Below are 57,671 nucleotides of genomic sequence, written 5' to 3'. Positions count from 1 at the left end.
ATTCTTGACCAAGGCAGCTTCAATTCGGTTGCTGTGGGAGCCACCGCATGGAACGCTACAAACGATTCCCAAACGGTTCCTTTCGCCTCAAGCAGTTCCAGAGTCGTTTGTTTGCACGACGCCGTTTCCTCCAGATGATCGCAGCTATGGATGGGAGCGGGGAACGACCATTTCCCAGGCATGGGAAGAGGCAACCACGGGCGCTGCGATTGAGGCGGCCAACTATCTCGACGCGCACCTAGCACAATTAACCAAAAGGGGCAATGTATCGACGCGGGAGACGCTAGAAGGTTTCGCAACGAAACTGGCCGAGAGTGCGTTTCGCCAGCCACTCACTCCTGAATTGAAGCAAAAATATGTGACGCAACATTTTCAGGAAATCGACGATCCGCAGCTTGCCTTGCGAAGGGCAGAGTTGATGATCTTGATGAGCCCACGGTTTTTGTACCGCGAAGTTGATGCTGAACCCTCTGCCTACGACGTTGCCTCCCGGCTGGCGTTTACGTTGTGGGATAGTCAACCAGACAAGAAACTGCTTGCTGCGGCAGACAAGGGAAAGCTGGCGACCGAAGAACAGGTTCGAAAGCAGGCCGTGCGTATGCTAGGCGACATGCGCGCCAGATCGAAGCTACAAGATTTCTTGCTCACGTGGCTGGACGTTGATTCGCAAGTGGACCTGACAAAGAATCCAGAGCGGTTTCCGGAATTCGATGCCGAGACGATTGCCGATTTGCGTACCTCACTTGAAGTATTTCTCGATGAGGTCGTCTGGTCGGAGGAATCAGACTATCGTCGGCTGTTTTTGGCCGATGAGGTGTTCCTAAACAAGCGGCTCGCCCGGTTCTATGGGGAATCGGAATTGAACGACTCCGAAGAGTTTTCTAAGTCGAAGATCGATGGCGGTCGCCGGGCGGGGGTGTTGACGCATCCCTATGTGCTGGCACGGTTTGCCCATCCGGAGGACACATCGCCGATTCTGCGCGGGGTATTTCTGGTACGGCGTGTGCTGGGTCAAGCCTTAAAACCTCCTCCAGAGGCAGTACCGCCGCTTGCTGCAAGATTGCATCCTGAGTTGACCACGCGCGAGCGAGTCACCTTGCAAACCAAACCGGCGAGTTGCATGACCTGTCATCATTTGATCAACCCCCTGGGATTTACACTCGAACGATTTGACGCGGTGGGCCGTTACCGTGATCATGAGGACGACAAAGTAATCGACGACGTAGGTGTGTACCAGGCACGAGAAGGGGAGGCTGTGACACTCGCCGGAGCACGTGACTTGGCGGAGTTTCTCGCATCGAGCGAGGAAGTCCATGAAGCATTTGTGGAGCAGCTATTCCACTACCTTGTGCAACAGTCAATTCAAGCCTACGGACCAGAAATGCAGCAGCGATTGACTCGTAGCTTTGTGAAACAAGACTATAATATTCAAAAGCTTGTAATCGAGATTGCGGTGGCGTCCAGTATGCGTGGGCGTGATGATGCTGAGATTGAACGGATAAGTGCCGATCGAGATTAGTATTTGTTCTAAAGGGAGCGGGCAAAGATGGTCAAACTATTGCCACAAAAAGCACAAAGAGGCACGATAAATTGTACTTGAATCTCGCAGGAAACTTTCCAGGGTGTGACGTTGTAGCGCGCTGGGTTCTTTCTGGCTATTGATTGTTGTAAGGAAAAGAACGAATAGACTGGGGATCGAGGGCTCAACACGTGTTTTCAAGTAGAAGAGAAGTACTATGACTCACTTTAACAATCGTCGCGACTTTTTGCGGAAGCTAGGTCTGAGCGCAGCCGCGGTTCCTTTTCTAGGCAATACTCCCAGCCTGGGATTTGCCAATCAAGGTGCCCGCAAGCAGCGATTGGTGATTCTGTTTACTCCCAACGGAGTTGTGCCGAAAACCTTTTGGCCTGACGAGGAGGGGACTGAGTTTACGCTGAAAGAGAGTCTCTCCCCCCTGGAACCGTTTAAGGATCGCTCGCTCATTCTCCATGGAGTGTGTGATAAGCTGCGAGGGGATGGCGACAGCCATATGCGGGGGATGGGTTGTCTACTGACGGGGAGTGAACTCTTTCCGGGAAATATCCAAGGAGGGAGTGATACGCCAGCGGGCTGGTCGAGTGGACTTTCGATCGATCAAGAAATCAAAAACTATCTCCAAGCCAAGGAAGCGACCCATACCCGCTTCGGTTCTTTGGAGTTTGGGGTACTCATCCCAGAGCGTGCCGACACGTGGACTCGTATGGTGTATGCGGGCCCCAATCGCCCGATTGCGCCGATCGACGATCCGTATCAGATGTTCTCAAAAATGTATGGCGAGATGAAAGATCGTGAGAATATCGCGAGCATCCTCGATGACCTCCAAGCCGATCTTCGACAGGTTCGCAATCGATTAAGCACTGATGATCAACGACTGCTTGACCAGCATGCCACGTTTGTACGCGAATTCGAAAAGTCACTACAAGAAACCGGCGACCACGATATCGCGCATGCCGAGCCGGAGCTTGATCCGGGTGTCGAGCATAAGCAGGAAAACATGCCGACGTTGAGCCGGATGCAGATCGAGCTCATGGTCAACGCCTTTCAGAACGATTTTACGCGCGTGGCGACGCTCCAATACACGAACTCAGTGGGTCAGGCACGCATGAGTTGGCTGGGTATCGAGGAAGGGCACCACACAATTTCGCATGAGCCAGATGACAACGCCACGGCTCAAGAGCAATTGACCAAAATCAACCATTGGTTTTGTGAGCAAGTTGCGTTGTTGGTGAAGAAGCTAGCGGAGACTCCCGAGCCGGGAGGTCCGGGATCATTGCTCGACAATACCCTGATCGTGTGGACTAACGAGTTGGGCAAGGGGAACTCGCACACGATGGACAACATTCCTTTTGTGTTGGTAGGAGGGGGGCTCGATTTTTCCATGGGTCGTTCGGTGAAGTTGAAAGAGGTGAATCACAATCGGCTCTTGATGTCATTAGCCCATGGGTTTGGGCATCAGATCGAGACGTTTGGAAATCCGGACTACTGTGGGGGTGGGGCGCTGTCGCTTGGCTGAGATTTGCGGAAAGCCACCTGCCAAGGCGGATCAACGACATGCGGCTGCCATTTGGGAAATGCGAATTTGGGTGCTATAATCATGATAGTCCTCGCATCAGCCGTTTCTTATTCCCCTTTGCCCCACCAACAGCATGCAACCCTTCCTTCAAGCATTGGGGCGACGTCTCAAGCCCATATTGGATGTTCTGCTGAAGGTGCCGGACAATGTCGAGCGGTACGATTATCGAATGTATCTTTCGATGATCATCGCCAACTACATCGCACTCCTTTTGCATCTGTCGTGGGTTTTCGTTTTCTGGTGGTTGGATTTTCCGACGCTCAGTCTGATCAATGTTGGCAGCGTGATCTTCTGGATCTTCAGTATCACGATTCTGTACCGATGGGGAGCCATGCTGACCGCCGTCATACTCGGCTCGACGGAAGTGCTGATTCATCAGTTTCTAGCCGTCTATTTCTTGGGCTGGGACTATGGATTTCAATACTATCTGCTGGTAATTGTCGCGTTCACGTTCTTAATGAATTTCAAGAATGTGATGTACATTCCGGTGATCTTGTTTTTCGTTTGCCTGATCTCATTCTTGGGTTTTTACTATCAGGTTCAATATTGGAACCTCCCCCATGTGAAATTGGGTGAGACGGCAGAAATGGCTTCTGGAGCAAGAGAAGCATTTCAGATAATCAATGTGGCGAGTGCCTTCGCTATTCTCGCGATTATGTCGTTTTTCTATAGCGACGCGGCCCAGAAGGCGGAGGCGTTGTTGGAGTTGGAACGCGCGAAATCGGAATTGTTGCTCTTGAATATTTTGCCGACTTCAATCGCCCAACGGCTCAAAGAAGACCGTTCGATTATCGCCGACTATTTTGAGTCGGCCACGGTGTTGTTTTCTGACATTGTCGGATTCACGGCCCTCTCAGAAAGAGTGCCACCAAAGGAACTGGTGGACCATCTGAACTGTCTTTTCTCGGCCTTCGACGACTTGGCTGAAAAGCATGGACTTGAGAAGATCAAGACGATCGGCGATGCCTACATGATCGCTGGCGGAATTCCGGTCCAGCGAGCGGGTCACACCAAGGCGGTTTCTGCTATGGCCCTTGATATGATCGAAGCGGTAGAAGCGTGCAATCGGGCAACCGGCGAGCCGGTCAGCATTCGTATAGGTATCCATACTGGTCCGGCAGTGGCGGGAGTGATCGGAGTCAAGAAATTTGCCTACGACGTTTGGGGTGACACCGTGAATACCGCCAGCCGCCTGGAGATGAGTAGCCTCCCGGGTAAGATTCAGCTCTCGGAGCAGGTCGCCGAGAGACTCGATGGTGACTTCGTCGTCGAGGAACGTGGGGAAGTGGAAGTGAAGGGGAAGGGGACCTTGAAAACATATTGGCTCGTAGGCAGAAATGTCAATGGAGTTGTATCGAATCTAGTTGGTACTGACCATTCTGTGCCGGCCACGGCTGAGAGAAATGGGGATTCGTAGATCCTCGTCACAGATCGCCTGTGACTTTTAAGAGCTTTTCTGCAATTCTATGCCAGCCTGTTTGCGCATTTCGTTTCCAACATTGAAGCGCATCTCGCTTGCGAATCGATCGATGGGCCGACTTTTGCAAAAAACCCCACACTATAGACACGGATGAGGAGGATATCCATTGTTACAATGGGTCCACCCCTGGCGTGAAACAGCTCTAGGTACATTCCTAGATAAACCCCGAATCCTGTGTTCTGATAGCTCTAGCCTCAAACGGAGTTCCAATATGACTGCCTTTCGTTTTTGCCTGACTGCTTCCGTTATCCTATTGATTGAGTGCTGTTCGCCCGCCTTTGCAGAGACGGTTTACAACGTACGTGATCATGGTGCCGAAGGGGACGGCGTGACGCTGGATACCGATGCCGTGCAGGAGGCGTTCGACGAATGTGACAAGGCAGGGGGTGGTACGGTGCTTTTGCCGGCCGGAACGTACTTGTGCAAGCCACTCACCATCGGCACCGAAACTACCTTGAGACTGGAAAAAGGTGCCACACTCAAGGCTACCGACGATCCGGCCGATTATGCTCGCACGGACAAGCCGGGCCAATTCAATCACTTTTTCACCGGCAAGGATTTGGAGCATGTCACGATTGAAGGCGAAGGCACCATCGACGGTTCGGGCCAGAAGTGGTGGGTTGACGCCGAGGAGGCCCGCCAGAAAAAATCTGGTTATACGCTGCCCCGACCGAATTTAATTGTCCTGACTCGAGTGAAGGATCTCACGGTCCGCGGTGTGACGATTCAAAATGCCCCAAAATTTCACTTCGTGCCGACGGACTGTGAGAACGTTGTGGTAGAAGACGCTAAGTTCTTCGCGCCCGAACGCGCTCCTAATACCGACGCGATTGACCCGAGTATGTGCCGAAATGTGATTATTCGACGGTGTTTGATCGACGTGGGTGATGACAACGTGGCGGTCAAGAGTGGCGATGCCCATCCAGACCGTGAGTTCGCTGCCGAAACCCTACTCGTGGAGGATTGCACTATAAAACATGGGCATGGCATTTCTATCGGCAGCGAAGTCGTGGGGGGTGTGAAAGATCTCGTGGTGCGGAACTGTACCTTTGAGGGAACCGACAACGGTATCCGGATCAAGACCGACCGTAAGAAGGGCGGACCCGTAACGAATATGCTCTACGAAAACATCACAATGAAGGATGTGGCGGGGGCGATCAGGATCACGTGCTATTACCCAAAAATTCCGCCGATTGAAGAGCCTAAACCGCTCACTGAAACGACACCGGCATATAGCAACATTACGATTCGCAACCTGACGGCCACCAGTACCAAAGATGCCGGGTTCATTGTGGGTCTGCCTGAGAGTCCGATCAAGAACGTGTTGTTGGAGAATGTGAAAATCACCTCAGATAGGGCGGGCCTTGAAATTCGGCACGTTGAGGGAATCAAGCTGGAGAACGTCGAGATCATTCCTGCGAAGGGTGAACCGCTGATAGTGAACGATGCGGAGATCGACGAGTAGTCCTGGAATTGATTCGTTTCGATCCATCGATGCATACAAACTCTCTCCATTCGTTGGCCGGATCTTTCCTCACATGACAGCTCAACCCAATAATCCGCCTTACATTGATGGCTTGCTACAGCGATTGGCCAATGGCGATTCGCGCACAGCAGCCGCTTTTAGTCGGCACGTGCATTGGGGTTATTGGGAAGAACCGCCTCGGGCTGTTTGTACACCTGAGGAATACGGCGAGGCTGCTGAGCATCTTTGCAGAGTACTCTGCAATACGGCCGGGATTGACGACGGGATGCGGATCGTCGACGTAGGGTGCGGCTTCGGCGGGACAATTGCGAGTTTGAGTGAGCGCTTTGGTCAGTTGCAGCTTGTGGGGGTGAATATAGATCCGCGGCAACTTGAACGCGCTGCCGAGTTGGTGCGACCGTGTGGAATCAACTCGATCGAGTTTGTCCAGGCCGATGCGGCCCGGATTCCGCTTGATGACTCCAGTTGTGATGTCGTTCTGGCTGTAGAGAGTGTGTTCCATTTCGACCGTGCCGCTTTCGTTGCCGAGGCAAGTCGCTTGCTGGCACCTGGAGGGAATCTGACGCTTTCGGATTTTGTGCCCAGTGAGAGGGCTGCCGAGTATCTGGATGCGATCGATTTCTCGGCGGATGAGGCAGTCCAATGGAGCTATGGGGAGATTGATCTTACTTGCTCGCTAGATCGCTATCGAGAACTCGCCAAGGCCAATGGGTTAAGGCTCACTAAGGCAATGGACGTCACTGAGAACACGTTGCCGACGTATAAGTTTCTCGCAGCCAGTGCCAGTGACTGGCCGAAGTCGAGAGAGGTTGAGTTGTTTACACGTGCCACAAGTTTGTTGGAGAAGGCGAGTCGCAAGGGGATGTTGGGGTATCAGGTTCTACGATTTGAGAAGCATTGACGCGTTGCGCGCTCCGCTCTAGCGAGAACTACTCGCTGGGCGCGTCGCGGCTAACAAGTGTGGAGGTGCTGGCCAGCAGATTCGCAGTGAATGCCACATTGCCAGGCCTAAGTCACAGTTTTACCCACGAAGAGGATTTGTGTGTAAACTAGACTCTGAATTCCGCGTTTCATCCCTGCCAGTCCGTGGCTAGAATCGCACTACAAATGCAGTCGATTGTAGAGCTTTGTGTGGTGCATAGTGAACCGCTTCCAAGTACAGCAACAACATTCGAGTAGAGATTCTATGACAGAGAAAAAATCCGTGGCGCTGGTAACAGGGGCGTCGTCTGGGATTGGCAAAGCAATCGCGGAGAGGTTGCTAGCCGATGGGATGGTAGTCTATGGTGCCTCGCGTCGAGTTGAGATGATGGCTGATCTCAAATCGCTTGGGGCAATTATTCTTGAAATGGACATTACTAAGGAAGAAGATGTCGCACGAGTGATCGACCAGATATTGAGCGAGCATGGTGGCGTCGATGTGCTGGTGAACAACGCCGGATTTGGCAATTTTGGTGCCGTAGAAGATACCCCCATGGAGGATGCCAAATATCAGTTTGAAGTGAATCTGTTTGGACTCGCACGGATGACCAAGGCCGTGCTGCCACACATGCGTGCCAAGGCCCGCGGCAAGATCGTGAATATCTCCTCGATGGCGGGCAAGATGTATATGCCTTTAGGAGCCTGGTATCACGGTTCGAAACATGCCCTGGAAGGGTGGTCTGATTGCTTGCGCATGGAGACGGCACCTTTCGGAATCCAAGTCATCATTATTGAGCCGGGCGTCATCGAAACGGAATTCGACGACTCGATGATCGGTCCGATGATGAAGCGATCCGGCAACACGGCTTATGGTGGCATCGCCGAAAAGATAAAGGTGGCCAGCACCGAGGCGTACAAAGAAGGAAACGGTTCGCCGGCTAGCGCAGTGGCAAGAACGGTTTCGAAGGCTATCAGGTCCAGGCGGCCGAAAACACGTTACGTGGTAGGAAAGATGGCGCGGCCGATGATGTTTGCGCGAAAGTGGCTGGGTGATCGAACGTATGACGCGATCGTTTGGTGGTGGATTTAGCGGGAGGGACAATAACGCGCTCCGCTATTGACGAGCAGGACTCGACAGCCGCGTTGCGGCCAACAGTTTAGCCGTGGCCCCGCAGGGGAGCGTGTCCTCTATGTCCGCGAGAAGATCTCTTCCACCGCTTCGATCACGGGAACTACCACGATGCCTCCTTCGGTGATCGTGAAACCGCGGCGAGCGTCGAGTTCCAGATCGACGCCGATTTGGGCACCGTCGGGGACTTGCACATACTTGTCGATGATAGCATTGCGAACGACGGCGCCTTTGCCGATTTGGACTCCGCGAAATAAGATCGAGCCAGTCACTTCAGCACGCTCCTCAACGCGAACTCTTGGGGAGAGGATCGAGCGATCCACCTTGCCACCGGAAATGATCGTGCCAGCGGCCACGATGCTGTCGGTGGCCATGCCGCGGCGGCCGGAGGGTTCGTTGAATACGAATTTTGGCGGGGGCAGATTAGGCTGGTCGGTGCGTACTGGCCAGTGATAATCGTAAAGATTCAACAGGGGCTCGACATCGGTGAGTTCCAGATTGGACTGATAATAAGCGTCGAGGGTACCGACGTCCCGCCAGTAGAGATCCGCTTTGGAGTTCTCATCGATGAAGGGATACGCCATCAGCCGATGTGATTTGATAACCGACGGAATAATATTGCGACCAAAATCGTGCGCGGAATGCTGGATGGTGGCGTCCTGGCAGAGTTGGTCGAAGAGAAAGTGAGCATTAAAGACATAAATACCCATCGAGGCTAGGCACTGCGTGTCGCTACCAGGCATCGTTTTGGGCTCGGCAGGTTTTTCTTCGAAGCCGATGATGCGGTTCTGCTCATCGGTTTGCATGACGCCGAAGGATTTGGCATCGTCCACGCCCACCCGAAGGGCGGCGATGGTGAGATCGGCGTTATTCTCTTTGTGGAAGTCGACCATCTTGGAGTAGTCCATCTTGTAGATATGGTCGCCAGCCAAAATGACGACATGCTCGGGACGTTCTTTTTCGAGCGTGTAGATGTTCTGATAGACGGCATCGGCGGTGCCGCGGTACCACTGGTCGTCGATGCGTTGTTGTGGGGGAACGACGTCGATGAATTCGCCTAACTCGCGGGAAAGGAGGTGCCGCCAGCCGGTGCCAAGGTGGCGATTCAGGCTCATCGCCTTGTATTGAGTGAGTACCAGGACGCGGCGAATACCGCTGTTGATGCAGTTGGACAGGGTGAAATCGACAATCCGGTAGATACCACCGAAGGGGACCGCCGGCTTGGCGCGTTCGCGAGTGAGGGGTTCAAGCCGAGTTCCCTTACCGCCTGCTAAAACGACTGCCAAGACATCATTCATCGTGATAAGTCCTCCCTGGTGCTTCCCTGCCGAATAAGAATAGTCGTATTCTCCGTAATTCTAGTGGTTTCTTTAATATGGGCAAAGGGCTACCTCACCAGGTTGCCAAGCGATCTGAACGAAGAATTCATCGTTTCTGAATAGGACCACAACTTTTGGACAGTAAATTCTCGTTCATGTCATCCGTAGAACCAGGGCCGTGTAAGACGCACTTCGATGCCCACTCTTTGCCTACCACCGTGCGTTTCGGCCCTGGTTTCTTTCCGCTGAGTTTTGTCCGAGCGAGATAATACCCAATGAGAGCCTTTCCCGAATACTTGCCCTCACCCCGCAAAATCGCCTCAGAGTGCGAACAGATCCGTCAGCGTTGGACCCCCGCAGAGCGTCGCCGTCGGACGGTTGGTTTTGATTTGCTGGCGGAACAAGAGCGTTGGTTTCCGCCGACGATTGAGACGGCATCGTGCCTTTCAGGAGTTGGAAGGGTGGTGGCGGAAGTTTAGTGATTCATGGCAATGTGTTGCGGGCTCGTTGTCTTCGCTAGTTGGTCATACGCCTGAAGCATATTGGCCAGGGAGAAGTGCTCCTCAACGACGTTGCGGGCGTCAGCCGAGCATTGCTTGTGCAGTTCGAGGTTTTCCAGTAGCTCGACTGTGTGACGTGTCCAGAAGGAGCGTTTTTTAGTGGGAACCAGAAATCCATTTTCTCCGTGCGTGACGACTTGAGCGTGAGGAGCGGTGTCGTTTGCGACGACGGGGATTCCTAGTGCCTGCGCACAGAGCAGGGCTGTGGGGATTGCCGTGCTGCGGCCAGGTTGCCAATAGAGGGTCGAGTGTTTGAGTAGTCCAAAGGGGTCGGGAGTCTTTTGTGAAAAAAGACTCCCGACCCCTTTAAAAAAACGAATTGCAGTGGGATCACTTACCAAGCGAGCATAGCGCTCCAAGCGGTAGCGATCGGGACCGTCGCCGAGGACTACAAGGCACGCCTGGGGGTGCAAGGTGCGGACCAGTTCGAAATTCCAGATTGCTTCGTCAATCAGCTCTGATCTGGTGAGCGGACCGGCAATCGTAATGAGTTGGGCTTCGGCGGGGAACTTGAGTTCGGCGAGGAGTTCTTCATGGGATAGGTCGCTATTGGTTGGTGCGGCGACTCCAGGTGTGATGACGGTCGTCTTCTCCGAGGGTTTCTTGGCGTAATCGGCGACGATGTGATCGAGCACCGCTGCATTGCCGAGCCACTGAGAAGCCCAAGAACCCGCGGACGAGGATTCTGCGGGGAGCGTGGCAATTAGCTTGGCCTTGGGGAGTGTCCAGCGGGCGAGCGAAGCAAACTCTGTCGCGCGGACACCCCAGAAAAAAACTACCCTGGGATGCATCGAGCGGAGCTGAATTGCACATTCGCGCAGGGCAAACGGATCTAAATGCCAGCGGCGATGCACGAAGATGCAGGTGGCTCCCAGGTCATCGATTTCAGCTTGCGCATTAGGGTTGGCCGAGAGAATGATTACCGCCACCGACTCACCGGCTTGGACCTGACTGCAGACCACTTCTCGCAGATGAGCTGCGGCGTTGAAGGGAGACCACTCGGCGATGAGGTGGACGATGGAGTGGGGCATGCGTGGGTGTCCGAGTTAACGCGCTCCGTTTTGCCGCGCTCTACTCCGCTGGCGCTCTGTATCGCGGCTGGCAGACTGTGGTGTGGGAGCGACACGCTCCATGATGCGGTTGCCCTCGCCTAATAGTTCGTCGATGCGCCCGTTGAGTTCTGCCGAAGCTTCGACGCCGGTTGAGTTGCTATCAAGCCATACTTGGCCGCCAGTGGCCAGGTCGAGTCGCAACCGCAGCTTCTTTTTGCCGGGATAGCCGCGGACGATCTCTCTGAGCTTCTCCAGGCCCTGCTCGCCATGATCTTCTTCGCGGACGCGAATCACCATACCGCTGGAGAATTGTTGTTCCATCTCGTCGAGCGGCAAAAGTTTGTCAACGATTAAGTTGGTTTCTTCACTACCAGCGCGGCGATCCACTTTGCCGATGACGGCCAAGATAGCGTCGGGGACGACGAGCTGGCCAAATTCGGCGAACTGTTCGGGCCACATGATGCAGCGGACGATCCCCTCAAGATCCTCCAGGTCCCACATAGCGTATTTCGTGTGAACACTGCCGGGACGGGGATTCTTAGTATGTGAGAACTTAATTGCTGCCAGCATTCCTCCCAGATGGACTTCATCTCGGTGGGCAAGATTTGCCAGCGACTGGCTGTTGTGCGAGCAATAGGTGCGAATAATCTGCTCGTGCTCGGCCAGTGGATGGCTGGTGAGATAAAAACCAAGCACCTCTTTCTCGCGGGATAGCTGATCCTTTTCTTCCCAAGGAGCGACGTTCGGCATATCGGCAGCGGCGGCCGATTCGGTCGGTTCTTCTTCATCGTCGAAGAGGCCGATCTGGCCCGAGCGGCGATCAGCAGCGGCGGCGGCGCCCGATTGCAGAGCCCGTTCCAAGAGAGTCATGAGTTGTGCACGATGCCCTCCCAAGCCGTCGAAGGCTCCAGCTTTGATGAGCGCTTCGATGGTAGCGCGGTTGCAAAGTTGCGGATCGACGCGCTCGCAAAAATCGAACAGGCTCTTGAAGAGACCATTTTTTTGGCGTTCGGCTTCGATCGCTTCGGCGGCGCCGGTGCCACAGGCCTTAATGGCACTAAGACCGAAAAGGATCTTGCCATCGCGAACCAAGAAGTCGGGGCCAGAGGAATTTACACTCGGCGGTACCACCTCGATCTCCATTCGACGGCAATCTTCCAAGTGCTCAACGAGGGCATCCTTGTTTTTGAAGTTGCGTCCTGGGATGTCGCACGACAACAGGGCAGCCATGAATTCGACTTGATAGTGTGCCTTGAGATAAGCGGTCATGTAGGCGATAAGTGCGTAAGCAGTCGAGTGGCTCTTATTGAAGCCATAGCCGGCGAATTTCTCGATCATGCCAAACAGTTCGGCCGCTTTTTTCTTGTCGAGCCCCTGGCTATGAGCCCCCGTGATGAATTCTTCGCGGTACTTGGCGATCATCGGCAGCTTTTTCTTGCTAATCGCCTTGATGCAAGTGTAGGCATTGGAAAGTTGAATGCCCCCCAAGCGATTGAGAATCCGCATCACCTGTTCCTGATAGACCATCACGCCGTGGGTCTCGGAGAGAACTTCGCGCATCGCGGGATGAGGATACTCGGCTTCTTTACGGCCGTGCTTTACCTCGATATAGTCGTCGACCATGCCCCCTTCAAGCGGACCGGGGCGATAGAGGGCGTTGGTGGCGATGATGTCGCGGAAGTGGTCGGGTTTCATCCTCTGCAGCAAATCACGAATGCCTCCCGATTCGAGTTGGAAGATTCCTTTGGTTTCGCCACGACATAAGAGATCAAAGGACTCCTGGTCGTCGAGCGGGAATTGATACGGATCGATTTTCTCGCCGCGTGACTCCTCAACCAGTTCGATGGTGCGGGCGAGGATCGTGAGATTTCGCAGACCGAGGAAATCCATTTTCAATAGGCCGGCGCGCTCGACGTCACCCATCGCCCATTGAGTGATGACTTCAGACTTGCCCTTTACGTGTTGGAGCGGCACATATTCATCGACCGGTTTTTCCGCGATTACTACTGCCGCGGCATGGGTACCGACGTTTCGCGCGAGGCCCTCAATCTTTTGGGCGAGATCCAATAGCTCGCGAATCTCACCATCGCCTTCATAGTTTTTCTTGAGTTCGTCGCTCTGCTCAATCGCCTTCTCGATGGAAATGCCCAATTGATCGGGCACCATGGCGACTACCTGATCGACGCGGAAAATCGGCATGCCGAGAGTTCGGCCCACGTCGCGGATCGCGGCTCGGGCTGCCAGCGTGCCGAAGGTGCCGATCTGTGCAACATTGGCTTCGCCGTATTTGTCTTTGACATATTGGATGACCTCGCCACGGCGTTCTTTGCAGAAGTCGATGTCGATATCAGGCGCTTCCAAACGACTTTCATCGAGGAATCGTTCAAAGAGGAGATCGTACTTGAGGGGGCAGACGTGGCTCATCTTGAGGGCGAAACACACCAGCGAACCGACACCCGAACCACGGGCCGTGCAGGGGATACCCTTCTCAACCGCGAAGCGGACAAAGTCCCACACGATCAAGAAGTAGTCACAGAAACCGAGCTTGGTGATCACGCCCAGTTCGCGGTCCAATCGGTCGTGGACTTCTTGGGCGAGATCGTCCCCATTCCAGCGATCAGGCTCGTTGGCATAACGCTCCTTGAGGCCCGCGATGCAGAGCTCGCGCAAATATTCGTCTGAATTTTTTTCTTCGGGGGGTGTGAAGCTGGGAAAGTGACGTTTACCAAGTTCCAGGTCAATGTGGACCGAGTCGGCGATTTCCTGGGAACGCTGCAAGGCATCCTCGCAGCCGGGAAGCGCCTCGTACATTTGTGCAGGACTCCGCAGGAAGAATTGATCTCCCTCCATCTTCATGCGGTTCGTGTCAGTGCGGAACTTGCCGGTGTTGATGCACAAGAGAACGTCTTGGGCCTCGGCGTCTTCCTGCCGTACGTAGTGGGCATCGCTGGTCGCGACCACCGGCAATCCAACCCGCTGGGCAACCACGAGCGCGGCTTCCATCGCCTGCTTCTGAATGTCGAGGCCATTGTTTTGGATCTCGATAAAGTAGCGATTGCCAAACACGCCACTGAACCACTCGGCGACGTTGGTCGCCTGAACGATTTGTTCTTCGGTGGCCGGATTGTTGCCGTTGAGCAGCGATCGGCTGAACTCTCCCGACACACATCCACTTAGGCAAACGATTCCCTCCGAGTGATCGGCGAGTAACTCGCGGTCGATACGGGGTTTGTGATAAAACCCTTCGAGAAACGCACGGCTGGAGAGCTTGATCAGGTTTTGAAAGCCGATGCGATTCTGGGCGAGCAGCGTGAGATGAAAACTGGCTTCCTTGCTGCTGGTGGCCCCCGATTTCTCAAACCGACTCCCCGGCGAGACATAGGCTTCGTAACCGAGAATCGGATTGATCTCCGCATCGCGACATGCCTGGTAGAATTGCAGCGCACCGTAGAGGTTGCCGTGGTCGGTGAGCGCCAGCGCGTTCATCCCCAATTCTTTAGCGCGTTCGACGAGCTTTTTGATAGGGCTCGCACCATCCAGCAGACTGTAGTGGCTATGGCAATGCAGATGGACAAATTGCTGCGACAAGATGGTTCCCTCCAACTTTGGAATCCGGCGTTTGATCTAAAGGGATATTGTAACCCTTGGGTCGAGGTGTTGCAGGGGGGGAGAAAAAGAAAGCTTTTGTGCCTAGCCAGAGGAACCAAGGTCTCTGCTATGTGACTTAATTCGGGCAATCATAAAAGTCATAGAACCAAAGATATGAAACCCGCTTGTTAGAAATGCAGTAGGTGGGCAACTATCCGTGTCCGAGCTGTTTGAGGAAATCATTGGGAGCCAAGATTTGTACCTCTCGATAGGGATTGAGTACCAAGAGATCGGTGTCTCCTGAAACGAGGTATTTGGCATTTCCATCAGTAGCAGTGGCCAGGAACAGGTTGTCGCTTGAATCTCGGCAATCTTCAATAACGGAAGTGATTTCCACTGTTTCGCTCTCTGCTATCGTAGCTGTCAACAATTCCTCCCGACGTTTTCTAGTCAAATAGCGGTCAAATTTTTGGCGACGCAAAACTCTAGCGAGTTCATCTGCCGTCTCAAGGGACTAGAGAAGAGTTCCCCTCTCGATAATGGTTGCTAATGCGATCACGGGCTTCGAGGTAGGGAAGAGATACGCGCTGACAAAGTGTTTGTGTCCAGAACGCATCGCCCAACTTTGTTACTCATCTCGAAGTAACTCATCAAGAATCTCAGGGGTCAAGCCGTTTGCCTGGGCCTCGGTGCTGGCTTGTCGAATAACCTCTTTTAAGGGACGAGCAGAGGCAATGGCATCTTGAATATAGAGGCTTAGCAACAAGTTGAGTTGTCGCTTCTGTTGTTCTGGTGCCGACAGATAAAGCTCTGCGGTGCTGGGTTCTACTTCGATCGTGATTTCTGTGGTTTTCATGGTTTGAAGGGATGCCGTGGAGAAGGCTAATGAAAAATGATTCTCTAGTAGTCCACATTCTAACCCCTACGGTTGCCAAAAGAAACTCTGATCGTAACGGCAACAAAGGAGCTAGAATCTGCTTCTTGTCGCCCTCTACTGCTTCCAGTACGCTGGCAGTTTCCAATTTCTTGTATCCATTCCCGCGAATTTCTGAGACACTCATGAGCGATCCCTATTTTCAGGCGATGTTTGCCGACCGTATTGGCGGAGCCCAGTATGGCAAGGGCACGGCCATCTACAAGTTTGAAAAGATCAAGCGAGCTAAGCGGCAGGCACTGGCCGAGCATCCGGAGAGACAGCTCTTAGATTTCGGCATCGGCGAGAATGACGGTGTGGCGGATGAGTTGGTGCTGCGTACGATGGCCGAGGAAATCGGGAAGCCGGAGAATCGCGGCTATGCGGACAATGGTATCGGTGACTACAAAGAAGCGATCGCCCGGTTCATGCAGCGAGAGTATGGTGTGACGCTCGATCCAGCGACGCAGATCAATCATTGCATTGGGTCCAAGTCGGCGCTGGCAATCATTCCGGCCGTGTTTATTAATCCGGGCGATATCACGCTGATGACGGTGCCCGGCTATCCCGTGGCAGGCACGCACACAGGCTACTACGGTGGGGCAGTCTATAAGCTGCCTCTGCTTGCGGAAAATGATTTCCTGCCGGACCTGGAGAAGATTCCGGGCGACATCGTTGCCAAGGCCAAACTGCTTGTACTCTGCTACCCCAATAGTCCCACAGGCAAGACGGCGTCTCGTGAATTTTATGAAGCAGTGATCCGCTTCGCCAAGAAAAACAACATCGTCGTGGTGCAAGACGCGGCTCATGCCGTGTTGTCTTTTGACCGCGAGCCGAATAGTTTTCTCTCCGTGCCGGGCGCAATGGAAGTAGGAGTTGAGCTACATTCAATGTCGAAGGGTTTCGACATGATCGGCTGGCGGCTGGGTTGGGTTTGTGGCAACGAACGCATCGTGAGTGCGTTTGCCGATGTGAAGGACAACTGCGATTCGGGACAATTCATCGCGATCCAGAAAGCTGCCGCCGCAGCACTCGATGAGCCATCGATTCCCACTCGAATTCGCGCAAAATACAAGCGGCGCATGGAGAAGCTGGTTGCCACGCTCAGTCGCTGCGGGTTTCAATGCTCTATGCCGGGAGGTACGTATTTCCTGTACACCCCGTCACCCAAGGGCTTGGCCAGCGGACAGACTTTCGAGAATGCCGAGGCGGCGAGCCAATATCTTATCAAGGAGCAGTCGATCTGCACCGTTCCCTGGGACGACGCGGGAGCATTTCTGCGATTTAGTGTTACCTATGAGGCAGCCGATGAAGCGGCAGAGGACGCTTTGATGGAGGAGACGGAAGCTCGGTTGAAGAATATTGGGCCAGTTTTCTAAGAAAGCAATTCATGGCAATCCATAAACTCGCCAATTATTTGATTTGTTGTGCGTTGTTCTTGCCCTTGATTTGCAATTCTACTGTTGCAGACGAGCCGCCAATCCTTGCGTTCCCAGGTGCCGAGGGATTCGGCGCCCACTCCCAAGGGGGGCGTGGTGGTCGGGTGCTCTTCGTGACCAATCTCAACGACTCCGGGCCGGGGAGTTTTCGCGAAGCAGTGGAAGCGAAGGGGCCTCGCTATATTCTATTTCGCGTGGCAGGAGTCATTCCGTTGGAAGATGAACTGGTGTGTCGTGAGCCATATAGCACCATTGCAGGTCAGTCAGCGCCTGGCGACGGGGTTTGCCTCAAGAATTTCAATTTTACGATTCGAGCTCATGATGTGATCGTCCAGCATCTGCGATTTCGCCCCGGTGACGAACCTGCTGCTGCACTTTTAGCCAAGGGAAGATCCTTCGAACCAGATGCCGTGACGATTGGTGCGCCGTCGCGTGACGTGATTCTCGATCACTGCTCTGCCACTTGGTCGACAGACGAGTGTTGCACTGTCTCGGGGGCAGGGATCGACAACGTGACGGTGCAATGGTGCTTGATTGCCGAATCGCTCAACCACGGTGCCCATCATAAGGGAGACCACGGCTTCGGTTCGCTCATTCGCTGCAACGGTCGCGTGAGCTATCATCACAACTTATATGCCCATCATCGCACGCGCAGCCCACGGCCTGGTACCTACGGCCCGGGCAGCATTCTGTTCGATTTCCGCAATAACGTGATCTACGACAGCAACGGCTATTCGGCGGAAGATCCGGTGCGGATGAACTACGTGGGCAACTACATCCGTAAGCCGAATGGCCCTGCTTTCAAGGTGGGTGGGAAGTCGACTCAGATGTATCAACAAGGGAACTATCAGGAAGAATCGGGGACGAAGAACGAGGACTTTTGGCAGTTGATCTCTAGCGCGAAACCAGAAAACAAACGCGAAGAACCGTTTGAGGTAGAGCCCGTTTCGACCCAGACGGCCAAAGATGCCTATGACGCCGTCCTCAGAGCAGCGGGTGCAACTTTGCCTGAGCGCGATGCCGTAGATGCGCGGATCGTCGAACAAGTGCGGGCCGGTACGGGGGAGCTCATCGATTCACAAGCAGACGTGGGTGGCTGGCCTGCTTACGGAGCTGGTGAACTACCCGCCGATGCAGATAACGACGGCATGCCGGATGAATGGGAAACCCAGCACGGGCTGGACCCGGCCGTTGATGACCACCTAGGTGATCCGGATGGGGATGGGTATCCGAATCTGGAAGAGTATCTCAATGGTGGGGAGCCGTAGCAAGGTTCTTTGCAGCATGAAGAGCATTGCCAGAATACTATCTGTCAGTGTCAATGGCCTCCTCTTTGCTCGTCAGTAGGTCGAATGGATCAAGACCAGATTTCCGTAGATCTCTGTAGGCGAGTGATTGATTGACCTGAAGAGAATAATTCGGCGTAACGCATCGTTTCAAATATTCTAAAGCAAGAGAATCGTCTCCGATTGTTTGGAAAAGGTGAGCAGCAAAGTAGTTCACATTCACCTTCTGATTGGTAGAGAGTGTCGAACTCAAATAATCAATCTGCTGTGAAATTGGGTGAGTATTAGTGGGATCCAAACAAGCAGGCAGGAAAAGTTGTGCTAGTTTTACCATCGAGTTCCTGTCAGACTTGCCAAAACGCTTGAGATGTTTGGTGTTGGCTACAGATTCAAGGATATCGTTTCTTTGTTCGTCGTTTCCGATCGCCTCGTAGAGTGTTGCCAAATGGAGTCCTGACCAGGGGTCAGGATAATGCTCGTAAGCACTTTGGAATTCTCGTATGGCTTCGGGAATATCTTCATCCAAGAGGAAAAAGACAGGACTTCGCCAGTCACCAGCCTTATATGGGGGATCTGCATCTACATAATGTTTCTTAGCCAAAACACGAGCGTTCGCCACATCTCCTTGGCCAGTGCGGATGCACCACAAATACCACTCGGCCTGATCGTCTTCATAGCGTTCTGCCAACTTTCGAACCCATTTTTCCGAATCGTCGAAACGCCCCAGCCCGTCGTTGGCGCTCATCGCTCGAAAGATTCCTGTTGAATCGCCCCAAGTAGCGGCACGCTCCGCAAAGGGGAGTGCTTCGAGGAACTCATGATTCTGCAAATGTAAGCGGGCTAGTCGGCGCATTCCGGTATAATTTCCTGTTCGTTCAACGAATTCAAGCAGAAGAGGTTTTGCCTCCGCAGGACGTCCCTGATCAATCAATCTACCTGCCATCTGGTACAATTCGCTGTCTGATCCAGGCCAAGGCACCTGATGTAGCTCAGGTAAATCCTCAGCATAGGGATCTTCACCCTTTGCATGTAGCTGAGCTAGAGCCAAAATCTGATTGGCGTCATCTACTCCCCCAATAGGTGCGGTACAGCGTTTGAGATACTCGTCGGCTAGCTTCTGTGTGCCTAGGATCTTTCCCACTTCGGAGACAAAGTAGTAGACTCGCACTTGATGAATTTTAGAGAGTCGTTTCACTTTCTCATCAAACACTTTCCAATCGAATACGACTTCCTCGCCATTCCAAAACTTTCTCAGAAGATTAGCTAGTTCGTAGTACCTCTGATGACTTCCCACCGAAGCCGGTATCCACTCCACAGGCAAATCTTGTAGAAGAGAGTCACGTGTTTCCAGTTGATCGAGTTGGTTAGCTACTAAGACAGCGTGCAATCCGATGAAAGGATCTTTGTCCGGTTCAAATTTGTGTAAAAGGGATTTCAGAGCTGCTTCAGGGTTGTCTTCCAAGAGAGAGAAGAGAGCTTCGTCGATTTCGCCCGAGATGCAGGAGGTGTCGTGAGGTTCCGTAAAGTACTGTTGCGCCAAACCTCGAGCATATTCTAGATCACCTCGACCAGTTCTGCGGCACCACCAGTATAAGAGAGAACGTCCAGTGTCGTATCGTTCGGAAGTGCTTCGCACCAAGCTTTCTGAGCGATTCCAATGTCCCGTACGTTCGTTGACGTAAGCTGCAGTCATCATGGCCCAAGCTGCCCCTGATTGGGCAGCCAGTTCTGCGTGTTTAAGAGCTTCATCGAACTCGTTCTGTTCGAGATGCTTTTCTGCCAGTTCCGCATGGACGCGGGCATCAGAAAGCCCCAAGTCGGTTCCGACCGATAGAAATTCCTCCATGAGTGTGTTGGCTATAGTGTTCTCACCTTTTCGGCGATGAATTGCAGCCAACTCTTCATATCCCCAGCGATTGGGGCACACCACAATGAAGCGTTCGAGAGTCTTCTGAGCATCTTCGTAGAGCTCAGCTTTAACTTGTTGCTCGGCCAAACGACGTAGAAAGTACGGATCGTAACCAAAGTGTTCCAGATACCTCTTTACGTCAGGTTGGGCATGTACCCAGTCGTTAGAAACGAAGGCGGATGCCCAGATAGGAGAATAAGGATTGACGAAGTGTAATTCTCTGGCAAACCACAGGCGGCGGGAATTTTGGTGTGTATGCAATTTGACAATACGAGCCACAAGATCATGGCTAGTGGCATCTCCGCTTTGAATCAGCCGATTCCATACCCATCTGAAATGAGATGTCGTAGTCGGTTTTCTTCCCCACCAGGATTTATCTAACAGTAATGTAGCAGTCACTGAAAGGTCCCCGAATTGGATCTTTTCCATAAGGGCGTTGATCTCATTCGACTGAAGCGTCGGATCCAGGTGTAATGCCTCGATTATCGGAGCAAAGCGATAGCCTTGGAGGGATTGAGAAGCTGCGTCGAGAAAATCATCAACAGGAACACTCCAACTAAACTTCATGAAAATTCCACGGCGATAAACCTGGACGAAGTGAACGTCTTGAATCATTTCAGCAAGTGCAGACCATGATAGTTCACTTTCTAGGTCGTCAGCCATTCCGGCTCGCAAAGCCATCACAAGACTGGGTACAGGTTTATTTGGCCAGTTTCCTTCGTAGCATTCTCTGATAGTACTAACAGCCTCAGGTGGTAGCCCTGGCATTGCTAACACATGCGATCGCAAGGAGCGTAGGTTTACCGAGGGCCCGAGGGTAGTCATCCTGTGTAGATTACTAACACCACCTCGATCTGCCATGGAATCGATTGCCCGGAGGCAGAGCGGTTGAAGACGGATTAACGAATCAAAGAAAGTATTTTGATAGCTAACATTGCGAGTCCTTTCTGCTAGGACCAAGCAAAGATAGGCGGCCAAGCTATCTGTAGGATCGGCCGGCTCCTGATTGTTAAGTTCTGCCCTCGATCCGAATAGGTCGAATGCAATCTGCACCCACTCTGGTGCCTCGGGTTCCTCTGGTGCCTGGTCGGAAAGATTTTCCTGTTCGATTGACGAGTCTTCACTATTAGTCTTGTTCACGCTCTTGATAAGGGAATGATCAAGATAGGCGGTGAGAATAGGAACCCATGCCGGGGGAGTGTCGGAATTCAGAAACTCTTCGGCTTGTTGTAAATCTTTGACAGCGGCAAAATCGAGGCCAGCCATGACACGCGCATAAGCTCGATTCCAGCGAGCGAACGGAGAGTCACCATGTCGTACGAGCAGTCGTTCTGCATACAATAAACTGCGCGCATAAAATACTTGCTCTCGACCGGTGAAGTGGTAGCGGCACAGTTGCCCCAGATTTGCATATCCCCGCACAAGAGCCGCCAACAAAGCAGGTGACTCTCCCTCGGTGCGAATTTGGGAATGGAGGCGACGGACCGCATCGAATTGGGCATATTCGTTGAAGGTGTGTAAAAGTGATTCGACCTCTTCAGAGAGTGTCGCTTCGGGATTGATTGGAGTCGGCTTGTGAATCCATCCCCAGGACTTGAATAACTCTACCAATTCTGATCGAGTCCACAGTTCCGATTTCTCGACAATATCTGGGTACGATTTCGAGGAAACATAGCCGCCTGCAGCAGCTTGGATTTTATGACTCAAAGAGTGTTTGTTTTCGGGATCTTCGCTGAGTTGAAGGGTCAGGCTCATCTTCTGATCAGCTGTGACCGTTGAACACTTCAATGAATCGATATGAGGGTTACTTTCGTCGATCGAGTCACCGAGCACCATATCGCGGGTCGTAAATCCAAATTCTTCCCGAGCTGAAAGTAGTACCGCCTGACGGATCAATTCGCGCGGAAGCAAGGGTGTCCATTCCTTCTCCACCTTGCTCGGGCGGAAAACGTCCAGATAGACTACTTTGATTTGCTCGCCGAGTACGTCATTTGCCGATCCAAATTGGGTCGGGAGCAATCCAAAACCCAAAAGCAAAGCCGTCATAAGTGACAAGGCGTTCAAGACTTGCATTACAAATCGGACACTAGGCTTGTATACGAAACTGCTTGACAAGATGTACCTCTCACGAAAAGGGTTTGGACCGCAGAAAGACGATGCAAGAGACGCTTTTCGCAATCGACCAGTCAATTTTGATGCTCTCAGCAGCCTGCCTGTCAACTTCACATCTTACCAATGCTTTTTCCCGATACAAATAGTTTCTGGTTTATTGGACTGGATTGTCATTCCTCTTGCTTTCCTGATAGGTTATTCCTATCGGTCGGAGGCTATCGCTTGCGTACCCTTCCACAAGTCCCGCAACAACCATGCTCATCCTCTTCGTCACCCTCTATCTGCTTGCCTCGATTGCCATGGGGTTGTGGTTTGCGCGGCGGGTTAAGAATACGGCGGACTATACCGTGGCGGGGCGGGCACTGCCGATGGGGGTGATTGTTGGCACCACGTTCGCAACTTGGTTTGGGTCGGAGACGGTGATTGGCATCCCGGCAAAGTTTCTTGAAGGGGGGATGGTTGAAACTGTCGAGGATCCGTGGGGGGCGTCGTTTTGTTTGATTCTGGTGGGGCTGTTCTTCGCTCGAAAACTCTATCGCATGTCGCTGCTGACGATCAACGATTTTTATCGCCAGCGCTATGGTGTGGCCGTGGAATTGTTTTGCTCGGGGGTGAGTCTCATCTCCTATTTGGGATGGGTCGCGGCACAGATCACGGCAATGGGGTTGGTCTTCTCGCTGTTAACTGACGGTGTGATCGGCCCTCTTGCTGGCACTTGCATTGGGACGATTGTTGTGCTGCTGTTTACCTATTTTGGGGGCATGTGGTCGGTGGCCGTCACGGATACTATCCAGATGGTGATCATTGTCTTCTGTCTGGTGGCGATTGCAGTTATGGCGGGCAATTTGGCGGGAGGATTTACCCACGTAATCGAGGTTGCTGCCCACCGTGGCATGCTCCAATTCTTTCCGCCACTCTCATTCCGAGAGACCATGTTCTATCTCGGGGCGGGAATTACGATCATGCTCGGTTCGATTCCGCAGCAAGATGTGTTTCAGCGGGTGATGTCGGCCAAACGAGAGAACATCGCCGTGTGGGGACCGATCATTGGCGGTTCGGGCTATCTGCTTTTCTCTTTCATACCGATGTTTATCGTGGCTTGCAGTCTCGTAATCATGCCTACAGAGACGGCCGAGCTGGTGAAGGAGGATCCACAGCATGTGTTGCCGACTCTTGTTATGACGCAGATGCCGCCACTGACCAAGGTGATGTTCTTTGGAGCCCTGTTGTCGGCGATTCTCTCGACGGCCTCTTCAACAATCCTGGCACCGGCGACCGTGTTCGTGCAGAACGTGCTTAAAAACGTCTGGCCAAGAATGAGCGATGCTCAAGAATTGCGGCTCATGCGGCTGACAGTGCTGGTGTTTACTGCAGGGGTGCTGGTGTACTCGATCATCATGCAGGGCACATCGGTGTATGATCTCGTGTCGAGCAGCTACCAAGTGCCGCTGGTCGGGGCGTTTGTGCCATTGGTGTGCGGACTGCATTGGAAGCGAGCGACCAATACGGGTGCGATTACCTCGATCATTCTCGGTGTAGGCACTTGGATTCTGTTCATGGTCACACCATTGGGAGACCATTTTCCCCAGCAACTTGCCGGCCTCTTGATGGCAGGAGTTGGAATGTGGGTTGGCTCCGTGTTTTCAGGCCCTAAGCAATAGACCGCACACGAACCTTTTTGGCCGAGAATTGTCTAACCCTGCTATGACAAATTCTCGACTCGCACAATTCGAAGAGACTGAAAGCGAACTATCGCTAGCGAAACCTCTTGCGCCGGAGGAAATCCGTGTGGGGGACTTCGTGTCGCTGTTGCATGTGTTCTACGACTTCCCTTCGTTTTTCTGGTGCTGCGATGAGTTTTCACGAAACCGGGAAGAAACCGTGCGTATTACCTATCTACCCGATTCAGGAGGCGTACCGCTGAAGGTGAAAGCAGTGTGCCTCCCCTTCGTACTGGTGAAGCACCCCACGGGAGGCAAGCGGACTCTCGACGTGCGGAAGTTGCGTCTAGCGCGACTGGATAAAAAATACGCCGCGGCTGCGTGGAAGATGCGCAAGCAAGATCAGGGGAAGCTGGATTGCCGGTAACGCCTAGGGATTGCATTCCCCGGGCGTTGCTGCGAATCTGTAGTCATGGCAGCTACTAGATACAGATTCGTGGAGCAAGTCGCATGAAATATCGATATCTGGGCAATTCGGGACTGTTGGTCTCACGCGTCTGTTTGGGCACTATGACCTTCGGTATGGAAGGGTGGGGCTGTGATGAGGCGGCCTCGATTGCCATCACGAATCGCTTCATCGAAGGGGGCGGCAATTTCATTGACACCGCCGACATGTACTCCAAAGGGATTGCTGAGGATTTCCTCGGCAAGGCAATCGCTGCTCACAATCGTGATGAATTGGTGATTGCCTCCAAGTGCTGGTTTCGCATGAACGAGTCGCCAAATGCCAAGGGGCTCTCGCGGAAGCATATACTTTCTTCTGTCGAAGCGAGTCTACGCCGACTGGGGACAGATCATATTGATCTTTATCAAATGCATGGGTTTGATTCTTTTACCCCTTTGGAAGAAACCCTGCGCACTCTGGACGATCTAGTCCGCAGCGGGAAGGTACGCTATATCGGTTGCAGCAATTTCTTCGGCTGGCAGATGGTGAAGGCGAACTCCTTGGCTGACAAGTTGGGACTCACGCGCATGGTCAGCGCGCAACATCTCTACAATCTGCTGCGGCGCGACATTGAGCGGGAGGTTCTTCCTGCTGCCGCGGATCAAGGAATGGGGATGCTATGCTGGAGTGCGATCGCCGGGGGACTCTTGGCCGGCAAGTACGACAAGCAAAAAGGACCGGAGAAGGGTACTCGGGTCGGATTGCGGGCCGCGGTGGATTTGCCACGCTATTGGAACGACGACAGCTTTCGCATCATCGACGAAGTGGTGGCCGTCGCCAAGGAAACGGGCGTCAGCGCTGCCCAAGTGGCACTGGCCTGGCTGTTGGGCGATCGCCGCGTGACGTCGGTATTGGTTGGTGCGAAGCGCGAAGAGCAGGTGGCGGATTGGCTTCCGGCTGGGGATTGGGACTTGCCGCAGGAGTTACGCGATCGGCTCACCAACGTGGTCCCGTTTGACCATGGCTATCCCCGTGAGTGGATGGAAATGAACTGGGGTAATATCAGTGGTATGGAAGAGTTTGCGCCGTGGGAGGTGGATAGGTAAAAAGAAGAAATGGAACACGGATGGACACTGATTAAGCGGATTATCGCGGATCAAAAGTACTGCAAGGAATCCGTGTTGATCTGTTAAATCTGAGCATGACTGCGTCGGACGATGAATCGAATTGCAGTTAGTTTTTCGTAACGCTCCTCTAGGCAATGAGTTACATACGCTGTCACTGACTTTGTGTCCCACATCATCCGGGTCTTTCATTTCCTGAATGTTCGCAAATGCCACGAAGAGAGCAAGCCGTTAATTGAAGTACCCGCTGCGGATTTGGCTGATGGCAAGTGTATTCGGTGAGGGCGATCGAAGCGGTGAAACGAAGCTGCAAGCATCGGTGGGATTACTTAATCCGCAGCATAATCGCACCATCTAGAATGGCAGTGTCTGCACCGGTGTTGGTTTTCAGCTTGAGTTCTCCGCCTAACTGCCATGCTCCCTTTGCACTCAGCGGCAGGTACTCATCAGACCCAACCAACTTGCCAGTACGTATTCGCTTACATGAGACTCGTTCGTGTTGACCCTCTGGGCTGCGTCCCGAAGGATCGTGGACAAAAAGAATGGGTGCGTCTTCTTTTCCAGCTCCAGCTAATGTGACCCAGTGTCCCGACAGTCTCTCATAATCATTGCCGCTCTGTTTATACCACCCAATATTCAATAATACTATACTATCCTTCCTAAGACCTCTTGTGATACTTACGGGATTAGCATGGCCAGGGATTTTTCGTATTGATCTCTTGTTTTTCGAGCGCCAACTTTGATAAGCAAGATCCTGTATTTCATAACCACAAACTGTCACATATTTTCCAAGCCCAAGCCCCACATCCTTCACTCCGGTGCCATTGTTCACAGAAGTATTCATGAAAGATGGCGAACCAAGTTCTTTTGCCAGATCAATTTGATTAGTTCGCATTAGATTTGGATAGCCCTGTTCAGCAAGCCAAATAAGGCCATTGCTTGCCGAGACAGGAGCGCAATATTGATCGCCGTTCCCAGGAAGAGATCGCTGGTCTTGTGGAAGATCAGGTGTTGACTCGACTCTTTCGTCAAATTTCGTGTTTAGTCGCTCTTCGGCAATCAACTCACAGGCTGCTACGCAAAGCGTTAAACCGACAACCCCAAGCCGGATTGATACTCTCTGAGCTTGCACTTGGGGGTCTTTCTTCATTGCCATGCTTCTATACTACGCCTCCCGGTCTTGGATGCTTGATTACATTGAGATTATTCACATTTTGAGTAGAGAATCAACGATTCGTTGCGATTCGATGACAAGGGTCAATTGAAGAAGGCTGCACAAGGATACAGGACTACGGTAAGTGAGCAAGAAGGTTACGCCCGGAGCACAAACCGCGATTTTCTATACAGCGTCGGTGGGACTCTCCTTTAGTGGAAATGGCTATTTGCTAATCCGCGTCGGACAAAGTGGCCGGCGCAGTATACGAAATTCTGCTTCGTGTATCCGGAGTGAAAAACCGACGCATTATTGGCTATTTGCAAATTATTCAGTTTGGTAGATCGCCACTTCCCACACGGATAGTAGAGTTTCCCGTTCGATTTATTGTACTGCCGCCCGTACTTCCAAACTCCGCGATCACAGAATGCCATAGCGGTGGTAGAGACGCGAGAGATACATGTCCCTTTTCCCCAAAACTCGCAATCAAGCAGTAGTACTTGAGTGCAGCGATTCCGTTCACCGATTCCTAATGGGTAATTAACCAAATCAACATCTACCATTCACCGATATTTCACGCTTTGTCAATATCCTCAATAGATAGTCAGTAAGAGGATTTCTTGCTCTTGAGGCTGGAGATCGTGCATAGGCTTTGAATCGTGTGAGATAGAATTATGTTGAGAAAACCCATCGTTATACTGGGTTCCCCGCGTTCGGGAACGACTCTGCTTAGTAACTTGCTCAAGTTCCACCCAGAAGTTTATCTAGCAGAGGAGCCGCGAATTCTTTGGAAGTATGGCAACGATGGGAAATCTGACCTACTTCATGCCAAGGACGCGAGACCCGAGGTCTGCAGCCATATACGCAACGAGTTTTCTCGTCAGGTAGCAGAACATGGCGCGACGAGGCTAGTTGAAAAAACACCTAGCAATTGCTTGCGTGTGAATTTTGTTGATCGTGTCTTGGAAGATTGCATATTTGTCCACATCGTCCGTGACGGAGTCCAATCGGTTCTCTCGATTCGTGATTTCTGGACTCGCCATTCAACGGGAATGAAGCCACAGCGAATATTTCAACGACTTAGAGAACTTGAGTTGAGGCAGGCTCCTTACTATTTTCGTGAATTCAGCAGGAGAGCGCTGGGGCAGTTTGCCCCGGGGATGGTTGGTCCTCCAGCCTGGGGGCCGCGTCTGCCAGGGATTGAGCAGATGTATCGGGATATGGATCTGCTCGAACTCTGTGCCGCGCAATGGCGATCTTGTGTGGAGATGGCTTGCCGCGACGGTCGTTCTTTGCCCGAAGGACGCTATACTGAATGTCGCCTTGAAGAGTTGTGTGAAGAAGAGCTTATCCAGATTATGGAATTCTGCGAATTGGAGCCTTCTCGTGTGGTTCTTGACGAGTACCGGCGAATTTACGATCCCTCGGTGCCACGGGGGCGGACTGTCAATGCCACGTCTGATGAGATTGATAGGGTTGAAGAGCTGATAGCTCCCACAACCACTTGGTTAGCGCGACTGAGCCCGATGGATATCCACCGCATGGCCATGGCTGTTTAGAGTACGCAGTTGCTCCCGGAGGACGTGGTCCTCCGGCTAATTCTTCAGAGAACCGCCGCCCTTTCTTCTTCGCTTCTCGATCCCAGATTGCCGTAGCGGTGGTAGAGATGCGAGAGACTTTGCTCTTGGAAATACCAGAGTAGTTCAACTCGGCCGTGAGTGCTTACAGGAGTGTCTGCGAGGTAGTCGCCGTTGAGGGCGGCGGCGGTGCGCAAGTGGTAAGGCACACAGTCTGGGTTGGCAAAACGCAGGCGATTGACGTGGCCTTCGCGCAATGCTTGGGCCAATTCTTCGTCGCTCTCTACGATAAATTCAATGGTGCCTGCCCAACTGTCGGTTAAGTCATCGAGCAGAGTTACTAGAGGTGAGTCAAGTCCAGGAGGCGAACTTACCACCGTGCGACAACCAGCGGTTCGGGACGCCAATGCGCGGGCAAAGATTTCAAGCGGCGAGTCGTCGGGATGGATGCGAAGTCGCACCTCGGGCAGTGGCAAGTAGCGACGGAAATTGTCTTCACCGACCAATTGAAAATGATCGTGGGCGTGGTCGAATTCCTGGGCCATCCAGTATTCGTAACTTTGGGCAGCGCCAACGATTTGTTCACACTCGTCCATCGAAATCGCGTCGCGGGTGGCGGCCATGCGCAGGGCTTCGCAGAAGTCGTCGAGGCCGGTGTCGCCGAGGTCTTGTTGTGTCTCGGACCTGCGATGCGTCGAATCGCGGCTGGAGCTGTTGGGTTTGAACTTCATAAACTGGGCGACATAGTTGGGGCCGCCGGCTTTGATGCCGGGGCCGACGGCGCTCTTGCCCATGCCGCCGAAGGGTTGCCTCAGGACAATCGCGCCGGTCGTGGAACGATTGATGTAGAGATTCCCCGCGCGAATTCCTTCCTGCCAGAGTTGATGTTCGCGGTCGTCGAGACTTTCCAGGCCTGAAGTGAGCCCGTAACCAGTGGCGTTCACCATGTCGATCGCGTCGTGCAGATCGCGCGCTTCCATTACACCAAGCAGAGGTCCGAAGAATTCGGTCATGTGCGTGACGCTGCCAGGTTGGACGCCCCATTTCACGCCGGGGCCGACCAGATGGGGATTGTCGTCGACGTGTAACCTTGGCATGACGGCCCAGGATTCGCCGGGTTCGAGTTCTTTGAGGCCCCGTTCCAATTCGCCGCTGGGTGGGCGAATCAAGGGGCCGATTTTGGTGGGCAACTCCCACGCGGAGCCGACTTCGAGGCTTTCTACCGCGTCTACCAGCAGCTTGCGAAAACTACTGTCGTGATAGACCTCGCTTTCCAAAATTAAGAGCGACGTGGCCGAGCATTTTTGGCCGCTGTGGCTGAAAGCGGAGTGGAGCACGTGCTTGATGGCCAAATCGCGGTCGGCCAGGGCGGTGACGATCGTGGCGTTCTTGCCGCCCGTCTCGGCCAGCAGATTCATCGACGGCTTGGCGGCGAGCATGCGGAGAGCGGTCTCGGTGCCGCCGGTAAGGATCACGGCATTCACGCCCTCGTGCGTGACGAGTTGTTGGCCGACCGTGCCGCCGCTACAGGGTAGCAATTGCAAGGCAGTACGCGGGACACCAGCTGACCAGAAGCATTCGCAGAGCAGGTATGCGATGAGAACCGTGTCGCTGGCGGGTTTGAGAATGACCGTGTTCCCCGCTGCGAGTGCTGCTGCTACACCGCCGCAAGGAATTGCCAGCGGGAAGTTCCAAGGGGAGACTACGACCACTACGCCGCGCCCCTTGGCTTCGATTTCAGACAAACCGTAGAACTCGGCCGCGCTGCGGGAATAGAACCGACAAAAGTCAATCGCCTCGGAAACTTCAGGATCGCTCTCGGTGAGCAGCTTTCCTCCTTCGGCAAGCATGGCCCCCATCAAATCGCCGCGGCGGGTGGAGAGCGTGTCGGCAACTCGATCCAGAATCGTGGTGCGCTCGTCAGGAGAAAGGGATCGCCAACCGGCGGGATCGCTGTTGGCACATTCGACTGCTTTGGCGGCGTCCTCGGCGTTGGCCTGGGAGTAGCGAGCAACGACAACTCTCGCTCGGGAGGGATCGTGCGAATCACGTCGGTCGCGATCGGCAGTGACTTCCTTCCCACCGACGACCAAGGGGATTTCGATAGCATGGGTATCGCACTTGGTTTTCCAAGCAGCAAGGATTCCCTGCCCCCAAGCATCGTTGTGAGGAAGACACCAATCGGTATCGGGTTCGTTGGAAAAGGGGGGACGGGGGACGGGGGACATGGGACGGGCTGAGGAAGGTTGGCTCCTATCCTGCGTGCGTCGAGACTTATTAGGCAATGACTCAATTCTGGCAAATGAAGCGGCGAAACCCTCCGCCAGGTGCTGCCAGTCGGGGCTGTCCACCGAGAGACGAAAGGCGTGACGGAGAAAGTTTTCCTCGCCTGTGTTTTCGTCGAGGCGGCGGACCAAGTAGCCGATGGCGTTGATGAATTCTTCTTGTCGACATGCTGGTGCGTAGAGCAGCACATTTTGCGTGAGGTCGAACAAAGCTCGGCGCTGGTGGTTGGCCATCCCTTCGAGCATTTCGAATTGTACTTTGTCGAGAGCCTGGGCCTGTGTTGCGAGCACCAAACCATAGGCCAATGTGAACAGGTTGTGGGAAGCGATCCCCAGATGCACAGCGGCGAGGTTTTCCGGCTGGATGCCGAACTGGAGCATACGGTGATAGTTGGCGTCGGTGTCGAGTTTGTCTTGAAACGGTGCCTGAGGCCAGCCGTGTAGACTTGCCTCAACACGTTCCATCTCCATATTGGCACCCTTTACCAGGCGAATGGTCACTGGAGCGCCGCCGTTTGAATGACGTTCACGCGCCCAGGCAGTGATCTCTTGCTGCATCGCAAACGAATCGGGAATGTAACCCTGTAGCGCAATCCCAGCCCGCGCCTGCTGAAGCCCCTCACGGTCGAGCGTGCGCATGAACACTTCAGCGGTGAGGGTCATGTCGCGATACTCTTCCATGTCCAGATAGACAAACTTGGGCACCCGCGTGCCGTCGTGCCGCTCGAATTGATATTTGGTGGCGGCTCGCAATAAGAGTTCCAGTCGATCGCAAAGCACACTGACTGTGTGCTCACGTGCCAGCGGTGAAATCTGCGAGTAGATCGTCGAAATTTTTATCGAGAGGACTTCCAGTTCAGGTCGTTGGAGGGCAGCGAGATAGGATTGCAACCGTCGCTCGGCTTCCTCTTCGCCCAGTAGTGCTTCGCCGAGGAAGTTGACATTCATCCGCAGTCCCACCTCGCGGCGCTGTCGCAAGTAGTCACTCAAGAGTTCCTCTTCAGCAGGCAGGATGACGTTGGCCGTCTCGTGTTGCATTTTTTCTTTCACGAACGGCATCGACACGCTAGGCAAATACGCTCCAAACGATTGGAAACCCTTAAGCAGCGTACGGTCGAGCGTGCTGAAGAATCGCGGGACCCCCTGCACGTCGAGAATGTGAATCATCTGATCGGCGGCACGATGAGGAAGTCGAGAGCGAAACGACTGATCGGTAATCTGCATCAGCGTCGTCTTGTCACCGGGCGACTGCATCATGCGATCCAACTCCGCCTGCTGCCGCCGCTCCTCCGGGGTCTGCAAGGCGGTGGCCTCGAGCTGCAATTGGCGAGCGAGGAAGAGAGCTTGCTGTACTTCGACCGGGAAGGGGCTATCGGCATCAGGCGAGAAGTCGGCCAATAGTGCCGCGACACGATTGGCAACTTCGGCGGCGGTTTGTGAGGAGAGGGTTTGGGACATGATGGGTTTTCAGCTTGCTAATACTCTTTTTGAACAGGAGGAAGCAGAGATAACGGAGGCAGATGGAGAGTGATCTCTGTTGCCTCTGTTTACTTCTGTTCTAAAACAGATTTGCGGACTGGAATGGCTCGGAGTATGCTTTCTGAATGATAGCGGTCTTTGGGTTTGATGGCCAACCGAGTAAGAAATCGCTGTTTAGGATTTAGGGCAGCCTTTTTAGAATCTTCTTGCTTTATTTATCGGGGGACATGTTCCAAATGGACATTTTTGAAGGTGACAGACATGATCCGCTTTCAGCGACTTATCAAACAATTGAGTTCGCAAGACTCAATGATGTCCTGAAGGAGTGTGGTATCAATGACATGGAACTTCGACGCAAGATCTGCGAGACATACTTTTTTAGTTCAGGCTACTTTTTGGATAGCGGCTGGTTTGCGGAAGAAGACAGCCGATATCAGCCGGGAATCTACTTTTCCGAAGTTAACGATCTAAATCAGCCCACTAAATCGATCTTTTTGCCGGATTCTTCTGTCGGTACGATGTTCCACGAGTATGCATTTGGAACGTCCGCATGGCTTTATGAAGACCATAACGAAGATGCTTCAGAGATTGAAATCGGTGATGTCAATGATACTATCTAGAAATCCGAAATCTTTAGTCCCACTACCACAGGACGTTCTAACGACGTTAAAGATACGACTTTTCGTGCCTGGCAAGAGTTGGAATAGCTTCACTGCAAATCCAATCCGTGTGACCAGCGGTCGCGGCTTTATAGAAAAGCGTTCTCTCAAGCCGGCACGACAATCCGCTCGGCGAGATAATTCAGAATGTCGCGGATCGAAGTTACGCCGACCAATTTGCCTTTGTTGAGAACCGGGACGTGGCGGTAGCCGCCGACGTGCATGCGGTGGAGGGCGAAGGCGATCTTGTGGTCGATTTCTATTGTCACGGGGCCGGCGGTCATCACGGAGCTGATCGGCTTGTTGGCCAGCGAATGGGCGTTGGTGTTGACCTTCATCAGGGCATCGTATTCGGTGAAGATGCCGCAGATTTCGTCTCCTTCGACCACCATCACACAGCCGATCTTTTCGGCTACCATCTTTTGCAGCACTTCGCCGACGGTGTCGGTGGGAGCAACCGAAAGTGGTTTACGGGGCTTGAGTAGCTCGATGGTGTCGTTAACTAGCCCCTGAGCGACAGCGGTGCGCTGCTGAGGGATGCTCAGGTCGGTGAGCGAGTTTTGGCACTGATCACAGGAATCATTGCCTTCGAGGTTTTCAAATCCGCAGGAGGGGCAGAGAATCATTCGACGGTCCACGTTTCGCCTGAGTTAAACAGGGTATCCAGGTCCCCTTTGCCTTTGTCCTTAAGTGAATGCTCTATTTGCTTGTTGACTTCGTCGTCGTAGCGAGGACGATCTACGCAGCGGAAAACACCGATCGGCTCGGGGAAGCCATCCTCGTAGCGCATCCGGCTGAGCAAATAGGCCAAGCTCGGTTCGGCGGCCCGCTCGTCGTGGAACAACAGGTCGTCCTCGGAGATTCCTTTGCCCAGCTCGACCACTTCGGGGTCCAGGCCGTGCAGACGAACACCCTTTTGCCGTTCCTTGCCAAAGATCAACGGCTTGCCGTGCTCTAGCTCCAGAGTCGTGTCATCCTTGGTCTCCCGGTCCTTGGCATATTCCCAAGCACCGTCGTTGAAGACGTTGCAGTTCTGATAGACCTCGACGAATGCGGTTCCGCGATGCTCGGCAGCCCGTTTGAAAACGGCCCCCAAGTGCTTGATGTTGGTGTCGATACTGCGGGCAACGAAAGTCGCTTCGCAGCCGATGGCAATCGACAAGGGATGCAGCGGATTGTCGACTGCTCCCATGGGAGTACTCTTGGTCTTTTTGCCCAGTGGCGACGTGGGGGAATACTGTCCTTTGGTCAGTCCGTAAATGCGATTGTTGAACAGCACGATGTTCAAGTCGACATTACGTCGAATCGCATGCATCAGATGATTGCCGCCAATCGAGAGCCCGTCGCCGTCGCCGGTGATGACCCAGACTTGCAGATCAGGTCGGGCACTCTTCAATCCGGTTGCCACCGCGGGTGCACGACCGTGGATCGAGTGAATCCCGTAGGTATTCATGTAATAAGGGAAACGACTGGAGCAGCCAATGCCGGAGATGAAGACGATGTTCTCGCGGGGAACTCCCAGCGAGGGGAGCATCTTTTTCATCTGGGCGAGGATGGCATAGTCGCCGCAACCGGGACACCAGCGAACATCCTGATCGCTAGCAAAATCGGCAGGTTTCAGAACGGGAAGGGTCGATTCAATACTCATGGGTGTGGAGCTGTCGGGTTAACCGACGAGCGAATTAATTTTGTTAACGATTTCAATTACACTGAACGGTTTGCCTTGGATTTTGTTCAGACCAACGGTGTTGATCAAGAATCTGGCACGAATGACTTGATTGAGCTGACCAAGATTCAGCTCGGGGATCAAAACCTTGTCGAAGCTACGCAAGATCTTTTCCAGGTTCTTGGGAAAGGGATTCAGATAGCGCAGATGACAGTGGGTCACTTTCTGGCCACTCTTCTGGGCGGTGTGCACCGCGGTTGCACAGGAACCATAGGTGCCTCCCCAGCTGAGGACCAAGAGATCGCCGCTCTCGGGGCCATCGAGTTCTTGCAGGGGGATGTCGTCGGCAATGTTGTCGACTTTTTGCTGTCGTAGGAGACACATTTTCTCGTGATTGACAGGATCATAGCTCACATTGCCAGTGATGTTGGCTTTCTCCAGACCGCCGATACGATGTTCCAAACCGGGGGTGCCGGGAATGGCCCAAGGGCGAGCCAATCGCTCGTCACGCTCGTAGGGTTGGAACTCGTCGCCGTTGGCGCTCGGATGACTAATTTTAATCCGTGGCAAATCGGCGACCTTGGGAATCTTCCAAGGCTCGCTGCCGTTGGCGATGTAGCCGTCGGTGAGCACAAACACGGGGATCATGAACTTGGTAGCGATTCGCCAAGCTTCCTGGGCAACGTAGAAACAATCACCAGGGCTACGGGCGGCGATAATCGGCATGGGACATTCGCCGTTTCGACCGAACAGGGCCTGATTCAAGTCTGCTTGCTCGGTCTTGGTGGGGAGTCCCGTCGAAGGACCGCCACGCTGTACGTTGATCACGAGCATTGGTAGCTCTGTCATTACCGCCAGGCCGAGTGCTTCCCCCTTGAGAGCGATACCGGGTCCACTCGAAGCGGTGACGGCCATCTCGCCGGCGAAGGCTGCACCAATAGCAGCAGTGACGGCAGCGATCTCGTCTTCTGCCTGGAAAGTGAGGACGTCGAAATTCTTGTAGTTGGACAGATAATGCAGCACGTCGCTGGCAGGGGTAATCGGATAGGCTCCCAAAAAGAGCCGCTTATCGGAGAGTTGGGCCGCTGCCACGAGCCCCCAGGCCAGCGCGAGGTTGCCTTCGATGTTGCGATAGGTGCCCGGCTTAAGCTTGGCGGGTCCGACATGGTACTGGGTGTTGATCGCTTCGACCGTCTCGCCGTAGTTGAAGCCTGCCTTGAGGGCATTGGTATTGGCTTGGGCAACAGCGGGAAGTTTGCCGAATTTCTTTTCAATGAAACGCAAGGTGGGATCGAGCGAACGATCGTAGAGCCAAAAGACCAGACCCATAGCAAAGAAGTTGCGACAGCGGTCGGCTTCTTTTTGGCTCAAGCCCAATCCCTCGACTGCAAGGCGAGTGATTTTGGTCATGTCGACCGAATGCAACTTGTATTTGTCGAGGCTACCATCCTCGAGGGGATCGGTTTCGTAGCCGGCTTGTTCGAGCCCCTTCTTATCGAAGGCATCTTTGTTGACCAGCAGGATGCCGCCGTCACGCAGGTCACCGATATTAGTTACCAAGGCCGCCGGATTCATGGCCACAAGGGCATCGACGGTGTCGCCGGGAGTGAAAATCTCGGTGCTGGAGAAGTGGATCTGGAAACCGCTGACTCCGGCCTTCGTACCACGTGGGGCACGAATCTCGGCGGGAAAGTCGGGAAAGGTGGCGACATCGTTACCCAACAGGGCCGAGGTCGTGGTGAACTGGGTACCAGCCAACTGCATACCATCGCCAGAGTCGCCGCAAAAACGGACAGTTGCTTCTACTAAATCAGAGACGGGCTTCGTGGGAGTCGCGGTGGCCATAATTTCTTAGTTGTCAGTGGTCAGTGGTGAGTAGTCAGTAGTCAGAAGCACCTGATAACAGACGAAACTCATATTAATTGGAAACTTGCTTGATTGAATGCAAAGGAAATATACTCTTACGCGCCTTCGCGTTCGGCTTGCGCCATGTCTGGCTGCGGAGGCAATGTGTAGATCGTGTCAGGAAAATGATCCACAAGGTAGTGCACAATGCCATGAACATTGGCCATGCCCGAAGGCATGCCGTTGGTGCCGATGATTGGCAGATGGCGATAGCGTCCGGCCGACATCAACTGAATGGCTTCTCCGACACTGGTCGTTGCTAGCAGGGAAGTCGGCTCTCGAGTCATCAACTCAGAAATTGGTTGATCTTCGCTACCATGATTCCCGCTATCGGTCTGTTTAGCCATCCAGCGGAGGGCATCGCGGTCGGTAAAGATCCCCAGCATCTTACCGGCTGAACAAATCAGGACACTGCCGGTCTGCTGAGCGCGCATTAATTGCAACACTTCGCTGACGCTTGCGTCGGGCGCGACGATCAAAGGATCGTCTGGATAGGCGGCCATCACCGATTCGGTGCTTAGGCTCAGATGAAAACTCACGGGTCGCGGCTTTCTTATGAATCAGAGATTACAGGTAATCTCTTGCATTTTTCAAAGTTGTCGGGGAGGGATATTGGCCGCGGCTGAACGCGGGTTTAACGGATCTTCATACTGTAACAGGAACATATTGAGTAAACTTATCGCCAGTTCTTGAACTGACTCGATCCCCATAAATTACCATGCGGAGTCCAGCTGTTGAACAGCAAAAGAGTGGGAAAACTCTCGATTTCGTCTAGTTTTCGGTTTAGGGCAACTTCGGTTGGTTCTCGGCATAGAACTTGGCCAAATCGATTCCACCGCGTTGCTCCTCTTCGACAAGTCGCAGACGAGCCTCCAATTGCTCGACCCGTCGAGCCAACACGGGGAGCAATCGCTCTTCAGGATTGGCAGGTTCTGGGCGTGGAACAGCGGGATAATCCAAATGACGATGCAGCGCGGAAAACAGGAGGATGGGATCCTTGCGGCGATTTGCCCAGGCAATGCGACCTTCCTGAACACCGAAAAGTGTTTCGGGGGCGTGGATTGTGCGAGCCGGGGCGTCCTCGCCCCCGATTTGATCTGGGGGTGGCGCTGAATCAATCGGGGTCGAGGACGCCCCGGCTCGCTCAGCGCGGTCTTGATAAAATTCGCTACGGACGTAGATCAGGTCGGCCAATTCCACCAAGCCCACCTGGCGTCGGACAGTTAGGAGCCATTCGCTCCAAGTTTCGTTGTAGGACGGGTCGTGCGACATGGCTTCCAGTCCGTCGTCGTATCCCAACCGATTGCGACAAAGTGTCTCGAATTGGTAGACAAAAAGTCCTTGTCGGGTCGCGTGGTCGACCGTGCGATACGAGGCTTCGCGGGCAAGTACCAGTAGACCGATGCGGAGATCGAAACGTTGGCGGACGTTTTCCGCCTCTGCCATCACATAGCATTGGAAGGGTGTGAAGTAGTGGGAGAGCTTGTGCATGCCGGAGGCGAATTCCCCTTGATGCCGCAATTCGGCGAGCAGAAAGTCGATCGCCATGGGCAATTTGGTGGTTGCCAGCACTTCTTCCCGCACGGCGGCGAGTACTTCCTGGGCAGGAATATTCTCTGCCATCCGCTCTGCCAGCACGGTGAAAAAGTGCGCCTGTTCGACGTACTCTTCGCGTGCCAGCGGTGACTGGAGTGAGTCGGACGTACTCATGGAGAAGCCTGCTTCTTCAGTTGCACACTGAGAAACTCGATGCATTTGGTCAGGGCCGTGCGGTCCATACCGGCCGCGATATGACCGAGCTTGGGAACCACATACAATTCGGCAGGGACATGGGCATGCTCCATGATTTGGCACATCCCTTGAGGTTGGGTGATCGGAACCAGGTCGTCGTTCTCACCATGGAAGAAAAACATGGGAGGATCGTCCGCTGTGACAAAGGAAGCGGGCGATGCCAGGCGATATTGGTCGGCTACTTCGCCACGCGTCCCGCCCAACCAGAAACTGAGCCAGCGGTACTCGGGAGGCATGACCCGAAAATCACACGGTGTGCCTCCACCCACAACGGCTTGCAAACGGGTACTAGGTTCTGATGCGGGGTCCTCGACCCCCTCTAAGCCGTCTTCGACATCGGTCGTTCCTAACAGGGTCACCAAGTGGGCTCCAGCGGAGTAGCCAAAGCCACCGATGCGCTCGGGGTCGAGCTTCAACTCGTCGGCATGGGATCGCATCCAGCGGACAGCCGCTTTGCAATCTTCGATCTGGGCAGGGAATTTATCTTTGGGAGCAAGGCGATAGCTGATCGCGACTGCCGAAAAGCCTTGTTGAGCAAGTTGCTGGGCGACTCCCGACAGCTGGGCGCGGGTGCCCATTCGCCAGGCTCCGCCATGCACGACCAACACACCAGGATGCGGTCCAGGATCTTTGGGGACATAAGTATCAGCTTTCAGCGGACCCGAGTCTCTTACAATGTAGTCGACCCCGTAGTGGGCATCGAAATCCCCGGCAAAAAGGGGGATCCAGACAACGAAAGCCGAACAAAGCACCAAAAGTGCCAACAACTGGTTGTATCTATTCACCTCGAATCTCTCCCGTCGGTTGGTCTGAGTCTGCAGACTACTTATAATATCCCTTTCCGAGTTGACCAATTGCAAGTTTGTCCGCAGAGGAGTTCCTAGAGCGTGTCTGACCAATTTTCGAGTATAGAAGATGCCGTCGCTGCTATCGCTGCAGGGGAGACCATTGTCGTTGTTGACGCCGAGGATCGCGAAAACGAAGGGGACTTCGTTTGTGCCGCCGAGAAGGTGACGACCGAGACAGTCAATTTTATGATTACGCACGGCCGGGGACAGCTCTGCATGCCGATCCTGCCAGATGTAAGTGAGCGGCTCAAGCTGGCGCCGATGGTCGAGCAAAACACGGCCCCGTTGGGAACCAATTACACCGTGCCGGTCGATCATCGGTCGACACGCACGGGGATCACTGCCGCTGAACGGGCGCGCACGATCCTTTCAATATGTGATCCGGAGAGTGTGCCGTCGGATTTCAATCGACCTGGACACTTGTTTCCTTTGGTAGCAAAAGAAGGTGGAGTTCTGCGGCGGGCCGGGCACACCGAGGCTGCAGTCGATCTGGCTCGGATGGCGGGATTACAACCTGCCGGGGTGTTGTGCGAAATCCTGGATGAAGATGGCGACCGAGCGACGCGGGACAGCTTGCGCAAAATCGCTGTGGATTATAAATTGCCGATCATCTCCATTGAACAGTTGATTGCTTACCGTCGCGTGCGCGAGAAACTCGTTTATCGCAAAGCAGAAGCACGGCTTCCCACGCGCTATGGCAACGGGACGATCATCGCTTATGGGGTGAAGTATGAAGTCCAAGAGCCGATCGTGTATGTGTTGGGTGATCTGGCGAAGTCATCGGCACCGCTGGTGCGACTTCATTCTTCCTGCTTCACTGGGGACCTCATGGAGTCGCTCCGCTGTGATTGCGGAGACCAACTTCACATGGCGCTGGACATGATCAGCCAAGAGGGATGCGGCGTGTTGGTTTATCTCCCGCAAGAAGGGCGTGGTATCGGCTTGGTAGAGAAGATCAAGGCTTATAAGCTCCAAGATGAGGGACTCGACACCGTTGAAGCGAATCTCGCCTTGGGATTCAAAGCCGACCCACGAGACTACGGCGTAGGGATTCAATTGCTCAAAGATTTGGGGCTGAGTCGTGTGCGATTGCTCACAAACAATCCGAAGAAGACCAACGCGTTTATCTATGGTGGGTTTGATTTGGAGGTGGTGGATCAGGTCCCCATCGTCCCGCCGATGAACGAGCACAACGTCGGATACATGGCCGCGAAGCGTGACAAAATGGGGCATCAGTTGCCGCTGGATTGAAGTTGGTCGGGGCGGGGGACCGCCCGGCTCGCTTGTAAAAAAAGCGAGCCGGGTCGTCCCCGACCCCGAATATTTCAAGCGAAAGGTGAACGTTGTGCCCCTCGTCTACCCGCATCAAACCCTCGACTCTACTCGTACCAGTTGGCACATCACTTTTGGCACCTACGGCGCACGTCTTCATGGCGATGACCGGCCCACGGTCGACAAGCAGTACAATCAACCGGGTGAGGACTTCGTTGCAGCTTCCCCTCGACGCAAGCAATTCGAGCGAGAGAAGATGAAATTTCCACCGCGCTATTTCACTCTTGAACAACGCAAGTTTGTTGAGGTGCAGCTACCCGCAATCTGTGTACGAGGCGGTTGGAGCTATCGCATCTGCGCTGGTGGGGCAGATCATGTGCATCTCTTATGTGACATAAGAAAAGAAATCCATGGCGAGAAGGTTCGTCGTCTGGTCAAGCGCTGGGTGGGGCAAGCTTTGAGCGAGCGATGGCCTCTGAAACAGGGAGAATCCTGGTGGGCAGATGAAGGATCGAATATTGCGATCCATGATAATTCGTATCTTAATAATGCGTTTGCTTATATTGCTAGGCAGCGAGCGACGTTGTTTGAAGAGTGAAAAAAGATGGCGAAGTTGGTCGGGGCGGGGGACCGCCCGGCTCGCTTGCAAAAAAGCGAGCCGGGTCGTCCCCGACCCCGAAAGACTCAAAAATATGTACCACTTCCATATCAACCTGTTCGCGGACCCCTTTGCTTGCTCCTGGGAGCAGGCGGCGGCGGAGCTTGAAGTTTTGTCTCGCATGATTTTTGAGCCCGATGGGTCTTGGATCTGGTCGGGAGGCCATGGCGACGAGCGATGGCAAATCGATGGGCATTTGTTCGACTTCGAGGAGGTGTTGCATCGGGTGGAATTGCATGGGGCATGCCCACCGGGAGAGTTTGATCGTCTGTTGGCTTGCTTCGGCTGGCCCGAAGTGGAACTCACGGTTGAAATGGTCCGCGAGGGGACGAAATTGACGGAAGCTGAGTTTCGACAGCAAATGGCGAGCTGAGGTCAATCCGGCTATTCCACCGGCGTTGCCCCTGGCGGTGGCGTGCCGCCACCTTCACGCACGTAGTCGCTGCGAGATTTGGCATAGTCAGAGGCCGTCGGCAGTTCTGCTTCGGTGAGACCTGCTCGGTGAGCCTCGAACATTTTCTTAAGAAAAGGTCGGCACCATCCGCAACCCGTTCCTGCCCCGTAGCATTCGGAGAGTTGACTAACGCTGCGCGGGTTTTCGATCCGCAAGTAGTTGGCCACCTTGCGCTGGGTGACGTGGAAACAAAGACAAAGCTCTTCTTCGGGCTTCATGTCGTTATACCTCTGTTGCCAAGCGAAGTGCGATGCGACGCGCTTGATGGAACTCCGTCAAATCGAGCCACTCTTTGACGGTGTGAATTTCGTTCTGTCCGCAGCCGAGAGTGACCGTGGGGATGCCTCGCGCGGTTAGCCAATTGGCATCGAGGCCACCGTTGGAGATATTGAGCTCGGGGGTGTAACCTTCTGCCTCGACCGCTTGCTGAGCGGCGACGACCGAAGGATCGTCTTTCGGCAGACAAAATGCTTCGTAGTCGAGTCGGCCCTCGATTTTTACTTCGCCACATTGGCCGGAGGTATTGGTGACTTGCTTGGCAGCACGGTGAAACGCTTTCTCGATTTCGTCGATAATTCGCTGACGGAACTTCGGGTCGTGGCCGCGAGCTTCAGCGCGAATATGCACCAAATCGGTGACAACGTTGGTTGCCGCACCTCCGTGGATGACGCCGACGTTGCTGGTTCCGCGTTTGCCATTTTTCTCAACTAGGCCATGCCAACCGTTGTTCACCAGGTCAGCGATGGCGAGCGATGCGATGGCGATGGCGCTGACACCTTGTTCAGGGTGGCCGCCGGCGTGGCTTGCCACGCCGTGAATCTCGATATTCATGCGATGTCCGCCCGTGGCGCCGATCGTGAGGGAGGTCGGCAATTTACCGTCAAAGTTGAATGCCAGCGTGGGTTTGCCCAACAAGCTCAGAGTAGCATTTCGCGCACCGTTCAATCCCACTTCTTCTTGCACGCTCCACAGGAAAGTAAGGGGCGGGTACGGGAGTTTCTTCTCGATGATGTCGATTGCGGTCGAGAGTATCACGGCGACTCCTGCGCGGTCGTCGCCGCCCAGTCCCGTATGAGCGTCGAGTGAGACGATGCGCTTCCCTCGCTTGGCAGGCCGAGCACCTTGGCAGATCGGCACGGTGTCGAGATGGGCAGACAACATGCGGCGAGGTCCGCGGATCGTGCCCGGCAAGCGGAGGACGAGGTTGCCCGTTTCTCCCTTGAGAGCGGATTTGCGGTTGGCTTGGTCGACCTTGATGGCGCTCTTGGGCACCCCGGTGGCGCACAACCGGTTTGCGACCAAATCGGCAATGGCCCCTTCCTGACCGCTGCCACCAGGCACCGAGAGTAAATCCAGGAGCAGCTTTTCTGCAGTGCTGTTGGGAGTGAGTGAGAGTTTTGGCGGCTTCGTTTTCATGATTTCGTTGTAGGGTGGGCACGGCCCACAATTACTCTAAACCTTTCACATACTTTTTGGTGGGCGGTGCCCACCCTACACTTGTAGTAGCAGGCGTTAAAGTCAGCTTATCCTTCCTTTTTTATGGCCCCAAGCGAGAAAAAGAAATCCGGTTATGCATAAACCTGCTTTAAACCTCTTGGGATAGCGTTGTCGTCCTAGGTAGACGCAAGACGTCGCCGCAGAATACCGATCTTATCAAAACAAGTGCATTTGTGTGTCGTGAACCATTCTGGTCCTTCCAAGCTGAGGGTCCACCCCGAGATTTCACGTTCGCCACCTCGCATTGATCTGCACCAAGCGTTGAAAGCTGCATCCAGTGGTTTGAAGGATTTGACCCCGGGGTAGGAGACGGAATACATGCGGTGGGAACGTCGCAAATCAAGGTGGCCGTTAATGGCAGGGCTAATCTGCCTCGTCGCTTTGGCGATTTCAACGCCCTATATTTGGCAACACCCGGTACTGAATGTCCATGAGCTGATGGCACGCCAGCAGGAGTCGCACTTACTGCAATACACACCTGCGGCTCAAGAACTGCAGGAGCTTCCCGCGCGGGTGCCGCTCAACATGGATATGTTACGCGATTTTTGCGGGACGGTGCAGGGGATTGTGGACTCACTACCAGACGTCGAAGGAGAGGCTATTGCGGCCCCGACATCGAATGTTGAACCATCTGCCGACCAAGCAAACCTTACCAATTTGAGTGAACCTTCTCCTCCTCTATTCAAGAGAACCTACAACCCGCCTCTGATCGTTGAGCCGCTTGCTCCCATCGTGAGAGTAGAGAACGAATCGGATCGATTGGCGATGCTCATGCCTCGTCGTCCCAAAGGGGAGCACTTAAGCGAAGTGCTGATACAGACCGCTTCGGTGCCTGCTCGCGAGAAGCCTGTGCCGGTGAGTGAGCAATCAAACACCGAGGCGGAGAAATCTGAATCGCAAAAAGCAGAGCCGAACAAATCACCGAGTGTCGAGGTTAAGGCCGAGCCGACTTGCCCGCTTATTCGCCCACGCCCGGAGCAGTTGATCGAGCGTTTGAAAGCCCTGTCCGCAGCCTCAACGACTGCTGAGTGGTCCACCCAGGTACTGGAATATATCCTGCCGCTGACCGATGAGATTGGGACCACCGTCGATGAAGCAAGAGAGAAACTTGCCCAGTTGCGCACTCTCACTACGGAGGGAAAAGATGGTTCCCGCGACGTGCGCGACCCGGGCCTTCAGCAACTTTGGTTGCAAGCCGCCGAAGGATTAGAGCGTCGTTTGGGTATTTGGGAATTACTCTTGGCCGATGAGCCGCCGACCGTTGACGCCCACGAATATGAGGCGAGCGGGACATTGATGCCCTTGCTGGGGGACATTGCCTCTCTGTTGGCTGGCACCTCAAATGGTGAAGCGTGGCGGGACTACTTGCTCTTAGATCAGATCGCACTGGCCACCAGCGAAGGGGTGGGAGTCGATCGTCATGCACGTCTCACGCTGGCGCAAGAAGTGCTATCAAGGCTTGCCGATAGTCGACTTACTGAACAGCAACAAGAATTTATTGCCCGCGAGCCGCTGGCGAGTCTGGGTCGAGAGCTGCGACCCTGGGCCACCGGGCCGGTGGAGCTCAATACCCTCTTAGCACTCCTGGAGCGTTACGAAGCACAAGGGGGCCACCGATATGCGGCAGCTATTGCCCAACTTGAGCAGCGTATGCGGTGGTCCAACAATCAGCAGCTTCAATCACTTGCCGAAGAAATGCACGAGCAGTACCGCGGGACCAACATGCGAATCGCCATCAGCAAGGAACTCATGAATCGTATGATCCCTGAACAGCATATTCGCACAGCTCCGGTGCGGGAATCGATTGCCGGTAAACGTGTTAAAGGTCGTTCACGTACCTCAACAGATGTTGAAGTCGAGCTATTGCCGAATGAAGACGCTTGGCAGTTCGAATTGCAGGCAGATGGAAGAGTATACTCGCGCACTCGCAGCGAGACCTGGCCTGTGAGAGTGCATAATGCAGCGCGCTATGAATACGAGGCCGACAAGGTGATCACAATCGCCCCTGAAGGTCTCAAGGTTGCACGGGCGAAGTCCACGGCACGCGGGCGCAATGAGTTTCTGGGTGCTGATTCGCAGTTCGATCGAGTGCCCATCTTGGGGGCGATGTTTCGTGACTTAGGAAAGAATCAAAATCAAAAAAATCGTCACCAGGCGATGTCACAAGTCAAAGCGAAAGTAGCTTACCAGGCGCGCAGCCGGATGGACAAGGAAGCAGATCCCAAGCTTACTGAGTTAGAGCAGCGCTTCCAAGATCGGGTCCTGGCACCTTTCGGGAACTTGGCGCTGGCTGCCGAGACGGTTGACATGCATACCACGGCGAAGCGTGCAGTGATGCAGTTGCGGCTGGCGAATCTCGATCAACTCGCCGCCCACACTCCACGCCCTTCGGCTCCAGCAGACAGCGTGTTGAGTATGCAGCTTCATGAAACTGCACTGAACAATGCACTTGCTGGTTTGGAGCTCGAAGGACGTCGCATGACGCTGCATGAAGTCCACGCACTTTTGGCTGAGAAAATGGGTTACGAAAATGCCCAGCCCCCCGAAGACTTGCCGGCTCGTGCGATCGTTGAGTTTGCACCCTATGACGCGGTCCATGTTTCTTTCGCAGAGGATCGCTTGGAGCTGGTGATGAATATCCGCGAACTGGCCCACGGTCGCGACAAGATTCCCAATTTCGAAGTTCATACGTTCCATCGACCCGTAGTGGATGGATTGACGGTCAAGCTGGTTCAGGACGAAACTCTGCAGTTTGCGGGACGCAATCTGCGGACTGGCCATCGGGTGGTGCTGCATAGCGTGATGGGCAAACTTTTCAGCCGGGCCGATGAAATTGCGGTGCTGAAGAGGTTGCAATCAGACAAGCGGCTGACCGGCTTGATGGTCACGCAGTTGGTGATCGATGATGGCTGGCTCGGATTGGCTCTGGGGCCCGCTGCGGCCCAGCGGACAGCCTGGCGGACGCCAACCTACCAAGTGGAAGAAGAATCCGTGCGGTGAAACACACTCTGAACCGCGCTGAGCAGCAGCAAGAGGGCCAGCAAGGCATCGGCGACGAAGATTGTATTAAAGCGCAGATCCAATTCAGCACCTACGGCCAATCCCACCAACGCTCCGTAGACTAGCAATGAGCCACAAAGCCGCCACCGCTGGTGGCGCAATGAATCAGCGAGACCAGCGGTCGCGGCTTTGTGCGAAACATACGTCGCCCCGCAACCGATCAGCGCAATCGCCGCTGCAATGGGGATGCCGGGCCAAAGTTGTGCGGCCAGGACGACGGCCAAGCCGGTGCCAATGAGCACAGGTCCGCAGTCTTCGATACTTGGCATTTTCATGGTTTATTCGCCATAAAGCCGCCACCGCTGGTGGCGAATTGTCATATGCGCGACCGGCGGTCGCGGCTTTGTGCCAGAAAAGGATAGGGTCGCGGGCTCACGCCGCGGCGTTCATTGTGTCGCTCGATGTAGCGCAGGGTGTTGTTCCAAACGTCCAACTCGAACACAAACGACCGCCATTTGCCTTTGCACCACACGGGTCCCTGGTGCGATGTTTCTCGATGGATGGCTTTGGTGGTTTGATCCTTGAGCCACTTGACTGTGTTGTCAATGTTGCGCTCTGTGTAGGTGAGCAATAAATGAGTATGGGTCGATTCGATTGACGCAGCGACGATTTGCCAGTCCGAATCCGCCGCACAGGATGCGAATCTTGTAATGACGCTGTTCTGCATAGCGGTACTCAATCGTACCGGTGGATGGACCATTCGTTCTTGAGCGATTCGCTTGCGGACCGGGTCGCCCGGGTGCAAGGTGTGAGGTTCGATGAGTCCCAACTCCGCGTCCCAGGCTTCGGACCAATGGCCCCGATCATCACCGGGAAGCCACAAACCATGGCCCGATAATACGATGTGATAGCCGATGGTTTTGGGCATGACGATTGTTCCATAAAGCCGCCACCGCTGGTGGCGAATTGTCATACGCGCGACCGGCGGTCGCGGCTTTATTAGGAACCGGTGGCGGTATCGGTTTTGGCCTCCCCTGTTTTAGCCGTGCGCTTATTCTCGGAATCGGTACCCGGGACGATCATGGGGCTTGGTGAGTTTTCTTCGACGATGCGTTTGAGTTCTTCCGCGTCGATAACTTCCTGAATCATCAATTCTTCACTGATGGCGACCAGTGCCGCGCGACGATTCTCCAGGATACTTCGGGCTCGATCTAGCGATTCGTCGAGGAGACGTTTGACTTCTTGGTCAATCTCGCGCGCTGTTTGTTCGCTGTGGGTTGCCATGCGGCCTCCCTCGGCGCCGGTGGCGAGGAACGGGTTGCGATTGTTTTCGCGATAGTTTACTCGACCTAGTCGGCTCATGCCGTAGTCCATGACCATGCTGCGCGCGATTTCGGTGGCGCGCTCCAGATCGTTGCTCGCACCGGTGGCGACCTCGTCGAAAATCAATTCCTCGGCCAACGTGCCGGCGAGTGCCACCTGGATGCCGCTTTCGAGTTGCCCACGAGTCATCATGTAGCGGTCGCGATCGGGGCGTTGCTGCATATAACCGAGCGCACTCAGGCCACGTGGGATGATCGAGACTTTATGCACGGGGTCCGTATTCGGCAGTGAAAAGGCCACCAACGCATGTCCGGCCTCATGGTAAGCCAGACGAATCTTTTCTTCATCATGGATGATGCGGCTTTTCTTCTCCAAGCCAATACTGGCACGTTCGACGGCTTCGAGGAAATCGGTGCGAGTGACGGCTTTCTTTCCTTTGCGGGCAGCCAAGAGGGCCGCTTCATTGACAACGTTTGCTAGATCGGCACCGACAAAGCCGCTCGTGATCGCAGCGACCTCTTTGACTTTCACATCATCGGCAACTTTGATGTTCACCAAGTGGACTTCAAGAATTTCTTCCCTACCTGAGACATCGGGACGATCAACCAACACATGTCGATCAAATCGACCGGGTCGCAAAAGTGCGGGGTCTAATGTTTCAGGGCGATTGGTAGCGGCCATCACAATGACGCCGCTGTTCGAGCCGAAGCCGTCCATTTCTACCAGCAGTGCATTGAGGGTTTGCTCGCGTTCGTCATGGCCACCAATTTGTCCACTGCCACGAGTCTTGCCGAGGGCATCGAGTTCGTCGATGAAGATGATACACGGAGCACGTTGTTCAGCTTGGCTGAACATGTCCCTAACTCGGGCTGCTCCTACGCCGACGAACATTTCCACAAAGTCGCTACCGCTTAGACTGAAGAACGATACGCCCGCTTCGCCGGCTACCGCTTTGGCCAGCAACGTCTTGCCAGTACCTGGTGGGCCTACGAGCAACACACCTTTAGGAATGCGACCGCCAAGTTGTTGATAACGTTCCGGATTCTTGAGAAAATCGACCACTTCGCGCAGCTCGTCGACGGCTTCATCGACTCCGGCCACATCGTCGAACGTGACTTCGATATCTTCCTGCACATAGAGCTTGGCTCGACTCCGTCCGAAAGCCATCGGCGAACCTGCCCCTCCCATGCGTCGCATCATGACGACCATCAACAGAATCAAGAGACCCGTGAAGGTGAGCATCGGCAGGTAGCTGAGGAATGGGCTTGGCGATTCGGCCATCGTGTGCTCGAGGCCATGATCGTGTAGCAGTGTGAGCAGCATTTGCTCATTGGGCAGTCGGTTGGTCCTAAATGCGTAGGACTTGGGCCCTTTGGCAGCTAATTCATCATCGGCCGAATCAGATTTGTCGGCGGGTGGTCCTCCAGTGAGTACCTCCGCCATCACGTTGCCGGTCACTTCGGTGTTGCCGATTTTTATGTCGGATAGGCCGTAGAGTTTGAGCGTGCGGGGAGGAGTTGTCGTGGTGTCTTCAACATTGATCCAGTTTTCCTGAGGTTCGTCGCTTTTGACGATAAGCCGTTCGAGATCACTCCATTTGATGGTGAGTCGATTTTGCCCGCCCCACAATGTACCCAGGAGCAGCAACAAAGCCATTAGTCCCAGGACATACCAGACCAGATTGCCTGACTGTGGATTTGGCTTCTTATCGGAGGAACCTTTGGATTGGTTGGGAGAATCGTCCATCTATGATCGATCTTTCAGGGGTTGGTTTCCCGCCTGAGCAGGAATAGCGGCAAGGCCAAAGTTTTGTTCGCAGTTTCTTCCATCCTAAGTTAGCCCCCAGGAAAAGACAACGAAACTTCCGAGGGGAAGCATCGAAGGTGCGGAGGGCCGTGGGTTGTGACAAACCCATTTCACACCTAAAATACCGGACTCGAACGCATTTTCCTGACGGACATTTCGCTGCATGGTTCTTTGTCAGGCATTTTCCCTATCTTCACTACGCCCGTTACAAGCGATAGGTGCGGTAGAGAAAATGACCAATGCTCAATTCCCAATGACCAGTGAAAGGCCATCTATTCAAACCCAATGGGTCATTGGGTTTTGGACATTGGTCATTATTTCCCGGATTTACCATGGCCGACGCGCCCCGAAAAATTGCGGTACTCGGCTCCACGGGGAGCATTGGGACCAATGCGCTCCGCGTAATTGCGGCTAGTGGTGGTGCTCTGGAGGTGGCCGCGATATCTGCTCACTCGCAATTGGACCTGCTGGTGGCTCAAGCCACGGAATTCGCGCCACGTTGGGTCGTTGCCACCGATTCCAAGGCGGCAGAAAAATTTGATTGGTCAAAACTGCCGAAAGGGACCGAACTGTTGATTGGTTGCGACGAGCTCAATCGGGTCGTCGCCCAGCCGGAGATCGACATGGTGCTAGCAGCCATCGTGGGCCGTGCAGGACTAGAGAGCACCTGGGCCGCTTTGGAAAACAAGAAGACCGTGGCTCTGGCAAATAAAGAATCCCTGGTTATGGCCGGTTCCTTGGTGATGCAGCTTGCTCGGAAGCAAGGAGCCCAGATCTTGCCTGTCGACAGCGAACACAGCGCGATTTTTCAAGCGCTCCAGGCAGGTCAGCCCACGGAAGTCGAGCGAATCGTACTGACGGCTAGCGGGGGTCCCTTCCGCCAGCTCAACCAGAACCAGCTCAAGCAAGTCACCGTAGCAGAGGCATTGGAGCATCCTGTTTGGGACATGGGGCCGAAAATCACGGTCGATTCGGCCACGATGATGAACAAGGCGTTAGAGATAATCGAGGCCCGCTGGTTGTTTGATGTGCCCAGCGAGCGGATCGATGTGTCGATTCATCCGCAGTCGGTGGTACATTCATTGGTCGAATTCGTCGATGGTTCGGTGATTGCTCAGATGAGCCCCCCCGATATGCGGCTCCCCATCCAGCACGCTTTGTACTATCCTCAGCGGGTTGCCGGCGTGGCTGAGCGTGTGGACTGGGGAACGAGTTTCTCACTGGAATTTTCCCCGCCAGACCCCGAGCGTTATCCTGCCTTGGAACTGGGGCACCAATGTGCCCGCGAGGGGGGGACCACGGGAACTGTGTTGAATGCAGCCAATGAAGCTGCGGTTGGGGCTTTCCTGGCCGGTGAGCTACACTTTACCGAAATCGTCCCGGCTTGCCGGAGCGTATTACAATCACACAATTTTGATTCCGATCCCACGCTCGAGTCGCTCGTCGAACTCGACCGGTGGGCTCGCGAGGAGGTTTCGCATTGGGTATTTGCTTGATTGCCGTCGCAACTCAGTTGGAATGGATCATCGTGATTCTCCAGGTCGCTATTGGCCTGGGGACAGTGATCTTCGTCCACGAACTGGGGCACTTTGCCGTTGCTAAGATGTGCGGCGTGAAATGCGAAAAGTTCTTCATCGGGTTTGATATCGGGGGCTACAAGCTTAGCCACAAATGGGGCGAGACCGAGTATGGCATTGGAATTCTTCCCCTGGGGGGCTACGTGAAGATGCTCGGCCAGGACGACAATCCGGCCAACATTGCCGAGCAGGTGCGCGAGTCCCAGGTTGGCGAAGGGAGCAATATCCAGACGAAAGAGATCGTCGGCCCCGATGGCACGAAGTATGAAGTCGATAGTCGCAGCTATCTTGCCAAGAGTGTGCCACAAAGAATGGCGATCATTTCAGCCGGTGTGATCATGAACGTGATCTTTGCCTTCATCTTCGCCGTAATCGCGTACGGAATCGGCGTGCCTTACATCCCTTGCATCGTGGGTCAGACCTCTCCAGGTTCGGCAGCCTATCAGGCGGGGATCCGTACCGGAGATGAAATCACGCGCATCGGAAGTGTCGAGAATCCTTCCTTCAATGAACTTAAGAGTGGTGTGACCCTTGGCGATTTGGAAAAGGGAATTCCCTTCACGGTGAAACGGGCCGCCACGGGCGAGGAAGAAGATATCACGCTCAAGCCGCGACAGGACGCGGGTCTGCCGAAGGTTGGCATTATCTCACCGTTTTCGTTGCGGCTGAACGAAGAGAAACCAGTCGCCACTGATTCTCCGGCCGCAGAGGCTTCTCCAAAATTTGAAGGGAACGACGAAATCGTTGCCATCAATGGAGAGCCAATATCGGAATACTACCAGTTAGTTGCCGCCTTGGTAGAGCACTCGTCGGAGCCTTTAGAGGTAACGGTTCAGCGGGGGGGGAAGGAGTCCAAACGGGATCCCTTCGGACCACGTAAAGGTGGTTCGGAAGAGACGATTACAGTAGAGCCATTGCCTACGCGGACCTTGGGTCTGGTGATGGAGCCGGGCAAGATCGTGGCCGTCGAGAAAGGATCGGAAGCCTCTGAGAAGATAGCCCCCGGCGACTTTATCGACCGTATCAGCCATGCCCCTGGTGCAGCCGCAGCGGAAGTTGTGGAGGGAGAACGCCTGTTCGGCGATCCAATGATGCTACCCGAGCAGCTTCGCAAGTTGGCCCCGGATGGGCGCACGATTGAGCTTACAGTGCGTCACTCGGCAGCTTCGAGCGATGGCAAGCAAACCACCGAACCAGTTGAATTGCGACTTCGCAAAGTCACATGGACGGAACCTTCCTGGCTAGAAAACGATCCACTGAGTGTGCCGGCCCTAGGAATTGCTTATCGGGTACTGAACCGGGTGGATCACGTGATTCCCGAGAGCCCCGCTGCCGCCGCTGGGATGCAAAGCGGCGACGTGGTCACCAAAGCAGAGATCACTCTGCCCGTCGGCGAAAAGACAGAAACTCGCACCATCAAGTTCAACGAAAAGGGTGGCCACAACTGGCCCATGTTCACGCAGTTGTTGCAGAACTTATCCACCGACGATGAGGTGATGCTCACCTACCAACGCGGCACAGAAACTCTGACGGCCACACTGAAGCCGCAAATCGTCCCCGATAGCTTTGAGCCTGAACGGGGTTTCATCGTCGACCCGATTCAGAAGATGCGCCGCGCGAGTTCGTTCAGCGAGCAAGTTGAGTTGGGTTATCGCGAGACGGTCAATTCGTTGGGAATGGTCTACCGCTTCCTACGGAAGCTGGGAACCCAAGTGCCACTCACATCATTGGGCGGGCCGATTACGATCGCTCAAGCGGCCGGCTACTCAGCATTCGAAGGTGTAGGCAAGCTGCTAGTATTTCTCACCATGCTCAGCGCCAACCTTGCGGTAATCAATTTCTTGCCGATTCCGCTGCTCGATGGCGGACACATGGTGTTCCTCGCCTGGGAAGGCCTCCGCGGCAGACCGGCCAGTGAGCGTTTCGTTGTCGCGCTTCACACGGTTGGGTTCGTGTTCATCATCTCGCTGATGCTGTTTGTGATCTCGCTTGATCTGGGGTTGATTGATCGGAATCTGTAGGCACAAAGCCGCGACCGTTGGTCGCGAAGAGTATTTCCCGACCTTAGAAACCGGAGTACAATGAAGTGTGAAGGTTTGCAGACCTGCTTAGCCTTACCAACTTTGACAAATCACGGCACTCAATGGATAAATAGAAGAATGCAAATCGAACTACCACCTGACGCCGATGCCCTTGTCTACACAAATGCCGAAGCCGCAGGATTCGGTAAAGATATTGCTGCGTACGTCGGCCATCTGATTGTTACCGACAAGCCAACAGAAAATGCTTTCGGCCCTTCCAGTGCGGAAGAACTTGCCACTAGCGAAGCAATGATCCGCCGCGGTGAAGAAGAACTTGCCGCAGGGAAATATCGAGATATGAAGGAGGCCCTTCTTGAGCTTGGTACGAAGCGGGGCTATTCCATTCAGGGATGAATTACCGTGTCATCATTACAGATTGAGCATTCGCGGACGTAGAAAAGTTTCTCGATTACCTCGAATTCAACCAAGGCAAACCCCTCACGGCAGAGCGATGGTTGCGAAAGGCACTTGCTGCTGTGGATACACTCCGCACGATGCCACACCGTTGTCCGAAGCCTCCTGAAGACGATTTGCGTGAATACACAATCCGAGCATTGATTGTGGATAGCCATTTGTTTCTGTATCGAGTTGATGATGATCGTCATTTTGTAGAAGTCTTCGGTTTCCGGCACGGAGCGCAGATGCCTCAGGCACATAATTTACCGGAGTGAAACTGCCTCGTCTTGTCATCCTAGCGATCAGGATTCGACGAACCAGAAGCCGAGAATTGCTACGAATGTACCGGTTGGGACAGGTGCTTGGCTATTGAGCATTCCTTTTCAGATAATTTTCAACCCTACTAGATGCCGATTGACTCCAGAACGGGCTAGATTTGCAGAGGTACTCAACTTCACATCCCATCCAGACACACGGAGAAGTTCCGATGAATTATGGCAAAGCAGCATTCTTTGGTATGATCGCGGGGCTTGCTGGGGCCGCATTATGGGCAGCAATTGCCTACTACGCCAACTACGAGATTGGTTGGTTGGCATGGGGGATTGGACTAGCCGTCGGTTGGGCAACCGTCAAGGGTGCCAGTGCAGGGAGTCCCTATGTCGGCCTGCTCGCTGTAGTGATTACTGTGTTCTCGCTTTTGTTGGGTAAAGTTGCGATGGTAGAAATGGTCGTGAACAACGACTTCGGTGATCCGGAAACAGTGATTGTAGAATCAATCGCCGGGCTTAATGATGAGATGCTCACTTCTTATCTCGCTGATGAATTGGTTACAAATCGAGAAGAGGCAGGTGAAGCGATTGTCTGGCCCGAGGGCGTTGATCCCACTCAGGCATCGACCCAAGCTGAGTATCCTGCTGATATTTGGGCGGGCGCAGCCGAAGCGTGGCAGAGCTTCACCGACGAGGAGAAACAGGACTATCGCGTGGCAGTTGAAGAGTACATTCGCGAGAGCTATGCCGCCAATTTTGGAGCCTTTCAGGAGGCTGTTCGCCAAGAAGGCTTTCTGCAAAGCTTCTCTGGGATGGATGTTCTGTTTTTTGGATTGGCCATTTGCACTGCCTTTTCAGTAGGAAAATCTGGCGAAATCCATGAGAAAGAAAGGACGGCTGAGATACCTCCAACGGAGCAAAGCGAGACCGCTTGAGGTTTGTTTCAAAGCCGCATCACCTCTACTGCCGTACCCACCGTCAATTCATAATCTCCGGCCGGGAGCACGATCAGTCCATTCGCGCGGGTGAGCGCTGCCAAGTCGGCAGAGCCGCGCCAGGGGAGGGGGCGTACGCTGAGGCTGGCGTCGAGGGCTTGTTCGAGGTGACAAGGATGGTAGGTGGGGCGACCACCGTGGTGGGTGGTGGATCCTATCAAAGTGCCACGTAGTGCAATCGATTGCTCGAACGGTTCGCCGCTGAGTGCGGCGAGGGCGGGTCTTACGAACAGCACGAATGAGACCAAGGTGCTTACCGGATTGCCGGGTAGGCCAAAGACGAGTGTGCGGTGTGCGGCTTGCTCGCGCACGCCAAACCACAGAGGTTTGCCCGGTTTCATCCGGACCTTGTGAAAAACCTCCTTCACGCCCAGTTCAGTGAGAATGCCAGGGACCAGGTCCATTACTCCTGCTGAGACTCCCCCTGTGACGAGCAGCACGTCCGCCTCCAATCCCTTTTCGATGGCCGCTTTGAGTTCGCTGGGGTCGTCGCGAGCGATGCCTAGTTCGATGGCGGTAGCTCCGACCTCGGCGAGTGCTGCTACGAGCATGGGGCTGTTGCTGTTGCGGATCTGGCCGGGGGCGAGTGATTTGCCACATTCGACCAATTCATTCCCGGTAGCAAGTACTGCAACTCTGGGGCGAGGGATTGCCTGGACCTTGCCGCGACCCACTTCGGCGAGTAAGGCCAGATCGATCGACCGCAATCGTTTGCCTGTCGGCAAGACTTCTTCTCCTTGGTGGAACGAACTGCCTCGGGTGAAGATTCCGTAGCCGGCTTTGGTAGGCTTTTCCGGCAGCTGCACGGTACTGTCGTCGAGGAGCGTGGTATCTTCGATTTTCACGACAGCATCGGCGCCTTTGGGCATGGGGGCTCCGGTCATCACACGAATCGTTGTACCGGGCTGAACGGCATGATGTGGGACACCGCCGGCGATGACTTCCTCGACAATTTTGCGCGTCGGGGAGGAGTCGTGAACTGCAACTGCGTAGCCGTCGAGCATTGATTTGTCGAAAGGTGGCGAATCGATGTCGCTCACGATCCCTTCGGCAAGCTTTAGACTCAGGGACTCTGCCAGAGGTACTCGTTTGGCAGGGAGCGGCAGAGCCGATTGGGCGACGAGATTCAGGGCATCAGTGACGGTGAGCATTATCGTTTCAGTTGACTTTCAAAAAATTGCGTAGAATGTCAGTCCCAGCATGAGTGAGGAAACTCTCGGGGTGGAATTGCAAGCCGAAGAGTGGTTGCGAGCGATGTTGTACCGCCATGATCTCGCGTTCTCCAGCGGGGTCCTCGCTCCAAGCGGTGACGATTAGCTCGTCGGGGACCGTATCGGGCTTGATCACCAGACTGTGATAGCGGGTCGCTTGAAAGGGATTATCCAGTCCTGTGAACAGTGCGCTGCCGTCATGAAAAATCTGATCGACTTTGCCGTGCATCAAGCGTCCTGCACGGACGATCTTGCCTCCGAGCGCCTGGCCAATCGATTGATGTCCGAGGCAAACTCCCAGCAGCGGCAACTTCCCAGCGAGCTTGGTGACACACTCGACCGAGATGCCTGCCTCATTGGGAGTGCAAGGTCCTGGCGAAATGATGACTCGATCCGGCTTGCGAGCGAGGATCTTATCGACCGTGATCTGGTCGTTGCGATCGACGCAGATTTCCAATTGGGGATCGATCTCTCCCAATCGCTGGACAAGGTTGTAAGTAAAGGAATCGTAATTATCGATTATCTGAATCATGGACAATATTCAGTCGGAAGGAGAAGAAATGGGCCGCGGATAACGCTGATATAGCGGATTTTCGCGGATAGAGATGGACTGATGCTTCTATCAGATCTGCGCTAATCAGCTTAATCCGCGTTTATCTGTGTTCTCTTTCTTGTGAATCTGGTTGAGGTATTGCCTATTTGGCAACGGGACACCGAAACAGTTATTCTAGTTCAAGGAGCTCTCCGACGGCAGGGGAGCGTTTTTCGGCAATCTCGGAAGCGAAGCACAATGAAATGGCTGTACATAGCAATCGGAGGTGCCGTCGGCTCGCTGTTGCGATATGCCGTCGAGGGAGGAATTCAGCGAATGGCGCCTGGAAGTTTCCCTTGGGGCACGATGAGTGTGAATGTTCTAGGGTGCTTTGCCATCGGATTGTTGGCGGGATTCTTTGCGGGGCCCCAACTGGTGCGCGAAGAAGTGCGCATTGGGCTCACGGTTGGTTTGCTGGGTGGATTGACCACTTTTTCTACGTTTGGCTTGGAATCTTTCAACTTAGCCAATGGGGGCGAGTTGCGACTTGCTCTGTTGAATATGTTCGTGAGCTGCGGACTGGGCTTCTCGGCAGTGTGGCTTGGGTATCGTATGGCAGAACGATGGTATGGAGTGTAAAAAATGAAGATTCCCGAGGAAGGTTATCTATTGCGGGTGTTCATTGGTGAGAGCGACCAATGGCAATCCACGCCGCTCTATGAAGCGATCGTTCTTAAGGCGAGAGAACTGCAAATGGCCGGCGCAACCGTGCTGCGCGGTCCGATGGGGTTTGGTGCTCAAAGTCGAGTGCATACCTCCAAGATTCTGAGGCTCTCGACCGACTTGCCGATTATTGTGGAGATTGTCGATTCGAAAGATAAGATCGATCAATTGATGCCGCACATCGACGCCATGGTTCAGGAAGGAATGGTGACTTTGGAGGAAGTAAAAGTGGTGAAGTATCGGGCGAGTGATGGAAAAGCTGGTGAAGTGGGTTCTTGCTAGGAAGTTTCGGAGGCCATCACACGGCAAATTGCTCGCCTACACCTCGAATTGCTAATCCGATATACTGACAAACTAGTTTTCGCTCCCCTTTCAGCACACCGGTACTAACCACCTCATGCCCAAGTATGTGATTCGCCATGGAGTGATGCGTCATCTGGGGGTGTTTTCCACTCGCGGCGGGGACAACTTTTCTCGCGGTGCGCAAGTGATCGCCCGTACCAGTCGTGGTTTGGAGGTGGGGGAAGTCTTGTGCGAAGCCAACGAATTGGCATTGGCAAATCTGACCGATCCCAAAAACGGACAGATTTTGCGCGAGACGACTGCCGATGATGCGGGGGAACTTCGCCGCCTGCTTGAGCAGCAACAGCACGAACACGACACCTGTCAGCAGCATATCGAAAGACTCCAACTCGACATGCGTCTTGTCGACGTGGAAAGAATTTATGGTGGTGAGCGCGTGGTGGTATATTACCTCGCTGAAGACCGAGTCGATTTTCGTCAGCTAGTCAAAGAATTAGCACATGAGTTTCAGACTCGCATCGAGATGAAGCAGATTGGAGTTCGCGACGAAGCAAAATTATTGGCCGACTATGGTGACTGCGGCAAGCCGGTATGCTGCAACACCCACCTGTCCGAAATGCCTCCCGTTTCGATGCGGATGGCCAAATTACAGAAAGCGACCCTGGATCCGAGCA

At 54.0% G+C, this 57,671-nt stretch carries 45 protein-coding genes and 2 pseudogenes (2 of these 47 running past the window's edge); 26 read left to right on the top strand and 21 right to left on the bottom strand.

Features of this window, described 5'->3' with window-relative positions; translation table 11 throughout:
* The 6 genes from Pr1d_RS25375 to Pr1d_RS25350 all read left to right on the top strand — a co-directional run.
* Positions 1 to 1,519 carry the 3' portion of a DUF1592 domain-containing protein gene (locus tag Pr1d_RS25375; protein WP_148076148.1) on the top strand. It extends 842 nt beyond the left edge of the window, so the window shows 1,519 of its 2,361 coding nt (coding positions 843-2,361); the start codon falls outside the window, past its left edge; its stop codon occupies positions 1,517 to 1,519.
* Positions 1,520 to 1,736: 217 nt separating this feature from the next.
* Positions 1,737 to 3,053 (top strand): DUF1552 domain-containing protein, encoded by a 1,317-nt coding sequence (locus Pr1d_RS25370; protein WP_148076147.1) that lies wholly within the window; start codon positions 1,737 to 1,739, stop codon positions 3,051 to 3,053.
* Between the two features lie 133 nt (positions 3,054 to 3,186).
* Positions 3,187 to 4,530 (top strand): adenylate/guanylate cyclase domain-containing protein, encoded by a 1,344-nt coding sequence (locus tag Pr1d_RS25365; RefSeq protein WP_148076146.1) that lies wholly within the window; start codon positions 3,187 to 3,189, stop codon positions 4,528 to 4,530.
* Between the two features lie 274 nt (positions 4,531 to 4,804).
* Complete coding sequence (locus Pr1d_RS25360) at positions 4,805 to 6,058, top strand: glycoside hydrolase family 28 protein (protein WP_148076145.1); 1,254 nt, start codon at positions 4,805 to 4,807, stop codon at positions 6,056 to 6,058.
* A gap of 73 nt (positions 6,059 to 6,131) precedes the next feature.
* A complete protein-coding gene (locus tag Pr1d_RS25355) occupies positions 6,132 to 6,980 on the top strand; it encodes a class I SAM-dependent methyltransferase (protein ID WP_168205484.1) in 849 nt (282 codons plus the stop codon).
* Between the two features lie 285 nt (positions 6,981 to 7,265).
* The gene (locus Pr1d_RS25350; protein WP_148076143.1) at positions 7,266 to 8,090 is read left to right on the top strand and encodes an oxidoreductase; all 825 of its coding nucleotides are present in this window, start codon (positions 7,266 to 7,268) and stop codon (positions 8,088 to 8,090) included.
* Positions 8,091 to 8,188: 98 nt separating this feature from the next.
* Here Pr1d_RS25350 and glgC read toward each other — a convergent pair whose 3' ends face one another.
* Positions 8,189 to 9,427 carry a glucose-1-phosphate adenylyltransferase gene (glgC, locus tag Pr1d_RS25345; RefSeq protein WP_148076142.1) on the bottom strand — a complete coding sequence of 413 codons (1,239 nt, stop codon included), beginning with the start codon at positions 9,425 to 9,427 and terminating at the stop codon, positions 8,189 to 8,191.
* 296 nt (positions 9,428 to 9,723) lie between these two features.
* On the opposite strand from glgC, the gene Pr1d_RS25340 reads away from it, so the two are divergent.
* Positions 9,724 to 9,927: a hypothetical protein gene (locus Pr1d_RS25340; protein ID WP_148076141.1), complete on the top strand. Its 204-nt coding sequence runs from the start codon at positions 9,724 to 9,726 to the stop codon at positions 9,925 to 9,927.
* On the opposite strand, the gene Pr1d_RS25335 is transcribed toward Pr1d_RS25340, so the two are convergent.
* From Pr1d_RS25335 to Pr1d_RS25320, 4 genes and pseudogenes are all read right to left on the bottom strand, one after another.
* On the bottom strand, positions 9,924 to 11,039 hold the full coding sequence (locus Pr1d_RS25335) for a glycosyltransferase family 4 protein (protein WP_148076140.1): 1,116 nt from the start codon (positions 11,037 to 11,039) through the stop codon (positions 9,924 to 9,926). The genes Pr1d_RS25340 and Pr1d_RS25335 overlap by 4 nt on opposite strands.
* Before the next feature lie 15 nt (positions 11,040 to 11,054).
* Positions 11,055 to 14,648, bottom strand: coding sequence for a DNA polymerase III subunit alpha (gene dnaE / locus Pr1d_RS25330; RefSeq protein ID WP_238476594.1), 3,594 nt, complete (start codon positions 14,646 to 14,648; stop codon positions 11,055 to 11,057).
* Between the two features lie 211 nt (positions 14,649 to 14,859).
* Positions 14,860 to 15,144 (bottom strand): annotated as a pseudogene (locus tag Pr1d_RS25325) (putative toxin-antitoxin system toxin component, PIN family); the annotation flags it as partial.
* A gap of 132 nt (positions 15,145 to 15,276) precedes the next feature.
* Complete coding sequence (locus Pr1d_RS25320) at positions 15,277 to 15,504, bottom strand: hypothetical protein (protein WP_148076138.1); 228 nt, start codon at positions 15,502 to 15,504, stop codon at positions 15,277 to 15,279.
* 203 nt (positions 15,505 to 15,707) lie between these two features.
* On the opposite strand from Pr1d_RS25320, the gene Pr1d_RS25315 reads away from it, so the two are divergent.
* Together Pr1d_RS25315 and Pr1d_RS25310 are read left to right on the top strand one after the other, a co-directional pair.
* Positions 15,708 to 16,940, top strand: a complete 1,233-nt coding sequence (locus Pr1d_RS25315) for an LL-diaminopimelate aminotransferase (protein ID WP_148076534.1) — start codon at positions 15,708 to 15,710, stop codon at positions 16,938 to 16,940.
* A gap of 11 nt (positions 16,941 to 16,951) precedes the next feature.
* A complete protein-coding gene (locus tag Pr1d_RS25310; RefSeq protein WP_148076137.1) occupies positions 16,952 to 18,268 on the top strand; it encodes a pectate lyase family protein in 1,317 nt (438 codons plus the stop codon).
* A gap of 37 nt (positions 18,269 to 18,305) precedes the next feature.
* Here Pr1d_RS25310 and Pr1d_RS25305 read toward each other — a convergent pair whose 3' ends face one another.
* Entirely contained in the window at positions 18,306 to 22,268 is a 3,963-nt protein-coding gene (locus tag Pr1d_RS25305; RefSeq protein WP_148076136.1) for a tetratricopeptide repeat protein, read from the bottom strand.
* Between the two features lie 293 nt (positions 22,269 to 22,561).
* On the opposite strand from Pr1d_RS25305, the gene Pr1d_RS25300 reads away from it, so the two are divergent.
* The 3 genes from Pr1d_RS25300 to Pr1d_RS25290 all read left to right on the top strand — a co-directional run bounded on the left by Pr1d_RS25300 (position 22,562) and on the right by Pr1d_RS25290 (position 25,519).
* Positions 22,562 to 23,968: a sodium:solute symporter family protein gene (locus Pr1d_RS25300; RefSeq protein ID WP_148076135.1), complete on the top strand. Its 1,407-nt coding sequence runs from the start codon at positions 22,562 to 22,564 to the stop codon at positions 23,966 to 23,968.
* Between the two features lie 43 nt (positions 23,969 to 24,011).
* Complete coding sequence (locus tag Pr1d_RS25295) at positions 24,012 to 24,395, top strand: hypothetical protein (RefSeq protein WP_148076134.1); 384 nt, start codon at positions 24,012 to 24,014, stop codon at positions 24,393 to 24,395.
* 83 nt (positions 24,396 to 24,478) lie between these two features.
* Positions 24,479 to 25,519, top strand: a complete 1,041-nt coding sequence (locus Pr1d_RS25290; RefSeq protein WP_148076133.1) for an aldo/keto reductase — start codon at positions 24,479 to 24,481, stop codon at positions 25,517 to 25,519.
* A gap of 343 nt (positions 25,520 to 25,862) precedes the next feature.
* Here the strand turns inward: Pr1d_RS25290 and Pr1d_RS25285 are convergent, their stop codons facing one another.
* Entirely contained in the window at positions 25,863 to 26,687 is an 825-nt protein-coding gene (locus tag Pr1d_RS25285) for a hypothetical protein (RefSeq protein ID WP_148076132.1), read from the bottom strand.
* 677 nt (positions 26,688 to 27,364) lie between these two features.
* Between Pr1d_RS25285 and Pr1d_RS25280 the strand changes: the two genes are divergently transcribed.
* The gene (locus Pr1d_RS25280; RefSeq protein WP_148076131.1) at positions 27,365 to 28,249 is read left to right on the top strand and encodes a sulfotransferase family protein; all 885 of its coding nucleotides are present in this window, start codon (positions 27,365 to 27,367) and stop codon (positions 28,247 to 28,249) included.
* A 44-nt stretch (positions 28,250 to 28,293) separates the two neighbouring features.
* Here the strand turns inward: Pr1d_RS25280 and Pr1d_RS25275 are convergent, their stop codons facing one another.
* The gene (locus Pr1d_RS25275; RefSeq protein WP_148076130.1) at positions 28,294 to 32,010 is read right to left on the bottom strand and encodes a bifunctional proline dehydrogenase/L-glutamate gamma-semialdehyde dehydrogenase; all 3,717 of its coding nucleotides are present in this window, start codon (positions 32,008 to 32,010) and stop codon (positions 28,294 to 28,296) included.
* A gap of 257 nt (positions 32,011 to 32,267) precedes the next feature.
* Between Pr1d_RS25275 and Pr1d_RS25270 the strand changes: the two genes are divergently transcribed.
* Positions 32,268 to 32,651 (top strand): hypothetical protein, encoded by a 384-nt coding sequence (locus tag Pr1d_RS25270; RefSeq protein WP_148076129.1) that lies wholly within the window; start codon positions 32,268 to 32,270, stop codon positions 32,649 to 32,651.
* Positions 32,652 to 32,797: 146 nt separating this feature from the next.
* Here Pr1d_RS25270 and Pr1d_RS25265 read toward each other — a convergent pair whose 3' ends face one another.
* From Pr1d_RS25265 to Pr1d_RS25240, 6 genes are all read right to left on the bottom strand, one after another.
* The gene (locus tag Pr1d_RS25265; protein ID WP_148076128.1) at positions 32,798 to 33,316 is read right to left on the bottom strand and encodes a CBS domain-containing protein; all 519 of its coding nucleotides are present in this window, start codon (positions 33,314 to 33,316) and stop codon (positions 32,798 to 32,800) included.
* Entirely contained in the window at positions 33,313 to 34,338 is a 1,026-nt protein-coding gene (locus tag Pr1d_RS25260; protein WP_148076127.1) for a 2-oxoacid:ferredoxin oxidoreductase subunit beta, read from the bottom strand. Before Pr1d_RS25260 ends, Pr1d_RS25265 begins: the two co-directional genes overlap by 4 nt.
* 18 nt (positions 34,339 to 34,356) lie before the next feature.
* On the bottom strand, positions 34,357 to 36,201 hold the full coding sequence (locus tag Pr1d_RS25255; protein WP_210417836.1) for a 2-oxoacid:acceptor oxidoreductase subunit alpha: 1,845 nt from the start codon (positions 36,199 to 36,201) through the stop codon (positions 34,357 to 34,359).
* A 116-nt stretch (positions 36,202 to 36,317) separates the two neighbouring features.
* A complete protein-coding gene (locus Pr1d_RS25250) occupies positions 36,318 to 36,800 on the bottom strand; it encodes a CBS domain-containing protein (protein ID WP_148076125.1) in 483 nt (160 codons plus the stop codon).
* A 244-nt stretch (positions 36,801 to 37,044) separates the two neighbouring features.
* On the bottom strand, positions 37,045 to 37,971 hold the full coding sequence (locus Pr1d_RS25245) for a hypothetical protein (RefSeq protein WP_148076124.1): 927 nt from the start codon (positions 37,969 to 37,971) through the stop codon (positions 37,045 to 37,047).
* Positions 37,968 to 38,837, bottom strand: coding sequence for an alpha/beta hydrolase (locus Pr1d_RS25240; protein ID WP_168205483.1), 870 nt, complete (start codon positions 38,835 to 38,837; stop codon positions 37,968 to 37,970). The genes Pr1d_RS25245 and Pr1d_RS25240 overlap by 4 nt, the downstream gene beginning before the upstream one ends.
* 102 nt (positions 38,838 to 38,939) lie before the next feature.
* On the opposite strand from Pr1d_RS25240, the gene ribB reads away from it, so the two are divergent.
* The 3 genes from ribB to Pr1d_RS25225 all read left to right on the top strand — a co-directional run bounded on the left by ribB (position 38,940) and on the right by Pr1d_RS25225 (position 41,203).
* Entirely contained in the window at positions 38,940 to 40,151 is a 1,212-nt protein-coding gene (ribB, locus tag Pr1d_RS25235) for a 3,4-dihydroxy-2-butanone-4-phosphate synthase (RefSeq protein WP_148076122.1), read from the top strand.
* 94 nt (positions 40,152 to 40,245) lie between these two features.
* Complete coding sequence (locus Pr1d_RS25230; RefSeq protein ID WP_148076121.1) at positions 40,246 to 40,770, top strand: hypothetical protein; 525 nt, start codon at positions 40,246 to 40,248, stop codon at positions 40,768 to 40,770.
* Between the two features lie 94 nt (positions 40,771 to 40,864).
* The gene (locus Pr1d_RS25225) at positions 40,865 to 41,203 is read left to right on the top strand and encodes a hypothetical protein (RefSeq protein WP_148076120.1); all 339 of its coding nucleotides are present in this window, start codon (positions 40,865 to 40,867) and stop codon (positions 41,201 to 41,203) included.
* A gap of 11 nt (positions 41,204 to 41,214) precedes the next feature.
* Here Pr1d_RS25225 and Pr1d_RS25220 read toward each other — a convergent pair whose 3' ends face one another.
* Positions 41,215 to 41,502 carry a (2Fe-2S)-binding protein gene (locus Pr1d_RS25220; RefSeq protein ID WP_148076119.1) on the bottom strand — a complete coding sequence of 96 codons (288 nt, stop codon included), beginning with the start codon at positions 41,500 to 41,502 and terminating at the stop codon, positions 41,215 to 41,217.
* 4 nt (positions 41,503 to 41,506) lie between these two features.
* Positions 41,507 to 42,700 carry a M20/M25/M40 family metallo-hydrolase gene (locus tag Pr1d_RS25215; RefSeq protein WP_148076118.1) on the bottom strand — a complete coding sequence of 398 codons (1,194 nt, stop codon included), beginning with the start codon at positions 42,698 to 42,700 and terminating at the stop codon, positions 41,507 to 41,509.
* 435 nt (positions 42,701 to 43,135) lie between these two features.
* On the opposite strand from Pr1d_RS25215, the gene Pr1d_RS25210 reads away from it, so the two are divergent.
* The gene (locus Pr1d_RS25210; protein ID WP_148076117.1) at positions 43,136 to 45,781 is read left to right on the top strand and encodes a hypothetical protein; all 2,646 of its coding nucleotides are present in this window, start codon (positions 43,136 to 43,138) and stop codon (positions 45,779 to 45,781) included.
* Here Pr1d_RS25210 and Pr1d_RS25205 read toward each other — a convergent pair.
* The 3 genes from Pr1d_RS25205 to ftsH form a co-directional block, all read right to left on the bottom strand.
* Positions 45,751 to 46,116, bottom strand: a complete 366-nt coding sequence (locus Pr1d_RS25205; protein WP_148076116.1) for a hypothetical protein — start codon at positions 46,114 to 46,116, stop codon at positions 45,751 to 45,753. The genes Pr1d_RS25210 and Pr1d_RS25205 overlap by 31 nt on opposite strands.
* A 41-nt stretch (positions 46,117 to 46,157) precedes the next feature.
* A complete protein-coding gene (locus tag Pr1d_RS25200) occupies positions 46,158 to 46,709 on the bottom strand; it encodes a transposase (RefSeq protein ID WP_168205481.1) in 552 nt (183 codons plus the stop codon).
* Between the two features lie 71 nt (positions 46,710 to 46,780).
* Positions 46,781 to 48,850 (bottom strand): ATP-dependent zinc metalloprotease FtsH, encoded by a 2,070-nt coding sequence (ftsH, locus tag Pr1d_RS25195; protein WP_148076114.1) that lies wholly within the window; start codon positions 48,848 to 48,850, stop codon positions 46,781 to 46,783.
* A gap of 392 nt (positions 48,851 to 49,242) precedes the next feature.
* On the opposite strand from ftsH, the gene dxr reads away from it, so the two are divergent.
* The 5 genes and pseudogenes from dxr to Pr1d_RS25170 all read left to right on the top strand — a co-directional run bounded on the left by dxr (position 49,243) and on the right by Pr1d_RS25170 (position 54,168).
* The gene (gene dxr, locus Pr1d_RS25190; protein WP_148076113.1) at positions 49,243 to 50,406 is read left to right on the top strand and encodes a 1-deoxy-D-xylulose-5-phosphate reductoisomerase; all 1,164 of its coding nucleotides are present in this window, start codon (positions 49,243 to 49,245) and stop codon (positions 50,404 to 50,406) included.
* Positions 50,391 to 52,508: a M50 family metallopeptidase gene (locus Pr1d_RS25185; protein WP_168205480.1), complete on the top strand. Its 2,118-nt coding sequence runs from the start codon at positions 50,391 to 50,393 to the stop codon at positions 52,506 to 52,508. Before dxr ends, Pr1d_RS25185 begins: the two co-directional genes overlap by 16 nt.
* Positions 52,509 to 52,646: 138 nt before the next feature.
* Positions 52,647 to 52,922: a hypothetical protein gene (locus tag Pr1d_RS25180; RefSeq protein WP_148076111.1), complete on the top strand. Its 276-nt coding sequence runs from the start codon at positions 52,647 to 52,649 to the stop codon at positions 52,920 to 52,922.
* Positions 52,923 to 52,963: 41 nt separating this feature from the next.
* Positions 52,964 to 53,239 (top strand): annotated as a pseudogene (locus Pr1d_RS25175) (type II toxin-antitoxin system RelE/ParE family toxin); the annotation flags it as partial.
* A gap of 212 nt (positions 53,240 to 53,451) precedes the next feature.
* Positions 53,452 to 54,168, top strand: coding sequence for a hypothetical protein (locus Pr1d_RS25170; RefSeq protein ID WP_148076109.1), 717 nt, complete (start codon positions 53,452 to 53,454; stop codon positions 54,166 to 54,168).
* Positions 54,169 to 54,176: 8 nt separating this feature from the next.
* Here Pr1d_RS25170 and Pr1d_RS25165 read toward each other — a convergent pair whose 3' ends face one another.
* Positions 54,177 to 55,379 carry a molybdopterin molybdotransferase MoeA gene (locus Pr1d_RS25165; RefSeq protein ID WP_148076108.1) on the bottom strand — a complete coding sequence of 401 codons (1,203 nt, stop codon included), beginning with the start codon at positions 55,377 to 55,379 and terminating at the stop codon, positions 54,177 to 54,179.
* 7 nt (positions 55,380 to 55,386) lie between these two features.
* On the bottom strand, positions 55,387 to 55,971 hold the full coding sequence (locus Pr1d_RS25160; protein WP_148076107.1) for an anthranilate synthase component II: 585 nt from the start codon (positions 55,969 to 55,971) through the stop codon (positions 55,387 to 55,389).
* A gap of 258 nt (positions 55,972 to 56,229) precedes the next feature.
* On the opposite strand from Pr1d_RS25160, the gene crcB reads away from it, so the two are divergent.
* From crcB to Pr1d_RS25145, 3 genes are all read left to right on the top strand, one after another.
* Positions 56,230 to 56,610 carry a fluoride efflux transporter CrcB gene (gene crcB / locus Pr1d_RS25155; RefSeq protein ID WP_148076106.1) on the top strand — a complete coding sequence of 127 codons (381 nt, stop codon included), beginning with the start codon at positions 56,230 to 56,232 and terminating at the stop codon, positions 56,608 to 56,610.
* Between the two features lie 3 nt (positions 56,611 to 56,613).
* Entirely contained in the window at positions 56,614 to 56,976 is a 363-nt protein-coding gene (locus Pr1d_RS25150) for a DUF190 domain-containing protein (RefSeq protein ID WP_148076105.1), read from the top strand.
* Positions 56,977 to 57,091: 115 nt separating this feature from the next.
* On the top strand, positions 57,092 to 57,671 hold the 5' portion of the coding sequence (locus Pr1d_RS25145; protein WP_148076104.1) for a PSP1 domain-containing protein. Its footprint extends 344 nt past the window's final position; the window shows 580 of its 924 coding nt (coding positions 1-580); the start codon lies at positions 57,092 to 57,094; its stop codon lies off the right edge, out of view.

It is taken from the genome of Bythopirellula goksoeyrii (assembly GCF_008065115.1).
Taxonomy (GTDB): Bacteria; Planctomycetota; Planctomycetia; order Pirellulales; family Lacipirellulaceae; genus Bythopirellula; species Bythopirellula goksoeyrii.
Note: the sequence above shows the minus strand (reverse complement) of the source record. Positions and strands in the feature narration are given on the sequence as shown.

Bases quoted from the DNA above. Each gene is read 5' to 3' on its own strand.
- Pr1d_RS25370 (WP_148076147.1), top strand. From the start codon at position 1,737: ATGACTCACTTTAACAATCGTCGCGACTTTTTGCGGAAGCTAGGTCTG.
- Pr1d_RS25365 (WP_148076146.1), top strand. From the start codon at position 3,187: ATGCAACCCTTCCTTCAAGCATTGGGGCGACGTCTCAAGCCCATATTG.
- Pr1d_RS25360 (WP_148076145.1), top strand. From the start codon at position 4,805: ATGACTGCCTTTCGTTTTTGCCTGACTGCTTCCGTTATCCTATTGATT.
- Pr1d_RS25355 (WP_168205484.1), top strand. From the start codon at position 6,132: ATGACAGCTCAACCCAATAATCCGCCTTACATTGATGGCTTGCTACAG.
- Pr1d_RS25350 (WP_148076143.1), top strand. From the start codon at position 7,266: ATGACAGAGAAAAAATCCGTGGCGCTGGTAACAGGGGCGTCGTCTGGG.
- glgC (WP_148076142.1), bottom strand. From the start codon at position 9,427: ATGAATGATGTCTTGGCAGTCGTTTTAGCAGGCGGTAAGGGAACTCGG.
- Pr1d_RS25340 (WP_148076141.1), top strand. From the start codon at position 9,724: ATGAGAGCCTTTCCCGAATACTTGCCCTCACCCCGCAAAATCGCCTCA.
- Pr1d_RS25335 (WP_148076140.1), bottom strand. From the start codon at position 11,039: ATGCCCCACTCCATCGTCCACCTCATCGCCGAGTGGTCTCCCTTCAAC.
- Pr1d_RS25320 (WP_148076138.1), bottom strand. From the start codon at position 15,504: ATGAAAACCACAGAAATCACGATCGAAGTAGAACCCAGCACCGCAGAG.
- Pr1d_RS25315 (WP_148076534.1), top strand. From the start codon at position 15,708: ATGAGCGATCCCTATTTTCAGGCGATGTTTGCCGACCGTATTGGCGGA.
- Pr1d_RS25310 (WP_148076137.1), top strand. From the start codon at position 16,952: ATGGCAATCCATAAACTCGCCAATTATTTGATTTGTTGTGCGTTGTTC.
- Pr1d_RS25305 (WP_148076136.1), bottom strand. From the start codon at position 22,268: ATGCAAGTCTTGAACGCCTTGTCACTTATGACGGCTTTGCTTTTGGGT.
- Pr1d_RS25300 (WP_148076135.1), top strand. From the start codon at position 22,562: ATGCTCATCCTCTTCGTCACCCTCTATCTGCTTGCCTCGATTGCCATG.
- Pr1d_RS25295 (WP_148076134.1), top strand. From the start codon at position 24,012: ATGACAAATTCTCGACTCGCACAATTCGAAGAGACTGAAAGCGAACTA.
- Pr1d_RS25290 (WP_148076133.1), top strand. From the start codon at position 24,479: ATGAAATATCGATATCTGGGCAATTCGGGACTGTTGGTCTCACGCGTC.
- Pr1d_RS25285 (WP_148076132.1), bottom strand. From the start codon at position 26,687: ATGAAGAAAGACCCCCAAGTGCAAGCTCAGAGAGTATCAATCCGGCTT.
- Pr1d_RS25280 (WP_148076131.1), top strand. From the start codon at position 27,365: ATGTTGAGAAAACCCATCGTTATACTGGGTTCCCCGCGTTCGGGAACG.
- Pr1d_RS25275 (WP_148076130.1), bottom strand. From the start codon at position 32,010: ATGTCCCAAACCCTCTCCTCACAAACCGCCGCCGAAGTTGCCAATCGT.
- Pr1d_RS25270 (WP_148076129.1), top strand. From the start codon at position 32,268: ATGGACATTTTTGAAGGTGACAGACATGATCCGCTTTCAGCGACTTAT.
- Pr1d_RS25265 (WP_148076128.1), bottom strand. From the start codon at position 33,316: ATGATTCTCTGCCCCTCCTGCGGATTTGAAAACCTCGAAGGCAATGAT.
- Pr1d_RS25260 (WP_148076127.1), bottom strand. From the start codon at position 34,338: ATGAGTATTGAATCGACCCTTCCCGTTCTGAAACCTGCCGATTTTGCT.
- Pr1d_RS25255 (WP_210417836.1), bottom strand. From the start codon at position 36,201: ATGGCCACCGCGACTCCCACGAAGCCCGTCTCTGATTTAGTAGAAGCA.
- Pr1d_RS25245 (WP_148076124.1), bottom strand. From the start codon at position 37,971: ATGAGTACGTCCGACTCACTCCAGTCACCGCTGGCACGCGAAGAGTAC.
- Pr1d_RS25225 (WP_148076120.1), top strand. From the start codon at position 40,865: ATGTACCACTTCCATATCAACCTGTTCGCGGACCCCTTTGCTTGCTCC.
- Pr1d_RS25220 (WP_148076119.1), bottom strand. From the start codon at position 41,502: ATGAAGCCCGAAGAAGAGCTTTGTCTTTGTTTCCACGTCACCCAGCGC.
- Pr1d_RS25215 (WP_148076118.1), bottom strand. From the start codon at position 42,700: ATGAAAACGAAGCCGCCAAAACTCTCACTCACTCCCAACAGCACTGCA.
- Pr1d_RS25210 (WP_148076117.1), top strand. From the start codon at position 43,136: ATGGCAGGGCTAATCTGCCTCGTCGCTTTGGCGATTTCAACGCCCTAT.
- Pr1d_RS25205 (WP_148076116.1), bottom strand. From the start codon at position 46,116: ATGAAAATGCCAAGTATCGAAGACTGCGGACCTGTGCTCATTGGCACC.
- Pr1d_RS25200 (WP_168205481.1), bottom strand. From the start codon at position 46,709: ATGCCCAAAACCATCGGCTATCACATCGTATTATCGGGCCATGGTTTG.
- ftsH (WP_148076114.1), bottom strand. From the start codon at position 48,850: ATGGACGATTCTCCCAACCAATCCAAAGGTTCCTCCGATAAGAAGCCA.
- dxr (WP_148076113.1), top strand. From the start codon at position 49,243: ATGGCCGACGCGCCCCGAAAAATTGCGGTACTCGGCTCCACGGGGAGC.
- Pr1d_RS25180 (WP_148076111.1), top strand. From the start codon at position 52,647: ATGCAAATCGAACTACCACCTGACGCCGATGCCCTTGTCTACACAAAT.
- Pr1d_RS25170 (WP_148076109.1), top strand. From the start codon at position 53,452: ATGAATTATGGCAAAGCAGCATTCTTTGGTATGATCGCGGGGCTTGCT.
- Pr1d_RS25165 (WP_148076108.1), bottom strand. From the start codon at position 55,379: ATGCTCACCGTCACTGATGCCCTGAATCTCGTCGCCCAATCGGCTCTG.
- Pr1d_RS25160 (WP_148076107.1), bottom strand. From the start codon at position 55,971: ATGATTCAGATAATCGATAATTACGATTCCTTTACTTACAACCTTGTC.
- crcB (WP_148076106.1), top strand. From the start codon at position 56,230: ATGAAATGGCTGTACATAGCAATCGGAGGTGCCGTCGGCTCGCTGTTG.
- Pr1d_RS25150 (WP_148076105.1), top strand. From the start codon at position 56,614: ATGAAGATTCCCGAGGAAGGTTATCTATTGCGGGTGTTCATTGGTGAG.